Source organism: Mesorhizobium comanense (assembly GCF_005503535.1).
Taxonomy (GTDB): Bacteria; Pseudomonadota; Alphaproteobacteria; order Rhizobiales; family Rhizobiaceae; genus Mesorhizobium; species Mesorhizobium comanense.
On sequence record NZ_SCNN01000028.1, the window covers coordinates 1 to 56261 of the forward strand.

General features: G+C 61.1%; 56 protein-coding genes and 3 pseudogenes (1 of these 59 running past the window's edge). 37 read left to right on the top strand and 22 right to left on the bottom strand.

Annotated elements, in window-relative coordinates; translation table 11 throughout:
* The first annotated feature begins 99 nt into the window (after nucleotides 1-99).
* From FFS37_RS30530 to FFS37_RS30545, 4 genes are read left to right on the top strand one after another with little or no spacing between them, the layout of a single operon-like run.
* Nucleotides 100-282: a hypothetical protein gene (locus FFS37_RS30530; protein WP_210240493.1), complete on the top strand. Its 183-nt coding sequence runs from the start codon at nucleotides 100-102 to the stop codon at nucleotides 280-282.
* Entirely contained in the window at nucleotides 279-1109 is an 831-nt protein-coding gene (locus FFS37_RS30535) for an ABC transporter permease (RefSeq protein ID WP_137934680.1), read from the top strand. The genes FFS37_RS30530 and FFS37_RS30535 overlap by 4 nt, the downstream gene beginning before the upstream one ends.
* Entirely contained in the window at nucleotides 1106-1648 is a 543-nt protein-coding gene (locus FFS37_RS30540) for a nitrous oxide reductase accessory protein NosL (RefSeq protein ID WP_137934681.1), read from the top strand. The genes FFS37_RS30535 and FFS37_RS30540 overlap by 4 nt, the downstream gene beginning before the upstream one ends.
* Nucleotides 1649-1664: 16 nt before the next feature.
* Nucleotides 1665-2645 (top strand): FAD:protein FMN transferase, encoded by a 981-nt coding sequence (locus FFS37_RS30545; RefSeq protein WP_232375826.1) that lies wholly within the window; start codon nucleotides 1665-1667, stop codon nucleotides 2643-2645.
* Nucleotides 2646-3287: 642 nt separating this feature from the next.
* Here the strand turns inward: FFS37_RS30545 and hemN are convergent.
* The 4 genes from hemN to FFS37_RS30565 form a co-directional block, all read right to left on the bottom strand.
* The gene (hemN, locus tag FFS37_RS30550) at nucleotides 3288-4640 is read right to left on the bottom strand and encodes an oxygen-independent coproporphyrinogen III oxidase (RefSeq protein ID WP_137934729.1); all 1353 of its coding nucleotides are present in this window, start codon (nucleotides 4638-4640) and stop codon (nucleotides 3288-3290) included.
* Between the two features lie 252 nt (nucleotides 4641-4892).
* Nucleotides 4893-5234, bottom strand: coding sequence for a ferredoxin FdxA (gene fdxA, locus FFS37_RS30555; protein WP_137934682.1), 342 nt, complete (start codon nucleotides 5232-5234; stop codon nucleotides 4893-4895).
* 9 nt (nucleotides 5235-5243) lie between these two features.
* The gene (locus FFS37_RS30560) at nucleotides 5244-5480 is read right to left on the bottom strand and encodes a hypothetical protein (protein WP_137934683.1); all 237 of its coding nucleotides are present in this window, start codon (nucleotides 5478-5480) and stop codon (nucleotides 5244-5246) included.
* 337 nt (nucleotides 5481-5817) lie between these two features.
* Entirely contained in the window at nucleotides 5818-6246 is a 429-nt protein-coding gene (locus FFS37_RS30565) for an Rrf2 family transcriptional regulator (RefSeq protein WP_137934684.1), read from the bottom strand.
* Nucleotides 6247-6497: 251 nt separating this feature from the next.
* On the opposite strand from FFS37_RS30565, the gene FFS37_RS30570 reads away from it, so the two are divergent.
* The 4 genes from FFS37_RS30570 to FFS37_RS30585 all read left to right on the top strand — a co-directional run bounded on the left by FFS37_RS30570 (nucleotide 6498) and on the right by FFS37_RS30585 (nucleotide 7994).
* Nucleotides 6498-6752 carry a DUF2249 domain-containing protein gene (locus tag FFS37_RS30570; protein ID WP_137934685.1) on the top strand — a complete coding sequence of 85 codons (255 nt, stop codon included), beginning with the start codon at nucleotides 6498-6500 and terminating at the stop codon, nucleotides 6750-6752.
* A 69-nt stretch (nucleotides 6753-6821) separates the two neighbouring features.
* Nucleotides 6822-7160 (top strand): metal-sulfur cluster assembly factor, encoded by a 339-nt coding sequence (locus FFS37_RS30575; protein ID WP_137934686.1) that lies wholly within the window; start codon nucleotides 6822-6824, stop codon nucleotides 7158-7160.
* Between the two features lie 44 nt (nucleotides 7161-7204).
* The gene (locus FFS37_RS30580) at nucleotides 7205-7417 is read left to right on the top strand and encodes a hypothetical protein (protein ID WP_171026485.1); all 213 of its coding nucleotides are present in this window, start codon (nucleotides 7205-7207) and stop codon (nucleotides 7415-7417) included.
* Between the two features lie 289 nt (nucleotides 7418-7706).
* A complete protein-coding gene (locus tag FFS37_RS30585; protein ID WP_137934688.1) occupies nucleotides 7707-7994 on the top strand; it encodes a DUF6522 family protein in 288 nt (95 codons plus the stop codon).
* Between the two features lie 356 nt (nucleotides 7995-8350).
* On the opposite strand, the gene ric is transcribed toward FFS37_RS30585, so the two are convergent.
* The gene (gene ric, locus FFS37_RS30590) at nucleotides 8351-9046 is read right to left on the bottom strand and encodes an iron-sulfur cluster repair di-iron protein (RefSeq protein WP_137934689.1); all 696 of its coding nucleotides are present in this window, start codon (nucleotides 9044-9046) and stop codon (nucleotides 8351-8353) included.
* 467 nt (nucleotides 9047-9513) lie between these two features.
* Between ric and FFS37_RS36245 the strand changes: the two are divergent.
* Nucleotides 9514-10130 (top strand): annotated as a pseudogene (locus tag FFS37_RS36245) (IS5 family transposase); the annotation flags it as partial.
* 43 nt (nucleotides 10131-10173) lie between these two features.
* On the opposite strand, the gene mog reads toward FFS37_RS36245, so the two are convergent.
* The 5 genes from mog to FFS37_RS30620 are packed head-to-tail and all read right to left on the bottom strand — an operon-like array spanning nucleotide 10174 to nucleotide 13620.
* Nucleotides 10174-10680: a molybdopterin adenylyltransferase gene (gene mog / locus FFS37_RS30600; protein WP_137934690.1), complete on the bottom strand. Its 507-nt coding sequence runs from the start codon at nucleotides 10678-10680 to the stop codon at nucleotides 10174-10176.
* 22 nt (nucleotides 10681-10702) lie between these two features.
* Complete coding sequence (ubiV, locus tag FFS37_RS30605; protein ID WP_137934691.1) at nucleotides 10703-11602, bottom strand: ubiquinone anaerobic biosynthesis protein UbiV; 900 nt, start codon at nucleotides 11600-11602, stop codon at nucleotides 10703-10705.
* Nucleotides 11603-11606: 4 nt separating this feature from the next.
* A complete protein-coding gene (gene ubiU, locus FFS37_RS30610; protein WP_171026487.1) occupies nucleotides 11607-12605 on the bottom strand; it encodes a ubiquinone anaerobic biosynthesis protein UbiU in 999 nt (332 codons plus the stop codon).
* The gene (gene ubiT / locus FFS37_RS30615; RefSeq protein ID WP_232375827.1) at nucleotides 12602-13180 is read right to left on the bottom strand and encodes a ubiquinone anaerobic biosynthesis accessory factor UbiT; all 579 of its coding nucleotides are present in this window, start codon (nucleotides 13178-13180) and stop codon (nucleotides 12602-12604) included. The genes ubiU and ubiT overlap by 4 nt, the downstream gene beginning before the upstream one ends.
* Nucleotides 13177-13620 carry a hypothetical protein gene (locus FFS37_RS30620; protein ID WP_137934692.1) on the bottom strand — a complete coding sequence of 148 codons (444 nt, stop codon included), beginning with the start codon at nucleotides 13618-13620 and terminating at the stop codon, nucleotides 13177-13179. Before FFS37_RS30620 ends, ubiT begins: the two co-directional genes overlap by 4 nt.
* A gap of 157 nt (nucleotides 13621-13777) precedes the next feature.
* On the opposite strand from FFS37_RS30620, the gene FFS37_RS30625 reads away from it, so the two are divergent.
* Genes FFS37_RS30625 through FFS37_RS30635 form a run of 3 tightly spaced genes read left to right on the top strand, consistent with a single transcriptional unit; the run spans nucleotide 13778 to nucleotide 16159 of the window.
* Nucleotides 13778-15286, top strand: a complete 1509-nt coding sequence (locus FFS37_RS30625) for a UbiD family decarboxylase (RefSeq protein ID WP_137934693.1) — start codon at nucleotides 13778-13780, stop codon at nucleotides 15284-15286.
* Nucleotides 15283-15867 (top strand): UbiX family flavin prenyltransferase, encoded by a 585-nt coding sequence (locus FFS37_RS30630; protein ID WP_137934694.1) that lies wholly within the window; start codon nucleotides 15283-15285, stop codon nucleotides 15865-15867. Before FFS37_RS30625 ends, FFS37_RS30630 begins: the two co-directional genes overlap by 4 nt.
* A 37-nt stretch (nucleotides 15868-15904) precedes the next feature.
* On the top strand, nucleotides 15905-16159 hold the full coding sequence (locus FFS37_RS30635) for a DUF2249 domain-containing protein (protein WP_137934695.1): 255 nt from the start codon (nucleotides 15905-15907) through the stop codon (nucleotides 16157-16159).
* Between the two features lie 42 nt (nucleotides 16160-16201).
* On the opposite strand, the gene FFS37_RS30640 is transcribed toward FFS37_RS30635, so the two are convergent.
* Complete coding sequence (locus FFS37_RS30640; RefSeq protein ID WP_137934733.1) at nucleotides 16202-16678, bottom strand: cupredoxin domain-containing protein; 477 nt, start codon at nucleotides 16676-16678, stop codon at nucleotides 16202-16204.
* A gap of 152 nt (nucleotides 16679-16830) precedes the next feature.
* Nucleotides 16831-17220, bottom strand: coding sequence for a hypothetical protein (locus FFS37_RS30645; protein WP_137934696.1), 390 nt, complete (start codon nucleotides 17218-17220; stop codon nucleotides 16831-16833).
* Nucleotides 17221-17535: 315 nt separating this feature from the next.
* Here FFS37_RS30645 and FFS37_RS30650 point away from each other — a divergent pair, with 315 nt between their 5' ends.
* A complete protein-coding gene (locus FFS37_RS30650) occupies nucleotides 17536-18693 on the top strand; it encodes an NnrS family protein (RefSeq protein WP_137934697.1) in 1158 nt (385 codons plus the stop codon).
* A gap of 209 nt (nucleotides 18694-18902) precedes the next feature.
* Here the strand turns inward: FFS37_RS30650 and FFS37_RS30655 are convergent, their stop codons facing one another.
* The 3 genes from FFS37_RS30655 to FFS37_RS30665 form a co-directional block, all read right to left on the bottom strand.
* On the bottom strand, nucleotides 18903-20156 hold the full coding sequence (locus FFS37_RS30655) for a tellurite resistance/C4-dicarboxylate transporter family protein (protein WP_232375828.1): 1254 nt from the start codon (nucleotides 20154-20156) through the stop codon (nucleotides 18903-18905).
* 87 nt (nucleotides 20157-20243) lie between these two features.
* Nucleotides 20244-20504, bottom strand: a complete 261-nt coding sequence (locus FFS37_RS30660; protein ID WP_137934698.1) for a hypothetical protein — start codon at nucleotides 20502-20504, stop codon at nucleotides 20244-20246.
* Nucleotides 20491-21153, bottom strand: a complete 663-nt coding sequence (locus FFS37_RS30665; RefSeq protein ID WP_232375829.1) for a helix-turn-helix domain-containing protein — start codon at nucleotides 21151-21153, stop codon at nucleotides 20491-20493. Before FFS37_RS30665 ends, FFS37_RS30660 begins: the two co-directional genes overlap by 14 nt.
* Nucleotides 21154-21419: 266 nt before the next feature.
* On the opposite strand from FFS37_RS30665, the gene FFS37_RS30670 reads away from it, so the two are divergent.
* From FFS37_RS30670 to FFS37_RS30795, 24 genes and pseudogenes are all read left to right on the top strand, one after another.
* Nucleotides 21420-24158, top strand: a complete 2739-nt coding sequence (locus FFS37_RS30670; protein WP_137934699.1) for a nitrate/nitrite transporter — start codon at nucleotides 21420-21422, stop codon at nucleotides 24156-24158.
* A 15-nt stretch (nucleotides 24159-24173) separates the two neighbouring features.
* On the top strand, nucleotides 24174-27917 hold the full coding sequence (locus FFS37_RS30675) for a nitrate reductase subunit alpha (RefSeq protein WP_137934700.1): 3744 nt from the start codon (nucleotides 24174-24176) through the stop codon (nucleotides 27915-27917).
* Nucleotides 27914-29440 carry a nitrate reductase subunit beta gene (gene narH / locus FFS37_RS30680; RefSeq protein WP_137934701.1) on the top strand — a complete coding sequence of 509 codons (1527 nt, stop codon included), beginning with the start codon at nucleotides 27914-27916 and terminating at the stop codon, nucleotides 29438-29440. Before FFS37_RS30675 ends, narH begins: the two co-directional genes overlap by 4 nt.
* Nucleotides 29440-30144, top strand: a complete 705-nt coding sequence (gene narJ, locus FFS37_RS30685) for a nitrate reductase molybdenum cofactor assembly chaperone (RefSeq protein ID WP_137934702.1) — start codon at nucleotides 29440-29442, stop codon at nucleotides 30142-30144. Before narH ends, narJ begins: the two co-directional genes overlap by 1 nt.
* 14 nt (nucleotides 30145-30158) lie before the next feature.
* Nucleotides 30159-30938: a respiratory nitrate reductase subunit gamma gene (narI, locus tag FFS37_RS30690; RefSeq protein WP_137934703.1), complete on the top strand. Its 780-nt coding sequence runs from the start codon at nucleotides 30159-30161 to the stop codon at nucleotides 30936-30938.
* A 3-nt stretch (nucleotides 30939-30941) separates the two neighbouring features.
* Complete coding sequence (locus FFS37_RS30695; RefSeq protein WP_137934704.1) at nucleotides 30942-31844, top strand: peptidylprolyl isomerase; 903 nt, start codon at nucleotides 30942-30944, stop codon at nucleotides 31842-31844.
* 10 nt (nucleotides 31845-31854) lie between these two features.
* Nucleotides 31855-32139 carry a hypothetical protein gene (locus tag FFS37_RS30700; RefSeq protein WP_137934705.1) on the top strand — a complete coding sequence of 95 codons (285 nt, stop codon included), beginning with the start codon at nucleotides 31855-31857 and terminating at the stop codon, nucleotides 32137-32139.
* A 2-nt stretch (nucleotides 32140-32141) separates the two neighbouring features.
* Nucleotides 32142-33392, top strand: coding sequence for a molybdopterin molybdotransferase MoeA (locus tag FFS37_RS30705; protein WP_137934706.1), 1251 nt, complete (start codon nucleotides 32142-32144; stop codon nucleotides 33390-33392).
* 30 nt (nucleotides 33393-33422) lie between these two features.
* On the top strand, nucleotides 33423-33992 hold the full coding sequence (locus tag FFS37_RS30710; RefSeq protein WP_137934707.1) for a DUF2478 domain-containing protein: 570 nt from the start codon (nucleotides 33423-33425) through the stop codon (nucleotides 33990-33992).
* An 889-nt stretch (nucleotides 33993-34881) separates the two neighbouring features.
* The gene (locus FFS37_RS30715) at nucleotides 34882-36045 is read left to right on the top strand and encodes a cytochrome P450 (protein ID WP_137934708.1); all 1164 of its coding nucleotides are present in this window, start codon (nucleotides 34882-34884) and stop codon (nucleotides 36043-36045) included.
* Nucleotides 36046-36586: 541 nt separating this feature from the next.
* Complete coding sequence (locus tag FFS37_RS35880) at nucleotides 36587-36868, top strand: DUF6455 family protein (protein WP_269750960.1); 282 nt, start codon at nucleotides 36587-36589, stop codon at nucleotides 36866-36868.
* A 1701-nt stretch (nucleotides 36869-38569) separates the two neighbouring features.
* On the top strand, nucleotides 38570-38701 hold the full coding sequence (locus tag FFS37_RS36515; RefSeq protein ID WP_269750961.1) for a hypothetical protein: 132 nt from the start codon (nucleotides 38570-38572) through the stop codon (nucleotides 38699-38701).
* Nucleotides 38702-39359: 658 nt separating this feature from the next.
* Nucleotides 39360-39632: an Rrf2 family transcriptional regulator gene (locus FFS37_RS30740; RefSeq protein WP_232375830.1), complete on the top strand. Its 273-nt coding sequence runs from the start codon at nucleotides 39360-39362 to the stop codon at nucleotides 39630-39632.
* Nucleotides 39633-39802: 170 nt separating this feature from the next.
* Complete coding sequence (ccoN, locus tag FFS37_RS30745) at nucleotides 39803-41446, top strand: cytochrome-c oxidase, cbb3-type subunit I (RefSeq protein ID WP_137934709.1); 1644 nt, start codon at nucleotides 39803-39805, stop codon at nucleotides 41444-41446.
* A 4-nt stretch (nucleotides 41447-41450) separates the two neighbouring features.
* Nucleotides 41451-42206, top strand: a complete 756-nt coding sequence (ccoO, locus tag FFS37_RS30750) for a cytochrome-c oxidase, cbb3-type subunit II (RefSeq protein ID WP_137934710.1) — start codon at nucleotides 41451-41453, stop codon at nucleotides 42204-42206.
* A 10-nt stretch (nucleotides 42207-42216) separates the two neighbouring features.
* A complete protein-coding gene (locus tag FFS37_RS30755) occupies nucleotides 42217-42387 on the top strand; it encodes a CcoQ/FixQ family Cbb3-type cytochrome c oxidase assembly chaperone (RefSeq protein WP_056589737.1) in 171 nt (56 codons plus the stop codon).
* On the top strand, nucleotides 42378-43259 hold the full coding sequence (gene ccoP / locus FFS37_RS30760) for a cytochrome-c oxidase, cbb3-type subunit III (protein ID WP_137934711.1): 882 nt from the start codon (nucleotides 42378-42380) through the stop codon (nucleotides 43257-43259). The genes FFS37_RS30755 and ccoP overlap by 10 nt, the downstream gene beginning before the upstream one ends.
* 13 nt (nucleotides 43260-43272) lie before the next feature.
* Nucleotides 43273-43470, top strand: coding sequence for a hypothetical protein (locus FFS37_RS30765; protein WP_137934712.1), 198 nt, complete (start codon nucleotides 43273-43275; stop codon nucleotides 43468-43470).
* Nucleotides 43471-43487: 17 nt separating this feature from the next.
* Nucleotides 43488-44294 (top strand): DUF2189 domain-containing protein, encoded by an 807-nt coding sequence (locus FFS37_RS30770; protein ID WP_137934713.1) that lies wholly within the window; start codon nucleotides 43488-43490, stop codon nucleotides 44292-44294.
* Nucleotides 44295-44307: 13 nt separating this feature from the next.
* Nucleotides 44308-46590, top strand: coding sequence for a heavy metal translocating P-type ATPase (locus FFS37_RS30775; RefSeq protein ID WP_137934714.1), 2283 nt, complete (start codon nucleotides 44308-44310; stop codon nucleotides 46588-46590).
* A complete protein-coding gene (gene ccoS, locus FFS37_RS30780; protein ID WP_137934715.1) occupies nucleotides 46587-46736 on the top strand; it encodes a cbb3-type cytochrome oxidase assembly protein CcoS in 150 nt (49 codons plus the stop codon). Before FFS37_RS30775 ends, ccoS begins: the two co-directional genes overlap by 4 nt.
* 56 nt (nucleotides 46737-46792) lie before the next feature.
* Nucleotides 46793-47133, top strand: a pseudogene (locus FFS37_RS30785) (integrase core domain-containing protein); the annotation flags it as partial.
* A gap of 385 nt (nucleotides 47134-47518) precedes the next feature.
* Nucleotides 47519-48061, top strand: a pseudogene (locus FFS37_RS30790) (amidohydrolase family protein); the annotation flags it as partial.
* Between the two features lie 11 nt (nucleotides 48062-48072).
* Nucleotides 48073-48426: a Rieske (2Fe-2S) protein gene (locus FFS37_RS30795; RefSeq protein WP_232375832.1), complete on the top strand. Its 354-nt coding sequence runs from the start codon at nucleotides 48073-48075 to the stop codon at nucleotides 48424-48426.
* Here FFS37_RS30795 and FFS37_RS30805 read toward each other — a convergent pair.
* The 7 genes from FFS37_RS30805 to FFS37_RS30835 all read right to left on the bottom strand — a co-directional run.
* The gene (locus FFS37_RS30805; protein WP_408631461.1) at nucleotides 48386-49987 is read right to left on the bottom strand and encodes a UvrD-helicase domain-containing protein; all 1602 of its coding nucleotides are present in this window, start codon (nucleotides 49985-49987) and stop codon (nucleotides 48386-48388) included. The two genes, FFS37_RS30795 and FFS37_RS30805, sit on opposite strands and share 41 nt — an antisense overlap.
* Before the next feature lies 1 nt (nucleotide 49988).
* Nucleotides 49989-50567, bottom strand: coding sequence for a hypothetical protein (locus FFS37_RS30810; protein ID WP_137934717.1), 579 nt, complete (start codon nucleotides 50565-50567; stop codon nucleotides 49989-49991).
* Complete coding sequence (locus FFS37_RS30815) at nucleotides 50564-51421, bottom strand: RNA polymerase sigma factor (protein ID WP_137934718.1); 858 nt, start codon at nucleotides 51419-51421, stop codon at nucleotides 50564-50566. Before FFS37_RS30815 ends, FFS37_RS30810 begins: the two co-directional genes overlap by 4 nt.
* Nucleotides 51418-52497, bottom strand: coding sequence for a nucleotidyl transferase AbiEii/AbiGii toxin family protein (locus tag FFS37_RS30820; protein WP_137934719.1), 1080 nt, complete (start codon nucleotides 52495-52497; stop codon nucleotides 51418-51420). Before FFS37_RS30820 ends, FFS37_RS30815 begins: the two co-directional genes overlap by 4 nt.
* Nucleotides 52494-53294, bottom strand: a complete 801-nt coding sequence (locus FFS37_RS30825; RefSeq protein ID WP_232375833.1) for a DUF6088 family protein — start codon at nucleotides 53292-53294, stop codon at nucleotides 52494-52496. Before FFS37_RS30825 ends, FFS37_RS30820 begins: the two co-directional genes overlap by 4 nt.
* 121 nt (nucleotides 53295-53415) lie before the next feature.
* Complete coding sequence (locus FFS37_RS30830) at nucleotides 53416-56046, bottom strand: AAA family ATPase (RefSeq protein ID WP_137934721.1); 2631 nt, start codon at nucleotides 56044-56046, stop codon at nucleotides 53416-53418.
* Nucleotides 56043-56261 carry the end of a metallophosphoesterase family protein gene (locus FFS37_RS30835; RefSeq protein WP_137934722.1) on the bottom strand. 906 nt of this gene lie beyond the right edge of the window, so 219 of the gene's 1125 nt are visible here — the last part of the coding sequence; its start codon lies off the right edge, out of view; the stop codon is at nucleotides 56043-56045. Before FFS37_RS30835 ends, FFS37_RS30830 begins: the two co-directional genes overlap by 4 nt.

Genomic DNA, 56261 nt, shown 5'->3' on the forward strand with positions numbered 1-56261 from the left:
CATAATGCGCACGGGTGATTTCAGTCCAGGCCATCGTGATCTCCATCGAATCTCGCAAATCCGACGGAATCACAACCTGCTGAAATCACTCAACTCTTTTTGGAACGGACACTCAGGCAGATCAACGGTCACATCGTCGAGATCGACGCCACGCCTGAGGACAAGGCCGCCTTCCTCCGCCGCGCCGTGGGCGAGGGCGCCCCCTTCGAGGATCTCGATATGGTGCCGCCCGGCCTCGATGAACTCTATGCACATTTCCTCGCGGAGAGGATATCCCAATGAAGACAATCCTACTGCTCTCGGCCAAGGAGGTGCGCGAAGGCCTGCGCAACCGCTGGGTGATCGCCGCCACGGGGCTTCTGGCAGCTCTGGCGCTGACGCTCGTCTTCCTCGGGAGTGCGCCTGCCGGCACGGTCGGCGCCGGCGCGCTGGATGTGGTGGTGATCAGCCTCGCCAGCCTGACCATCTTCGTCGTACCGCTGATTGCGCTGCTCATTTCCCACGATGCCATCGTCGGCGAGATTGAGCGCGGCACCATGACGCTGCTGCTTTCTTATCCGGTCCGTCGCCGTCAGGTGCTGCTCGGCAAGTTCCTGGGTCATCTCGCGATACTGGCTTTCGCCACCTGCGTCGGTTACGGGCTTGCCGCACTGGCGCTGGTGGCGATGGACAAGGGGATTGGCGGCGAAAGCTGGACGGCGTTCGCGACGATGACGGCGTCGTCGGTGCTGCTGGGCGCCGTCTTCGTGGCGATCGGTTATCTGGTCAGCGCGCTGGCGCGCGACCGCGGCACAGCCGCCGGCGTCGCCATTGGCATATGGCTGGTCTTCGTGGTCATCTACGACATGGCCCTGCTGGGGATTCTGGTCGCCGACCAGGGTCACTACGTCAGCGGCGGCGCGCTGAATGCACTGCTCCTGTTCAATCCTACCGATGCTTACCGCATCCTCAATCTCTCCGGCTCGACCGAGATCGCCGCTGCCTCGGGCATGGCGGGGAGCGTGCAGAGTGTCGCATTGGCGCCCATGGCGCTGATCGCGGCGCTCGTAGCATGGGTTGCCGGGCCGATGGCGCTTGCCGCACTCGCCTTCTCGCGGAGGGAACTGTGAAGCCACATCTGAAGATAGGTCTGCTCGCAAGCCTGCTCGCGCTCGACGCGTGTCAGCGCGCGCCAGAGCCGCCCCCCGTCCCCTTCGCCATGACGGAGGAGGCGATGGGCCGCTATTGCGGCATGAACATCCTCGAACATGCCGGGCCGAAGGGGCAAGTCATCCTCGCCAGATACGACGAGCCGATCTGGTTCTCCTCGGCGCGCGACACGATCGCCTTCACCATGTTGCCGGAGGAGCCCAAGGACATAAGGGCAATCTATGTTTCCGACATGGCCAAGGCGGCAAGCTGGGAGAAGCCCGGTGCGGACAACTGGGTTGACGCCCGCAAGGCCTTCTTCGTCGTCGGCAGCGATCGCAAAGGCGGCATGGGAGCGGCCGAAGCCGTGCCCTTTTCGTCGGAGGCGGCGGCGAGGACCTTCGCCGGCGACCATGGCGGCAGGGTGGTCGGCTTCGACGCCGTTCCGCGCGACTACATATTGGACGAGCAGGCCAGCGGCGGCGATACGTCGCAGCAGTCCACCAGGGAGGCCGATTGACATGATTTCCGGAACAATGACCAGACGTCGCATGATCGCCATCAGCGCCGCCGCGGCCGGCATGGCGCTACTGCCGCCGCATGGCAAGGCTGCCCAGGAAGCCGTGACCTGGCAGGGCGAGGCGATGGGTGCCCAGGCCTCGCTCGTCATCCATCATCCCGACCGCGCCATGGCACTGAAGCTGACCAACGACGTCGTCGCGGAGGTGCGGCGACTGGAGCGCATCTTCAGCCTATACCTGGACGATTCAGACCTGACGCTCCTTAACCGTCAGCGCTTTCTCATCGCGCCGCCGCGAGAGCTGGTGGACATATTGCGACAGAGCCGAGAAGTCTGGACGCTCACGGGGGGCGCCTTCGATCCCACGGTGCAGCCGCTGTGGGACGCCTACCGTCGCCATTTCTCGACGTCCGGCGCCGCCGAAGCCGGACCTTCGGCGCAGATTGTGCGCGAATGCGTTGGCCGCGTCGGCCTCGACCGGGTCGCCTGCTCGGGCAGCCGGATAGACCTGTCGGTGCCAGGCGCGGCACTGACGCTTAACGGCATCGCCCAGGGCTACGTCACCGACAGGGTGGTCGATCTGCTGAAGGCCGGCGGCGTCGAGCGCTCCATGGTGGACATGGGTGAAAGTCGCGCTATTGGTTCGGCGCCAGGCGACAGGCCGTGGCGCGTCGGCGTCTCCGACCCGCTCGACTCGGCCCGCATCGTCGAGGTACTCGAAGTGGAGGATCGCGCGGTTGCCACGTCGAGCCCGTTCGGCTTCCGCTTCGACGCGGAAGGCAGGTTCAGCCACATTATCGATCCACGCAGCGGCGCGACGCCCCAGCGCCATGCCAGCGTCACCGTGGTGGCCGGGCATGCGGCGTTGGCGGATGCGTTGTCAACCGCCTTCAACCTGATGGACGTGGCCGCGATCGCGGCCGCCGTCCACGGCAATGCCGGCGTCGAGGTCCATATCCTGTCGCATGAAGGTGGGTGGACTCGTATCAGGGCATGAGGAGGCCTATCGGAAAGCAGGCCCAATTCGCCGGTTGGCGGCATTGAACGGGGCGGACATCTCGATCTGTTCCGCTCCGATCAGGTCGATCCAGGATATAGCTGGAAAGACGCGGCGAGGCAGATCGCGAACGCTGGGGGCTTGCGGGGGGACCAAGAGCGAGTAGTCCCCTGATGCCGATGGTTTGGCGCGAAAGGATGGCGGTGGGGACCTCAAGCGGGTTCGTCTGGCGCGTCAATTCGCCGAAGGTGGACAGTTCCTTCGTTACAACCTCCTGTATCGTTTCGGGATAGGTCGCGCGGCTCGGAGCCGGTTCCGCGAGTCCTCAGCACAAGGTCGGCGCCGTCAAATTGGCTGAAGTCCGATCTCATTCTGATGGGTACATTCGCGCTCAACTTCAAGCTTGTGCCCTAAAGGATTCGCAACGTGATGTCCCATTCGGGCTGGGCGGATATCACCAAATGGTGGCAGCGGCCAGCGCCAACGCGGTTGGCCTCCCTCACGCTCCATTCTTAAAAGCATCGAGGTCGCTGAACTGGCGACCTCGATCTATTTAGGTTAAATTTGGGAATACTTGCTGGCGCGGTAGTGCCGCCTCAACTATCAACCGCGCCTGAATTCTTGCGGCAGCATTGCCGCCGGTCAGGCGGCCTGACTGTGGCCTCGGCCCGACCGATGGAGATAGGCGTCGAAGGCAGCCGCGGCGGCGCGGACCAGGAACCGATGATCCCGTGGTAGCCGGATGATGCCTTCGGCGACGTCGATGATGCCGTCATCGGCGAGTTCGGCAAGCCTTTGGTTGTCGGCGAGCAACCTGGCCGGATCAAATCCATGCCGGCTGCAAACCTCCTGCACGTCGACCGTGAAGTCGCACATCAGACGCTCGATGATCTCCGCGCGCAGGCGGTCCTCGTCGGTTAGCCGGTAGCCCCTGGCGGTCGCCAGCCGCCCGGAAGCGATCGAACCGGCATAGAAGCCGGGGCCGACCTGGTTCTGGACATAGCCGTGACGGGTGTGACCGATGGCGGAGGCGCCGAAGCCGACCAGCGTTTCGCAATTGTCGGTGGTGTAACCCTGGAAGTTGCGCCGCAGTTTTCCCGTAGCCTGCGACCGCGCGAGATCGTCGTCGGGCAGCGCAAAATGATCCAGCCCGACCTGGACGTAGCCAGCGCCAACGAGCGTGTCGGCTATGGCAAGTGCCTGCTCCATGCGAGCGAGGCTGTCAGGCAGTGTGGCTTCCTCTATCATGCGCTGGTGCTTCTTGAACGACGGCACATGGGCGTAGCCGAAAACTGAAAGCCGGTCAGGCCGCATGGCGGCTGCGGTTTTGGCCGTGTCGATGCAGGATCGCACCGTCTGGTGAGGCAGGCCGTAGATCAGGTCGAAATTGATGCTGCTTACGCCGGACTGGCGCAGGCGGTCGACCGCCTCCAGTGTTGTCTTCTCGCTTTGGATGCGGTTCACCGCTCTCTGGACCACCGGGTCGAAGCTCTGCACTCCCAGGCTGGCGCGGCTGACGCCCGCGCCGCCCAAGGCGCCCGCCATCTCGATCGTGAGTGTGCGCGGATCGATCTCGACCGCAATTTCGGCGGTCTCGGCCAAAGCGAAGCGATCGCGAAGGAGATCCGTCAATGCTACGAAATCCGCTGGCGTGACGATGGTGGGGGTACCGCCGCCGAAGTGTACCCTGTCGACATGAAGTGGCTGCGCCGCCTGCGCGGCGACCATCTGGATCTCGTTGCGAAGCAGATCCAGATATTCAACGATGGGCTGATCTTTGGCCGTGACGGTGGTGTGGCAGCCGCAATACCAGCACATCGAGCGGCAGAAGGGGATATGCAGGTAGAGGGAGGCCGGAGCGCCTCGCGGCAGGTGCGACAGCCAGTTTGCATAGGTGTCGACGTCGACCGAAGGCGAGAACTCCGGCGACGGTGGGTAGCTGGTATAGCGCGGCAGACGCACCTCACCATATTTTTGCAAAACAGACAATTTCACGACCTTCCTCGCCTCCGTTGCAGCATCGGACACTCGTCGATTTCCCGCCCGGCTTCTTTGCGGAATGCCAAATGTCTTGCATCTGGGAAGGCGATGCTGCGGAGCGGTTGCGCCCGCCATCGAGAGAGTGGCGGCGCCGTGGCGAGTACAGAAATCGAAGCTGCGGGCCATTCCGGCTGCCGCTGCCCGAGCGGTCGGCCGAGATTCATTTGCCCGCATCGTCCGCGGCCATGGTCAGAGAGGGGCACCAAATCAGTCGCCCTCACCGGGTTTGCCGCTGAAATGTGCGTCGAACTTTCCGGGCGTCCCGTCCCAGGCGTCCCCGTCGGCCGGCGGTATCTTTTTGCGCGTTATGTTGGGCCAGGACGACGCATATTCGTGATTGAGCGCGAGCCAGGCCGGAGTGGCTGAAGGGTCCGTGTCCGGGAAGATTGCTTCCGCTGGACATTCGGGGACGCAAACGCCGCAGTCGATGCACTCGTCGGGGTGGATGACGAGCATGTTCTCGCCCTCGTAGAAGCAGTCCACAGGACACACTTCGACGCAGTCCATGTACTTGCATTTGATGCAGTTGTCCGTGACGACGTAGGCCATGCGAGATCCTCAGGCGGCTACCGGGCTCGGTCTTGACGCGCGCGCGGTCTCGGCGCGAGCCACGGCAAGGGCTATCCAGTCGCGGTAGAGGCCTTGATCCTCCCTGGAAAAAGACATGCGGCTCTTCATGTCGTCGAAAGTTTCCCCAGGGTGGCTCTCGTCATAATCGGCGCGAACCAAGGATTCGAGATAAGCACGCTCTGCTGTATCTGCAGGCCGGACGAAATCGTGCGAATTGCTCAGCATGGCAATCTCCTTTCGGTTAGTTCAATATCCATCGCTGCCTGGGATCTATCCTGCTCCAGCGCCCAAATTGCGCAGGGCGGGCAGTCGACGCCACATTGTTCGATCGCTGAGAAGATCAGGCCGAGCCGCTCCTGGCGTGACAGGCCGCAGGTGAGGTCCGAGCGCGTCAACGCAGGCAAGAATCCTCGAAGGGTACGCAACGTGTGACCGATGAAAATGGCTGGCAAGGTGATCACCATCAGGCTAGACAAAAGATATATTATAAATGTACCTTTTTGGATATGACCCAGCAAGGGAAAACGATGCGACCAGGTGAAGCGGGGAGCGTCGCCAGCCCTTAGGCCGCCGGCTGGATGCCGAAGTCTTCGGGACTGAGCAGAAGGTCGGCCAAGGTGTAGCGGTCAAGCGTCCCCGAGAAGGCGGCGAGCGCCTCTTTCAGCATGCCGCGCAGGCGACAACGCGGGGTGATCAGGCAGGCGTTTTCGCTTCGGAAGCATTCGACCAGCGCAAAGTCTGGCTCGGTCGCGCGCAAGACGTCGCTCAATCGGATTTGCGCTGGCGGCCTGGCGAGCGTGAGGCCGCCATGGCGACCGCGCACCGCCTTCAGGAAGCCGGCGCGGGTTAGTTGGTTGGCCACCTTCATGAGGTGCGCGCGGGAAATTCCATAAACCTGAGCGGTTTCCTCGATTGTGACCAGCTGCCCGGCCCTGGCCGCAGCGTACATGAGCAACCGCAGCGAGTAGTCGGAGAAATCTGTCAGTCTCATCCAAAGCCCTCTTGCCGACCCAATGCGGCATCTCGGCGATCAAAATACCAGAAAGATGCGCTGCAGAGGTATCTTTTGCAAGGCGGTCAATTTTCGGCGTTTCTGGCACGGCGCTAAAACATATATTGACAATGTATCTTTCTGTATCGATTATCGATGACCGTCGGTGCAGCGCAAGTTGCCTCGCCACGGCGGCGACCTAGGTCAGGATTGGATCCGCCGCTCCTCACTGAAATTGAAGGAACGATTCAATGGCACTTACGACAGAAGCAGAAACGAACGAAATAGATGTCCGCAGCCTGGTGCCGATGCAGAGGCACCAGAAGATCTTCGAGCTTGTCGATCAGCTTGCGCCCGGCGAGAAGTTCATCCTCGTCAACGATCATGATCCTAAGCCCCTCTACTACCAGCTGGAGGCAGAACATCCGCACCAATTCTCCTGGACCTATCTCGAGAGGGGGCCGGTCTGGCGCGTCGAGATCGGTCGCCTCTCGAAGGCGGCGTGAGACGGGTATCGCAACCCAACAAGCCGCCCGCGGACCTTGCGTGGGCGGCGCTGTGGCAGGGGCCGGGACATGACCGTTGGAGCAGAACCGCGGCTGGACGACGAGAAGGTCAAGCAGGCGCTTCGCCTCGTGATCGATCCGGAACTCGGCTACAACATCGTTGATCTGGGGCTTGTGTACGCTGTCCTGGTCAACGACGGCGGTGTCGTCAACATCGTGATGACCACCACGACCCGCGGTTGCCCCGCCACCAACTACATGAAGGAGGGGGCCCGCGACGCTGCGTGGAGCGTTCCCGGCGTCGAATTCGTTGACGTTACCCTGACCTATGAACCGCCCTGGTCGCCACAGAAGATGAGCATCGAAGCCAAGCGCCACCTCGGCATTGGCGATGATGGCGAGTGGTGAGCGACGTTCGCACTGACTTGACCAAGTCCACGGAGGCCAACCTAATGCAATACCGACAGGCAGATCGGATCGATGGCCTGGCGGATATCCTGGTCGCCAGTCTCGAGGCGCTTGCAAAGGCCGGACATACCGATGCCGCCTGCCGCCTTGCCGGTCGGGCGTGTGCCCAACTGCGCGACGTCGACGCGAGGCGATGGCAGAAATTCAACGCGCTTCTGCACCGGTTGAGCAAACAGGTGCGGTGGGACGAGCCATAGAGGCGACTATCGCGCCTTTCTGAGAGAATCGAAGCGATCGCATGAATGGGTCCGATCAGGACTACAGGTAGCAGACGCAACACGAAATGCATCATTTAATGTGGTCAGGAGGTGACGGTGCGAAATGATCGCAAAGCTCTGCTAGTTGATGAAACCGCACGAGCCACCGGCCCCTTGGTCCGATCCCGCAGGCATTGTGGGGATCGTTCCCCGCCAGCGATCCTCCGGAATGGATCGGTTGCGGCTCCGCCACGGTTCATCAAGGGCTTTCCGATTCGAGGGTGGACCGATGCAGGTCGAAATCAGCAACGACAACATCCTCATTGACGCAAGATTGCTTGCCGATTTGCTACGTCTCGATCCGACGGCGGTGCACTCGCTGATGAGAACACAGGAGATTACCTCCCTCTGTGAACGCGGGATTGGCGAGCACGAGGGCGAATATCGATTGAGCTTCTTCTACGGCAATCGCCGCGCGCGTCTGAGCATTGATGCCGCCGGCAACGTGATACGGCGCTCGATGATCGACTTTGGGCAAGCTCTCCTACCGCGCCAATTGCATCGCACCGGCGGATAGCCCGCCGAGTTTTGTAGAAGTCTGGAATGACCTCGCCCGTTCGTCGAGAGGCCTAGTCCTACAGCTCGCTCCGCTCGGCTCTTTCAGGCCTTCCCAAGTTTTGAGATGTCATAAGGCTGCAGGGTGAGTGAAAAAGCCTTTCCTCCAGCAGCAACGAGCATCGCAACGTAGGGCTCACCACTGATTGTGCCTATGCCAATAGAGTCTTTCCGTGCTCCTAAGACCCAGACCCGTAGGCGAGTTAGTGTTAACAGCAACAGTGGCTGCGCGGCGACTACCGCGTCCAGCGCCAAGCCCATCAGTCGAAGATTCGCCAAGCGCTTCACATAGCAGCAGTCGCCATCAACGTTGGGCGGCTAGGCACGGCTTTCCGTTGCCGCGAACCGCGGGAATAGGATGTTGTTCTCCAGGTGGATGTGCTCCATCAGGTCCTCGGCAAGCTGGGCCGTGCCGACGTACAGCGCCTGCCAGGAGCGGCAGGCTCCGTCGGGCGTGACGAAGTCGTCGGTGAGGCTTTCGAGGAGCCGAAGCAAGGTGCCCTGGTCATCGTGCTCGTGCCGCAGTTCCGAAATCGGGATATCGAACTTGCCTTTGGCCCACTGCCGCATTGCGGGAAACAGAATAGCCTCTTCCTTGGCCATGTGCTGCTCCAGTTCGCTCTGCATCTGCCGTAACGCATCGGAAAGGCCGGCCGGCACCTTCGGATGCTCGCGATGCACCGCCTCAACCTTACGCGACAGGGCGATGAGCTCGGGCAGAGCGCGGCGGTGCGCCTCGTGGTAGCAGGCTTCGATGTGGCCGATCAGTTCATCGCTGTCCATCGCAGCGGGCGCGGCTGTGTCCCCGGCGCCGGTACCAAGTGCCTCCAACGCGCGCTCAAGCTCGTCGGGATCGACTCCACGCCGGTGCGCGGCGCCATCAAGGGTGAGATCGCCGTTGCAGCAGAAATCGATCTTGAATTTGCGGAAAACGGCGGTGGCGCCAGGCAGCGTAGCGGCTATGTCGCCGACGGTGCGTTCCCATAGATCTGGACCTGGGAATTGGGTGTTCATGACGAAGCTCCATGCATGTTCAACACAACGGCTTTGAAACTCAGAGGACTCATTCGACGCAACGCATTGTCGTGAGGACGAGATGGCGAACCGCTAAACCAAGGGTTGCCCAGATCAGGTCCGAAGTCTTTGCGCTGGAACAAAGAGGACCAAAATGCTTTCCCTTGAAGGAGTATGCCAAACCGCAGCGTCTTTCGGCGTGCACGGATGTCTCGCATTCCTCAGTGGCTGTTTGTCTGCCAATTGCCCTCAAAGTAACGGAAGCACATAGGTGGACAGCCAGACCTATGTCGGGTTCTCACTGCGCAGTACCGCCAAAATCCTAAAGCAGATCAGCAAGCTGCCGGCAGCATCCTCCCCTCGAGAAGCCTGAGTACATGCGGCGCGGTTGAGTTCAGGGCATTTGGCTTGATGAACATGGCTATCTTCTAAAGTCCGAATCGTACGTGTCGGGCAGGGATTTCGACGTTCTGTGGATATTGCGCACCGGATTGCCCCAGCGCGATCGGCCCGATATCTTCGGCGATTGGAACAGAGTCTTTCGCCGCTTCAGCCGCTGGAGCCGTGAGGGTGTCTGGTGGCGCATCTTCGCGGCGATGTCGGACGATCCGGACTTCGAGTGTCGTCGATTCCAGGATCATCCGCGCCCATCAACATGCTTCGAGTGCTAAAGATGGGGTTTGGAAATCAGGCCATTGGCCGCTCCCGCGGCGGCCTTAGCACCAAGATCCCTATGGCCGTCAGAGGTCTCGGCCGCTGCGCTTCATCCTGACCGCCGGCCAACAGGGGATGGGCCGCAGGCTTATACCCTGTTCGACGGCCCGCCAGAGCGTCATCCCGACGCTGCCTAGGACACCGATCGCCTGCGCCAGGTGATCGCAGACAAGGGCGCTGTGGCCGTCATTCCAAACAACCCTCGCGGATTCAAAAACACCCTATCAACAGCATCTTGACCTGATCGCATGTTGCTTCTCTAAGCTCAAACGGTTCCGACGCGTCGACGCGTCGCAACTCGCTCAAGAAAACAGGCGGGAATTATCTCTCTGTCGTCACGCTCGCAGCTATGATCCTATGGATCAGCTAACGGTCCACAACTCCAGATCTAAAGGCCATGTCGGCGCGAGAGATCATCCGAAAATCGTTGGATCCGCTGTGATTGGCGCTGCTCCAATCAGTTCGAGACAGTACGGCACGGCAGGAAAAACTGCGTTCAGACACACGTCGATCGAAGCCGGTTTACCGGGCAGGTTTATGATCAGCGAACGGCCGCGTACTCCAGCGGTCTGACGTGAAAGGATTGCGGTGCGGACCTGCCGCAAGCTGGCCTGCCGCATGAGTTCGCCGAAACCGAGAAGCTCCTTGGTGATGACCTGCTGCATGGCCTCTGGGGTAAGGTCCCTCGGAGATGGACCGGTCCCTCCAGTCGTCAGGATCAGATCAACGCCACATTGGTCGCAAAGCTCGATGAGCACATCCCGGACACTTTCTACGCCGTCAGGGACGATGCGACGGATGAAGACGCACGGCGATGCTACGACACGTCGAAGCCAACGCTCGATTGCTGGACCGCCAAGGTCCTCGTAGTCGCCGCGGCTTGCACGGTCCGACACCGTGACGATTGCGATCTGGGTCATTTCTTTCGTTCGAAATCCATCTTCAGATCGAAGGGGCTGGCAGCCAGCCGGGCTTGCCATGGGCGTATCCATCGACGAGCGTGCTGGGTAGATCGAGGCACGAGAGGATGAAGCGGGCAGCCTTGGGATCCTCTCTCCCATCGGCAAGCGCTCTATAGGTCTTTGCCACCTCGACCATGTCGCACGTGTGCGGAGACAGGCGGATACGCCGGACGCCTCTGGAGGTGAGATCCGCGGGTGCGGGGCAGAAGGCCTGCACCTGGTTGGAGAGCGTCTGCACGCCATTGATCGCGAGGAACTGCTGGTCGTCGAGCGTGTCCACGGCAAGACCATCCAGGTCCTGTTCGCAGGTAAACTGACAGGAATCCTTGTGAAGGCCGTGGATGCGCGCGTGATAGCATCGGCCGGAAAGCGCGAGCGGCAGCCGGCCGAAGACGAAAATCTCGAATTCCGCCTCGGGACATGCGCCGGCCATGGCGCCGACGGCGGCGAGCGACAATTCCACGGGCGGGCATATCGTTGTGGCACCGTGCTGGATCATGAACCGCGCGGCAGCCTCATTGTAGACGTTCAGGAACGGACCAGTCACGAAGGGCTTGCCGGAGCGTGACGGCAGGGCGGTGACATCGTTGATCTCGACCAGCCGCTCGTCGGTGCAGAGGTCCGCGATGCTTCTGCGTTCTCGAACGGTTGCCGGTGCCGCCAGCGTGGACAGCACCACTTCCTTTCCCGCACGCTCGAGGCGTTCGATGATCTCGGGCCATGCCGGGTCCGAGAACGGCATCCGCTTGCCGCATATGACTTCGCCGACATGGACGCGGTCGATCGGAGCCTCGTCTGCTATCCTGCGGTAGAAGTCCAAGAGGCGGTCGGGCGACCAGTGGAAGAACACCGGCCCAAGCGTCAACGCAATTGCGGACAAGGTGCTATCTCCACTTCTTGCTGTACGCTCCTGCCGTCTGCCGGGAACCTTCCGACTGGCCAGCAAGAATCCGATCGATCTCGATCGCGTCGCCACCTTGCTCGACGGCGTCGACGGCCTTCCGGAAGGCACGGACCACTTCCGTCACGTAACCTTTGCCACGCTGGCGTCCTTCGATCTTCAAGGCGGTTACGCCGGCGGCTTTCAGCCCGGCAATCATCCCGCCGGCGTTCAGACTGACGGGATCCTCGAACAAATAGGAGGTCTTACCGCCAGCTTTGAATTTGCCCTTGCACAATGTGGGGTAGCCCACCGGCTCGCCGGGCTCGTAGCGGTCGATCGTGTACCCTGAAAGCCGCGCCGCCGTGCTGTTCGGCTCGTCGTCGTAGCTCACCATTTCGGGTGGCGAACAGACGCCGTTCAGATTTGGCGATTTTCCTGTCGCGTACGAAGAGAGATAGCATCGGCCTTCGATCATCACGCAAAGGCCGCCGAACACGAATGCTTCCGTTTCCACGTCGATTGCACGGTTGAGCGCCGCGATCTCCTGAACCGAAAGCACCCTCGGCAGGACGACGCGACGGATGCCGAAATTGGTCGCGTAGAATCCGATTGCTTCCGGCGTCGCGGCCGCGGCCTGTACGGAGAGATGAAGACGAACTTGCTTATGGTTTTTCGCGACGTGATCGAGGACGGCGATGTCCGCCGCGATGATCGCGTTTGCGCCGCATTCGGCCGCCGTGTCCGCGGCCTTCTTCCAAAGGTCGACATCATTGACCCGCGCGAAGGTGTTGATAGCGACCAGAACCTTGCTGCCGTGGTCATGCGCGAAGCGGACGCCCTCGGCCAGTTCTTCCCCGGAGAAGTTGAGTCCTGGGAAATTCCGGGCATTCGTTTCGTCGCGAAATCCGCAATAGACTGCGTCCGCGCCTGCCTGGACAGCTGCCCTCAATGTAGCGGGGGTTCCGGCCGGGCAGACAAGTTCCATGCGTCCGCTTGTCATGCCTCTGGTGCCTTGCGTCTGGAGTTGCGAGCGGCCATTTGGCGCGCGACATCCAGCGCACCGAGAATTCCCGTATCGACAAGACGAGCCAGTGCGCCGCGCAAGCCGAGCAGATCCGCCGGGCGAAGCTCGGCATCCTCGATCGTATTCCTCAGCGCGAGGACCGCCTCCGTGCGGCCGCTGATCGAGATGATCCGGCTGAAGAAAAGCGCGTCGCCATCCAGCGTGCCGTCGAGCAGGCTCAGCAGTGTCAGAATAGGTCCCCTGATCTGGACGCTTGATGTCGCGGCCTCACTTTTCCTGACGACACGAACGATCGAACGCTCCGCGTCCGGTACGACGGTAAATGCGAAGGCAAGGTCGACCGGGTCGATGAAATAGCAAGCTGTTCGATGTTCGCCGAGGAGGTCGAACAATCGGGGCTGTCGCCCGGCCAAGGAGCGCAAGGACAGCGTGAGCAGCGGCCCGAGCGGCAAGCCGGTGAAGACCGGGAAAAGATGGCGAACCACCGCTGGCAATCTTCCTTCGCTATTTCTCGGCAGCATTTGCACGCCCTGTCTCTTCGGGCCGATCAAGACGATTTTACGAGAGAGAGGATGGGGCGCCTTTTGCCCAGCAGCTCTGCAAAATTATCCCTGTTCGGACAGAAATCCTGATAGTGGCTTTCGAAATCGAAGGCGGCCATGTGACTATGACACTGGCGGCGATGCGGGCATGTAATGCAGGTCCGTGGCATCAAGCGGTCCCGCGCTGTTTTCCGCGAGTCAAAGCTGTCCGGATCGATGCCAATTGAGAGCATCGCTGAGGTCAGCATGTCTTCCGAGGCGTAAGGTAGCTGCATGGCTTCGTCGAATTCGCTTCGCGATAGACCGATGTCATTCAAGATGCCTGTGCACTCATCCAAACCCATTGCCCAAAATTCTCTTGTCGCTGCCTTGCTCCGCCGGCGGTCCGCAAGAAGGGAAACTACGGTCCGCCAAGCTTCGACAGTTTCGCTGATGAGATTGCCTGCCATGTGAAATCCCCTTCGCCTCGATCGCCTTGCTGGGAAGTAATGCGAGAAGGGAAAATAGCGGGGGCGGATCGTTCGCTCTTTGCGCTAGCGCAAAGTTCTTCGTCAGCGCGCATGGCAAAATTGTCCGCCCGACGATCCGGTCGAGCCGGAATTCGCCATGCATCACCGCTGCCTCCCGTCGTTTTCGGACCTCGGCTCATTCCTTTCGTACCTGGATGGAAATGGACAACTGCAGGACGTAGGGGTGCCGGTTTCGACACGGCTCGAACTGACCGAGATCCACAGGCGGGTGATCGCCGCGAAAGGCCCGGCGCTGCGCCTGACCACGCCCATCGACGATCGCGGCGTCAAATCAGCCTTTCCGGTCGTCGCGAATCTCTTCGGTACCCGGGAACGCGTCGCTTGGGGCCTTGGCACCGACCTTCACGGGCTGGAAACCCTCGGCGCGCTTCTTGCGTGGATGAGATCGCCTCGGGTCCCACGGGACCTTCACCAGGCCCGACAGATGCTGCCGGCGGCGCGCGGGGCCTTCGCGGCGCGGCCGAAGATCGTTGCCCCGCCCCGAGAGTGGCGGGACGCCGATCCGGATTTTTCGCTTCTTCCCGTCCAGACTTGTTGGCCAGGAGACGCCGGCCCCCTCATAACGTGGCCCGTGGTTATCACTCGCCCACCTGGCGATGACGATCCGAGCACATACAATCTGGGCGTTTATCGCATGCAGGTGCTTGCTCGTGATCGCGCCATCATACGATGGCTGCCTATGCGAGGTGGCGCCGCCCACCATCGCATGTGGCAGGCGCGGGGCCTCGAGATGCCGGTGGCGGTTATCATCGGGGCGGACCCCGCCACGTTGATCGCGTCGGTGATGCCGGCGCCCGAAGGCGTGTCGGAGCTGGCACTGTCCGGGATGATCAACAATCGCCGAGTCGGATTGGCACCCTGCAGGAGCGTCATGCTTCACGCGCCAACCAGTGCGGAAATCGTGCTTGAAGGTGTCGTCTCTCCAACCGAGACAGCGCTGGAGGGACCCTTCGGCGACCACACCGGATATTACAACGCGCCGGAACGATACCCCGTATTCAACCTCAAGCGCGTTCGCGTCCGTGACGGGGCAAATTACCTGACCACGTTCACCGGGCGCGCGCCCGACGAGCCCTCGGTCCTCGGCGAGGCGCTGCTCGATGTCTACAAGCCGCTCCTGCGCCAACAAATACCGGAAATCGTCGACCTGTGGCTTCCGCCGGAAGCCTGCTCCTACAGGATTGCCGTTATCTCGATCGCCAAGAAATATGCCGGACAGGCCAGGCGCGTGATGATGGGGTTCTGGTCCCTGCTGCCGCAGTTCTCGATGACCAAGATGATCGTCGTGGTGGATGACGACATCGACATTCGATCATGGCCGGACGTGATGTGGGCGGTCGCCACCCGCATGGATCCCTCGCGCGATCTGATGCAGGTGGATCGGACCCCTATCGACCAGCTCGATTTCGCGTCGCCGCTCGAGGGGCTTGGAGGAAAGATCGGGCTCGATGCGACGCGCAAGATCGGATCGGAGACCTCTCGCGAATGGGGAAAGGAGCTGACCATGTCAGCCGCTATCGAGGAGCAGGTATCCCGACGATGGAACGAGTTTTTTTCGCAAACGACCGCTCAGGGGCAAGAATGACCAAACGGCTGATAATCGGTGTCACCGGTGCATCCGGCTCCGTGCTCGCGCTGGAAACCATTCGTCAACTGGTCAGGGCCGGGGTGGAGACGCATCTCGTCGTCTCCAAGGGCGCGCAGTTGACTGTCGCCCATGAACTCGGCGTCGACGGCCTTGCCCAACTGACGTCTGTCGCCAACCACGCATATTCCTATCAGGACCTGGCCGCACCTATTGCCAGCGGCTCTTTCAGAACGGATGGCATGATCGTCGTTCCCTGCTCGATGCGAACCTTGGCGGCGATGGCGCATGGGTTGGGCGACAACCTTCTTACAAGGGCCGCCGATGTCGTCCTGAAGGAAAAGCGCCGGCTGGTCATCGTGCCGCGCGAGGCGCCGCTCCACGAAGGGCACCTTGACGCGATGCTCAGGCTGGCCCGGATGGGGGCGATCATCGCGCCGCCGGTGCCGCCATTCTACGTCAAGCTTGCCTCGATTGAGGAAATGGTGGTCGAGATGGCTGCCCGGCTGGTTGGCTGGGCGGGCGTGGACCCTGGCGACAAGATGACACGGTGGGGCGAAAAGAAAGTCGCCGTCGCGTGATCGTCCTGGTGGATTTTCTCAACGGGCAAGGATTGCAATGAATCTTCAGACGCCGAAAGGCGCGACATATGACGTGCGGAGACTTCCTCCTGAAAGGAAGCAGTCCGCCGTCTTGTCGATGTTCGACGGGCTCAAACCCGGTCAGACATTCGTGGTCGTTCTCGATTTCGATCCTGATAAACTCAGGCGTCAGTTCGAGGCGTTCTTTGCTGGCGAACACATTTGGGTTTGCCTTGAACCGGGACCGCCAGATTGGTTGATCGAGATAGGAAGACCTCAATCGGCGCGGTGATGTCCAACCCTGACGAAATACGTCGATCGGTCGCCTCAAGGCTCAGTTGGCGACGACCGTGAGGGTCCCCTTCATTCCGAGCTCGTAATGACCAGGCATTAGGCAGGCGAAGTCGAACTGGCCGACGCTGGTGAAGGTCCAGACGATCTCGCCGTTTCCTTGGGGGCCGATGCGGATCGCATTGAGGTCGGCGTGTTCCATGTCGGGAAGCCTCTCCATCCCCGCCTTATGCTCCATCAACTGCTCATGCGTATCCATGACAAATTCGTGGCCGTATTCGCCTTCATTGGTGAAGGCCAGACGCACCGTCTCGCCCTTTTTCACAGTGACTGAAACCGGATCGAACGCCATCGATCCATCTTCGTTCTCGACCATGCTGATCGCGATGGTACGGTCTACTTTGGCCGCCATGCCCGGCTGGCCGATAATCATCATTTCATGGCCGTCATGAGTGCCGGAATGCACTCCCGTCGCAAGCGCCGGGGCGGCGAAGAGGACCATCGCGACTGTTGGCATCATGCATTTCTTCACGCGATTTCTCCCCTTTGCGAATGTGTTGAGTTTCACCCATCCAGAGGTGGCCGCCGGCTCCGTTCGGACCGCGATCGAGGATCACTGGAACCGGACCGCCAGGGCAGCTGTAGTCCTCGCCGACTGTTGCGGCCGAAAACCTATGGCCCGGTTTGCACCGGGGATAAACTGAGTTGCCGCATCGAAAATGCGCCTTCCTTTGCAGTGTTCGCGATGTCGTCGAACAGGAGCGCGACATCCAGGTAGACGCTACGGTCTCGTTCGGCAGCCCCCATTTCGTCAAGGTCCTGCAGGAAGAAGAGAATGGCTTCGATGCGTTCGCGTTGGCCGCGGGCATTGGCGAGATGTTCGCGGGCGATCCGTCGGATCTCCAGAGCCGCAAATCGCGCCAACGTCTCGTCGAGCCTGGAACGGCACTCACAATCCAGCTGGGCGTCGTTGATCAAGATTGCCAGCCGGCCGAAAAAGGCCATGTCGGCAAAGCGCCGGATGCCGTCGTCAATGCTACTCGATGGAACGTTCTGCTTCATATCTTGTTCGCTCCTATGCCAAGGCCAATCACAATCCTGCTGGCGTCCGATCGAGCTGTTGGCGCGGCGCGAGGGAAGACGTTTCGCGGCCGATTACACGACGGACGGAGCAGCGCCGTCTTATCCACCGATCCGGTCTCGAAAACTGGTCTTGATTATAGTCACCCGTTTTGAAGCCTGTTTGCGTTTGAGCAAATACGGAGACCGATCGCCCACGCTATTGCCTTCGGATCGGCTTTTTTCGATCGCCGTTCTTGCGAACGGCGAAGCAGAACGAGGATCTCGTGTCAGCCATCCCCGTGGAGGAATTGTTGCATGGCGACTGACGGGAGTGCGCTCGCTTTCGATGCGAAGCGGATACCGGCGCCGTTTCAGCCATTTTTTCTTATCGCCGGGCTGGACGCGATCGTGGGCGCGGCGGTCTGGTTGCCCCCGGCGTTCGGAATACAGGCCATCGGCCCGACCGGGATTTCTCCCGGCGATTGGCATCGTGACGTGCTTCTGTTCGGGATGGTTCCAGCCATCCTGACTGGTTTTCTGTTGACGGCGCTGCCCCGATGGACAGGACGTCGTGCGGTGTCGCCGCTCACCACGCGTTTGCTGGTCGCTCTATGGCTGTGCAGCCGGGGGACTTTCCTGTTCCTGTCGCATTCGGCCGGGCTTGCCCTCTCGGCGCTGTTGGTCCTGACACTCCTCTTGATCGCGGCGGGACATGTGATCGCCAGCCGGGACCGCCGCAACCTGAAGATAGTGTTTCTGCTGATTATCTTTTGTGGCAGCAACGTGCTCACGGCAGCGTCCTGCCAGGTAGAATTTGCTCTGCGACTGGCCTTGGCTTCGATCATCGGCCTCCTCATGATCATCGGAGGACGGGTCGTGCCGGCTTTGACCATGGCGTACGTCGAAAGCGCCGGCGGACGGATCTTCATCGATCGCTCCGCTGTTTTGGAGTACGCGGCAGCGGTCGTGGCAGCATGCGCCCTTGGTTCGTGGGTTGTCGCGCCGCAGGCGCAATTCACCGGCCTTGCCTGCGCCCTTGCTGCCTGCAGTCAGGTGATGCGGGTCGCCCAGTGGAAGGGATGGCGGATGGTGGCGTCGTCGTCAGTTCTCGCTCTTCATATTGGGTATGGCTGGATCACCGTCGGTTTCGGGCTTCTGGCGATCGACATTTTCGCGCCTGCAAGGCTGGGGCAGGCGGCTGCCGTTCATGCCTGGACGATCGGCGCCATCGGCACGATGGCTCTCGCGATCATGGCGAGCATGATCCGCAAGCACAGCCGCCGCCCTTTCGCGACCTCGGTTCTTGCCACTAGCGCGTCCGTGGCGATGACAATTTCCTGCCTGTCGCGCCTCCTGGTCGAATTGTTGCCGGGCTACGGTGCTCTTTTGGCCGGCATTTCGGGCACACTGTGGGTTGTCGCCTTCGGCCTGTTTCTGGTGGCCTTCCGTCGAATGCTCATACCACGGGCGTGAGACGCCCGAGCTACCAGATCCGGAAGAGCAATCGGTCAGCAGCATCGTCTGGCGAGTAGGAAGAGGAGAGGGACAAGCACCCGGCGGTCTCGCTTTGGACCAGTCATCCCGATGACTGTGAATCGGCTTGGACTCCGCGCGCCAATTGAATGATAAACGATTGAATTACCCCTGACATGCGGGCGGCATATCAACCGTCCCAAAGCATCTTAGGCGCTTCGACCAGCTGGCTGACGGCCCAGAAGCCACATCGTGATGTTGTGGACAAATCCCACGAAGGCGAGGCACCAGGCCGCGCCAGCGACGAAGATGAAGTAGCGTGGGATTGATAGTAGGAAGCCCAGATCCAGCGCCTCGGCCATCTTGAAAGTGCAGACAGTGTACATCCCCAGCGGGAACACCGCGCCCCAATAGGAAGGATCGTAGCGTAACGGAAAGCGGCGGTAGATATGCCGCCAGACTCCGAGCAGCAGCAGCATTGGAATCCACCATGTTCCGGTCGCCCAGAAAAATACAGTGAAACCCTTGATGAAGGGCAGCAGCGACTGCAGAAAAGGCGCCCCTTTGGTGTTTTCGACAAGCGTGGCGCCTACCAGCACTGAAATCGCCATAGCTCCCATATTTATCCAGTAAGGCGGAGACAAGTCGCCCGGCGAAAATGCAAAAAACGTATAGCGATAAAAGATCAGTGATATCATCCAGATATAGAACATTCCGCCCCACAGCCACATTGACAGAGCCAGAAAGTTGAGTTCGATGCGATAGGGCTGCGCCCAATGAGCCGCAATCAACGCGCTAAGCAGGGCTACCGACTGCGTGGCGACGATCGCGAGCAGCCAAGCGCCGGTTAGAGCCTCCTCCAGAGGAGGTTTCTTCTGTTTAACGGTGAGCGCCACGAAGATCGCATAGGTCAGGCCCAACCAGAGCACCAGCCCGATCAACCAAAACGCGACGGCGACAGTCAGGCTATGGGCGATGATGAGACATTGGCTACCCAAAATGCAGGATGCGGCAACGAACGTAAAGAAGCCGGGGGCGCGGCGGTGGTCGATCAGATCGCTGAAGAAATCCGACGGAAACCACGCCAATCGCAGCAAGGTAAGCACGGTAATAATGAAATAGATCGCGATATTCAGGACAAATATGCCGACGCCAACAGCGGGCATGCCGAGAAGGCTGAGGCCGATCGACAAGACCCCCGTTGCCATCACCATGGCAAAATAAGCCGGAGACAGGTCTCTAACACCCGCCCGAAGCTCGATTGATAGGTTGGTCGCCCTACCCAGTACCATTCCTCCCAGCCGGCGCAAAAAAATCATCGGCAAGGCCCATATTCGGTCTTGGGCGATCCCCTCCGGCATCGCGGGCCGCTCGATACGATACGCGGCCGACATATCTCCAATCGCTAGCATCCAATCGCTGGCAATGGAGCAATCGCTTAACAACGTCCCAAACGTCCCCATAGCGTGATCCAAGCAACGATGCCGCGGACGCCAATTTGTGGAGGTGGCCCATCCTCAAGGTTCCCCTGACATCTCATATCTGGCGCTTCAGGCTTTCGGCTTGATTGAATTCTGGTGAGGTTTCTCGTCCGTTTTGATCAGCGCGCCGTGCTGTTTGCGTGACCTATGACGCGATTCGAACGAGGCGTAGGCCAGCACAGCGAGGAAGGCAAAGACATCCAACACTAAGACAGTGACCGTCGAGCTTTCCGCTGGCACACCTGTTCTCCTTCCTCGACTGGTTGAGGTGACGGCAAGAGTGACGGCAAGAGTGACGGACAAGCTTTGACCTGGATCAACCAGAATCAAGGATCTCCGCGACTTCGGTCGATCGGATCACGAAGTCATCGGTCTCAGGCCCGTCGGTAACGGGGTCAAACCCGCACTCGGCGGCTAGCCGGAGAGCGTCATGAATCACGACAATTTGGCCATCGACTCGAATGCCTGAGTTGCTCAGGCTGGACAACGCACGCGAAAAGGATTCTCGAGTTATACCAAGTTCGGAGGCGATCAGCATCTTCTCAAACGGCAGGACTACTTTGTTTGGAGTGCGCTGCCTCTGTGAGAGGGCCAAGAGGTAACATCCCACACGCTGGGTCGCGGTTCTCAACTTGAGGTTCTTGATTTGACGGACCATGCGCCGAAATTGCTGCGCGAGGCTTCCGATCACGGCATGTGCCAACAAAGGGTCTGCTTCCACGGCTGCACGAAACGCCGCAGCATGAATCAACAGAAAGCGTGACGGCTCAGGTACCCGGGCCTGCATGAGGTAGGGCGCTCCGGTCAGCACAGCAGCAGGGATGATCAGATCCGGGGCCCGGACGGCCTCGATCAGCACTTCACGACCTTTGGCCGATCGTCCAAACAATTGCGCTGACCCCGCCAGCACGATGAGTTGGAAGTTCGGCACGTCACCTTGCTCGAACAAGACTGTGCCGGACGCCACACCGTGGACCATGGCATTTCGCAGTAGGTCAGTTCGCCTGGACGCGGATAGCGATCGAAACAGCGGCAACCCCTCCGGGTCCAGTTCCTTATCTGTCATTCCGTGCAACAGATTGTCTCCTCGACCAAGCCTCTCCCAACCACTGCTGCATCGTTTGCGACAAAAGTCACAGCAGTCTTTGACTTAGATCAATGTTGCAGGGCGCCAGCTTGGCCATGTTGGCTTTGGGCGGACGCGATTCCGTTCCTATGGACCAACTGTCAAAGGGGCCGTCGACGATGCAAACGACCGTGTATCCGAAGTCCAGTCAAATCCTGGGTGCGAGCACGGCAGCGTTCACGGTCTGCTTCGCCGTCTGGACCATCTTCTCCATCATCGGCATTCGCATGCGCCAGGAACTCGGCCTCAGCGAAACACAATTCGGCTTGCTTGTCGGCACGCCGATCCTGACGGGCTCTCTCATTAGGGTCGTGCTGGGTATCTGGACGGACCGCTATGGCGGTCGGATCGTCTTCACGGGGAACATGCTCGCCGCCGCCGTCGCGACCTTTCTGCTGTCCTATGCTCACACCTATCCGCAAATGCTCGTGGCCGCCCTCGGCGTTGGCATAGCCGGTGGCTCGTTTGCAGTCGGTGTTGCCTATGTGTCGCGCTGGTTCCCGCCGGAACGCCAAGGCACGGCCCTTGGCATCTTTGGCGCCGGCAATGTCGGTGCCGCAGTCACCAAATTCCTCGCTCCTTTCGTGCTCGTCGCCTTCGGATGGCAAACCGTGGCGCAAGTCTGGGCAGCCGGTTTGGTCGTCATGGCCGTCATCTTCTGGCTTACGACGCAGGACGACCCCATTATCGTCGAGCGGCGGCGGTCTGGCATCAAGCCGAAAAGTGCATGGCTCGAACTCGAGCCCTTGAAGAACGTGCAGATCTGGCGCTTCGCGCTCTATTATTTCTTTGTCTTCGGCGCCTTCGTCGCGCTCGCGCTCTGGCTGCCGCAATATCTCATCAACGTCTACGGCCTGGACATCAAGACGGCCGGGATGATCGCGGCATTCTTCTCGGTTCCGGCGAGCCTGTTTCGCGCCTATGGCGGACACCTGTCGGACACCTTTGGCGCACGGCGCGTGCTCTACTGGACGTTCCTGGTCTCGGTCGCTGCGACCTTCATCCTGTCCTATCCACCGACCGACTACATGGTCCATGGCCTCAAGGGCGTAACCTCCTTCCATCTCGAGATGAGCCTCGTCGGCTTCGTCATCACGATCTTCGTGCTCGGCTTCTTCATGGCCCTCGGCAAGGCAGCCGTCTACAAGCACATCCCGGTCTACTATCCCGACCATGTCGGTTCGGTCGGCGGTCTCGTCGGCATGATCGGTGGCCTGGGCGGTTTTCTGCTGCCGATCCTGTTCGGCCTGCTGCTTGACCTCACCGGCCTATGGACGAGCTGCTTCATGGCGCTTTTTGTCCTGGTCACTGGTGCGCTCCTGTGGATGCACGTCGCCATCCGCCAGATGGAGCGCGGCGTCGCGGGCGAGGCGCTCGCCAAGCTCCCGCCTTTCCCCGAAATGCAGGGCATGCCCAAGCCGGCGATCGGGCCACAGAAAGGCGGCGCTCTCACCGACTGGCGCCCGGAGGACCCCATTTTTTGGGAGGAGAAAGGGCGCCAGATCGCGCGGCGCAACCTGTGGCTTTCGATCCCGGCGCTTCTCCTTTCTTTTGCCATCTGGCAGGTATGGTCCGTCGTCGTCGCCAAGCTGCCGCTCGTGGGTTTCACCTTCACCACCGACCAGCTCTTCTGGCTCGCGGCTCTGCCCGGAATCTCGGGCGCGACGCTGCGCATCTTCTATTCCTTCATGGTGCCGATTTTCGGCGGCAGGCTCTGGACGACGCTCACGACCTGGTCGCTCCTCATCCCGGCGGTCGGGATCGGCTATGCAGTGCAGAATCCTGACACCCCCTATGTCGTGCTGTTGATGCTGGCGTTGCTTTGCGGCCTTGGCGGCGGCAATTTCGCCTCGTCTATGGCCAATATTTCCTTCTTCTTCCCGAAGGCGGAAAAGGGCAATGCGCTTGCGCTTAACGCCGGCCTTGGCAATCTCGGCGTCAGCGTCGTCCAGTTCGTCGTGCCGCTCGCAATCACCGCCGGGATATTCGGCTGGTTCGGTGGCGATCCGGCCATGGTCAAGGGACCGACGGGCGAGGCGCCCTTGTGGCTGCAGAATGCCGGGTTCGTATTCGTGCCGTTTATTGCGATCTCGGCTTTTGCGACCTGGTTCGGCATGAACGACATCGCTTCGGCCAAGGCATCCTTCACCGAGCAGGCCGTGATCTTCCAGCGCCGGCACAACTGGATCATGTGCTGGCTCTACACTGGAACTTTTGGGTCTTTCATTGGCTATTCGGCCGGATTCCCGCTGCTCACGAAAATGTTGTTCCCGGACGTCAACGCACTTCAGTTCGCCTTTCTCGGCCCGCTTGTCGGCGCCCTGTCGCGCTCAGGCACCGGGTGGCTGGCGGACAAATATGGCGGCGCGCGCGTCACCTTCTGGGTCTTCGTCCTAATGATCGCGGGTGCAGCAGGGGTTTTGTGGTTCATCGGCATCAAGGATCAACCTGGTGCGTTCCTTGGCTTCTTCGCCGCGTTCCTGCTGCTGTTCTTCGCCACCGGTGTCGGCAATGCCTCCACCTTCCAGATGATCCCGGTGATCATGGCCAAGGAGATGGGCCGCTTGATGCCCACGGCAGATGCAGAGACGCGCCGACGGCAGGCGGAGAAGGAGTCCGCCGCCATCACCGGCTTCACCTCGGCTATTGCTGCCTTCGGCGCCTTCTTCATCCCGAAGAGCTACGGCAGTTCGATCGCCTTGACGGGCGGGCCGAGCGCCGCGCTCTGGGGGTTCTTGATATTCTACGTCAGCTGCCTCGTCATCACTTGGGCCGTCTACACCCGCAAGGGCGGCCTGCTTCACGATATCGAGCGCGCCAAGCGTGGTGCGTCCGTCCATCCGGCCGTAGCCGAATAATCAGAGGCAAGAGCAATGTCGCATTTTCTCGACCGGCTAACCTTCTTTCGCAAGACCGTCGACAGTTTCTCCGACGGCCACGGAATCGTCACCAATGAGGATCGCTCTTGGGAGGACGGCTACCGCAAGCGCTGGCAGCATGACAAGATCGTGCGCTCCACCCATGGCGTGAATTGTACCGGCTCGTGCTCGTGGAAGATTTATGTCAAAGGCGGCATCGTCACCTGGGAGACGCAGCAGACCGACTATCCACGCACGCGGCCCGATCTTCCCAACCATGAACCGCGCGGCTGCGCGCGCGGCGCGTCCTATAGCTGGTATCTCTACTCCGGCGCGCGGGTAAAATACCCGATGATCCGCGGGCGGCTGCTGAACCTGTGGCGGGCCGCTCGCACCACGATGCCGCCCGTTGCCGCATGGGCCTCCATAGTCAAGGATGGTGACAAGCGGAAATCCTACATCTCGATCCGCGGCCACGGTGGCTTCGTGCGCGCGACCTGGGACGAGGTGAACGAGCTCATCGCGGCGGCCAATGCCTATACAGTGAAGGCTCATGGTCCCGACCGTGTCATCGGCTTCTCGCCGATCCCGGCCATGTCGATGGTGTCGTACGCAGCGGGCTCGCGCTACCTGTCGCTGATGGGTGGCGTTTGCATGTCGTTTTACGACTGGTATTGCGACCTGCCGCCAGCGAGCCCCCAGACCTGGGGCGAGCAGACCGACGTTCCCGAAAGCGCAGACTGGTACAATGCAGGCTTCATCATCGTCTGGGGCTCCAACGTGCCGCAGACACGGACGCCCGATGCGCACTTCTATACCGAAGTTCGTTACAAGGGCACGAAGAGTGCGGTCGTCAGCCCGGACTACGCCGAGGCGACCAAGTTTGCCGACATCTGGCTCAACCCGAAGCAGGGAACCGACGCTGCACTGGCACTGGCCATGGGCCATGTCATTCTTCGCGAATATTACCTCGATCGTACTGTCCCGTATTTCGATGACTACGCCCGCAAATACACCGACCTGCCGTTCCTGGTTCGCCTCACGGAGCGCGATGGCCGGTTCGTTCCCGAACGGCTCCTGCGAGCCTCGGAGATCGCTGGTGGCCTGGGTGAGAGCAACAATCCGGAATGGAAGACGGTCGCGATCGACGAGACTACGGACAAACTTGTCTCACCGCGCGGATCGATCGGCTATCGCTGGGGCGAGGGCGCCAAATGGAACCTCGAGGAGAAGGACGGCGAAGGTCGGAGCATTCGGCTCAGGCTGACGCTTGCTGGCAAGAAATCCAAGATCGTACCAGTCGATTTTCCGTATTTTGGCGGGCGCGCCACCGAGCATTTCGTATCAACCGATCACGGTGAAATTCTCACCCGCAACCTTCCGGTCCGGCGGATCAAGCTGAGCGACGGCTCCCAGGTGGCAGTTGCCACCGTGCACGACCTGATGATGGCCAATTATGGTCTCGACCGGGGCTTTGGCGGCTCCCACGCCGCCAAGAGTTATGACGAGGACGTGCCGTTCACGCCCGCCTGGGCGGAGCGCATTACCGGGGTAAAGCGCGATGCGATCATCACGGTTGCCCGTGAATTTGCCACCAACGCGGAGAAAACCAACGGCCGCTCGATGGTGATCCTCGGCGCTGGTGTGAACCACTGGTACCACATGGACATGACCTACCGGGGGATCATCAATCTCCTGGTTTTCTGCGGCGCCATCGGTCAATCGGGCGGCGGTTGGTCGCATTACGTCGGGCAGGAGAAGCTGAGGCCGCAGACAGGCTGGACACCGCTTGCGTTCGGGCTCGATTGGAGCCGGCCACCCCGGCACATGAACTCGACGTCCTTCTTCTATGCGCAGACCGACCAGTGGCGCTACGAGACCCTGACGGCTGCCGAAATACTGTCGCCGACCGCGCCCGAGGGCGATTGGAACAAGAGTTTCATCGACTACAATGTGCGCGCTGAACGTATGGGTTGGTTGCCCTCGGCGCCTCAGCTGAAGCAGAATCCGCTGACGATCGCCGCCAAGGCCAAGGCCGCCGGCCTCGAGCCGAAGGACTATGTCGTCAACGCGCTGAAATCCGGTGAACTGGAACTCTCCTGTCATGATCCCGACGATCCCGACAACTGGCCGCGCAACATGTTCGTCTGGCGCTCAAATCTTCTCGGCTCATCAGGCAAGGGTCACGAATACTTCCTCAAGCATTTGCTCGGCACTACCCACGGCGTGATGGGCAAGGACCTCGGCCCGGAAGGGGCGGTCCGCAACACCGAAGTCGTCTGGCACGAGACGGCGCCGCAGGGGAAGCTCGACCTCCTGGTCACGCTCGACTTCCGCATGTCGACCACCTGCGTCTACTCCGACATCGTGCTGCCGACGGCCACCTGGTACGAGAAAAACGACCTCAACACGTCCGACATGCATCCCTTCATCCACCCGCTGTCGGCGGCAGTGGATCCTGCCTGGGAGTCGCGCTCCGACTGGGAGATTTACAAGGGCCTCGCCAAGGCCTTCTCGGAAGTATCTCCCGAGGTGCTGGGCGTCGAGCAGGATGTGGTTCTCACTCCGATCCAGCATGACAGCCCGGCCGAGATGGCCCAGGGCCTCGACGTGAAGGACTGGAAGCTCGGCCAAGTCGAGCCAATCCCGGGCAAGACCATGCCGTCGGTGACGCTGGTCAGCCGCGACTACCCCAACCTCTACGCCCAGTTCACGGCGCTGGGGCCGTTGATGACGAAAGTCGGCAACGGGGGCAAAGGCATTGCCTGGGACACCAAGCACGAAGTCGAGGCGCTCGGAGCATTGAACGGGGTGCACCTTGACGGTGCGGCCAAGGGCTTGCCGAAGATCGAGACCGACATAGACGCTTGCGAGGTCATCCTCATGCTGGCGCCGGAGACGAATGGCGAGGTCGCGATCAAGGCTTGGGAAGCCTTGTCGGAGATCACCGGCCGTGAGCACGCCCACCTTGCCTTGCCGAAGGAAGACGAGAAGATACGCTTTCGCGATATCCAGGCGCAGCCGCGCAAGATCATCTCTTCGCCAACATGGTCCGGCATCGAAAGCGAGAAGGTCTGCTACAACGCCGGCTATACCAACGTCCATGAATTGATCCCGTGGCGGACATTGACCGGCCGCCAGCAGCTCTACCAGGATCACCTCTGGATGCGGGCCTTCGGCGAGGGGCTAGTCACCTGGAAGCCGCCAGTCGATTTGAAGACGATCCCCGGTATCAAGGATGCCCGTCCCAACGGGCACAAGGAAATCGTCCTCAACTTCATCACGCCGCACCAGAAATGGGGCATCCATTCCACCTATACGGACAATCTGCTGATGCTGACGCTCAACCGCGGTGGCCCGGTGGTGTGGATATCCGAGACCGACGCCAAGACGGCCGGCCTGGTCGACAATGACTGGGTCGAGGTCTTCAACATCAACGGCGCTCTCACCGCGCGTGCCGTCGTCTCCCAGCGCATCAAGCCGGGCATGATGATGATGTATCACGCCCAGGAAAAGATCGTGAATACGCCGGGATCGGAGATGACCGGGAACCGGGGCGGCATCCACAACTCGGTCACCAGAACAGTGCTGAAGCCCACCCACATGATCGGCGGCTACGCCCAGCAATCCTACGGCTTCAACTATTATGGCACCGTGGGCTCCAACCGCGATGAATTCATCGTCGTCCGCAAGATGGCCACTGTCGATTGGCTCGAAGGGCCGCTCGCATCTGAGGCACCGAAGGAGGCTGCAGAATGAAAATCCGTGCTCAGATCGCGATGGTGCTGAACCTCGATAAATGCATCGGATGCCACACTTGCTCCGTCACCTGCAAGAACGTCTGGACCAACCGGGAAGGCGTCGAATACGCCTGGTTCAACAATGTCGAGACCAAGCCCGGCGTCGGCTATCCCAAGGAGTGGGAGAACCAGAAGAAATGGAACGGCGGTTGGCGGCGCAAGAAGAACGGCCGCATCGAGCCGAAGATGGGTGCCAAATGGCGAATCCTTGCCAACATCTTCGCCAACCCCGACCTGCCGGAGATCGACGACTATTACGAGCCGTTCACGTTCGATTACGAGCATCTGCACACGGCGAAAGAATCGAAGGCTTTCCCGACCGCCCGTCCGCGTTCGGCGATCACCGGCGAGCGCATGGAAAAGATCGAATGGGGCCCGAACTGGGAGGAGATTCTCGGCGGCGAGTTCGAGAAGCGTTCTAAGGACGTGAACTTCGAGGGTGTCCAGAAGGACATCTACGGCCAGTTCGAAAACACCTTCATGATGTACCTGCCGCGATTGTGCGAGCACTGCCTTAATCCGACCTGCGCGGCTGTATGCCCCTCGGGTGCCATCTACAAACGCGAAGAGGACGGCATCGTCCTGATCGACCAGGACAAATGCCGGGGATGGCGCATGTGCGTCTCCGGCTGCCCCTACAAGAAGATCTACTACAACTGGTCGTCGGGAAAATCGGAGAAGTGCATCTTCTGCTATCCCCGCATCGAGGCTGGGCAGCCGACGGTGTGTTCGGAAACCTGCGTCGGGCGCATCCGCTATCTCGGCGTGATCCTTTACGATGCGGATCGTATCGAGGCGGCCGCCAGCACTCCCGATGAGAAGGATCTCTATCAGGCGCAGCTCGACGTTTTCCTCAATCCGAACGACCCGGCCGTTATCGCCCAGGCCCGCGCTGACGGGATTCCCGACAATTGGCTGGAAGCGGCCAAACTGTCGCCCGTCTGGAAAATGGCGATGGAATGGAAAATCGCCTTCCCGCTCCATCCGGAATACCGTACCCTGCCGATGGTCTGGTACGTGCCGCCACTGTCACCCATCCAGTCAGCGGCCGCCGCGGGCAAGATGGGCGTCGACGGCGACATGCCCGATGTGCGCAGCCTGCGCATCCCGCTCCAGTATCTCGCCAATCTACTGACGGCGGGCAAGGAGGAGCCTGTTGCTCTCGCGCTCGAGCGCATGCTCGCGATGCGCAGCTACATGCGGGCCAAGACGATCGACGGCCGCCTCGACGAGTCGATCGCGGCGCGGGTCGGCCTGACCGGAACGGCTATCGACGAAATGTACAAGGTGATGGCGATCGCGAATTACGAGGATCGTTTCGTCATCCCGACGGCGCACCGCGAATGGAGTGAGGACGCGCAGGACATGCGCGGCTCCTGTGGCTTCTCCTTCGGAAACGGCTGCTCGGGCGGTTCTACAGAGACGAACCTCTTTGGCACCAAGCAGACCAAGCGACCAACGAACCCGATGGAGATCGCGTGATGACCGCGCCGGTTTCGAACAGGACCTTCAGGGCGCTCTCGGCGCTCCTTGCCTATCCGTCGGAGGACCTTTCCCCGGCGATCCCCGAAATTATCTCGGCGATCGAGGCAGAGGGGCTGATATCGGACGAAGCAAGGGAGCAACTGCGCCCTCTGCTTACCGATCTGGCTACTCTGGATTTGTACGATCTCCAGGAGCGCTATGTGGAGTTGTTCGACAAGACGCGCCGTCACTCACTGCATCTCTTCGAACATATCCACGGCGAGAGCCGCGATCGCGGCCAGGCAATGGTCGATCTGGTCGAACATTATCGGCGCGGGGGGCTTCTCATCGCAGCGAATGAATTGCCCGATTTCATCCCGCTTTTCCTGGAGTTTCTGTCCGCTCGCCCGCTCGATGAGGCGCGCGGCCTGCTCAAGGAGACCGCTCATATCTTCTCGCTGCTCGAGGAAAGGCTGGCCAAGCGAAACGGAGGCTATGCCGCTGTGTTCGCGGCCGCGCTCTCGATCGTCAACGAAACGGCTGTTGTTGCCGACACGGTCGAGATCAATGACGAGCCCGACGACCTGGCGTCCATCGATGCCGCCTGGGAAGAAACAGCCGTCACTTTCGGTCCAGGAAATGCGACCGACGGCTGTTCCGTCGATCGGCTGAGAATCCAGATGCGCGCCGCGAACCGCGACGCGCGGCATAACGTGACCTGACCGGGAGGCAAGCGATGTCCACCGCAATCAACGACGCGCTTTTTGGCTGGTATCCCTATTTCTGCCTGACTGTTTTCCTGCTTGGGAGCCTGATCCGATTCGACCGCGAGCAATATACTTGGAAGACGGGTTCCTCCCAGCTTCTGCGGCGGCGACAGCTCCGCTGGGGTTCCAATCTTTTTCATGTGGGCATCCTGGCGATTTTTGGGGGACATTTCGTCGGTCTGCTGACGCCGATCTGGGTATTCGATGCGCTCGGCATCTCTCATAGCTTCAAGCAGGGGCTCGCTATCACAGTCGGCGGCATAGCCGGCATTGCCTGCTTCATCGGCATCACGCTCCTCGCCCATCGTCGGCTGTTCGATCCCCGCATCCGCAACACGTCCAGTTTTGGCGACATCGCGGTTCTTTTGCTGCTGTGGCTGCAACTCACTCTTGGCCTGTCCACCATCTTCGTCTCGCTCGGTCACATGGATGGCCATGAGATGGTAAAATTCATGAACTGGGCGCAGGGCATTCTCACCCTACAACCAGCGGCCGCAGCCTATGTCGCCGACGTCAACCCGATCTTCAAGGCGCACCTCCTGCTCGGTATGACCATTTTCCTGGTCTTCCCGTTTACACGGCTGGTTCACATATGGAGTGCTCCGATCTGGTATCTCGGGCGCCCCGGCTACCAGGTGGTGCGCACGCGCTTTGCGGGGCGGCGGGTGCCCACACCCCTACCATCAGCTCGGGCTCCTGCGTCCGTGCGGCCTGTTGCTGTTCGTCCTAACCGCCAACCCGCGGAGTAAGTCATGACCGCTCTCATCGTCGATCACGCCGCCAGCCGCGCACCGTCCTGCGAACATCCGCACGAGCACGGGCCCGCGACACCTGACACGACTCCGTCGCGCGAGCGCGTGGCGATGCCGCCAGTAACAGTCAATGGTGTGACGATTTCGCGTAAGGCGATTGCCGCCGAGGTGCAGAACTTTCCCGCGCGCAACCCCGGCGAGGGCTGGAAGGCGGCGACCCGAGCGCTGGTCATTCGCGAATTGCTGCTGCAGGAAGCGCGGCGGCTCGATGTCGGCGTCGAGCAGAAGACCGATGAGGACGGGCGCCAGGAAACGGCGGAGGACGCCCAGGTGCGCAGCCTCATCGAACGCGAAGTTCGTGTTCCGGAAGCGGACGAAGAAACGCTGCGCCGCTTCTATGAGAACAACCTTCACCGCTTCGTGACGCCATCGCTCTGCGAGGCCGATCACATTCTCATCGGCGCCCGCCGCGATGAAAGCGAAGCCTTCGCCGCGGCGCGAGAAAAGGCGCTATCGCTCAGAGCGGCGCTGGCAATTGCACCGGAGCGTTTCACGGCCCTGGCGCAGGACTGCTCGGATTGCCCATCGGGGGCCATCGGTGGCAGCCTCGGTCAGATCGGCCCGGGCGACACGACGCCGGAATTCGAAGCCGCTCTGATTAATCTCGCCCCCGGCGACATGTCGCCTCCGGTGGAGACACGTTACGGCTTCCACCTCATCCGCCTGACGCGGCGGATCGACGGCCGCCAGCTCCCGTTCGAGGCTGTGCGGAAGCGGATCGCCGCCTACTTGACCGAGCACGTCAATCGGCAAGCCACGGCGCAATACGTGTCCCTGCTTGTCGGCCAGGCGGATATTTGTGGGATTGATCTCGACGGCTCATCCTCGCCGTTGGTGCAGTGAGGACGATGCGATGCTGGGAAACCTGATTGCCTCGCTGGACGACCCGAATGTCGCCATGGGTCTCGTTGCAGCATTCGACGAGCCCGCCTTGCTTGCCCGTTTGGCTGCGGCGGCGGATGCGTCCGGTCGCTTGCCAGCCGAGATCGTCGGCTCGGCCGTTCGCAATTTCGTGGACACCGCCTCCGACGATCATTGGACCCAGCTCATTGGTCTCATGAATCGATCGGAAGATCCTGGCCTGGCGGCCATGCGTGCAATTCTCGAAAAGTCCCTGCCGGGAATGAAGGCGGCCTGACGATGCGTGCAGTACGCCATAGCTGCTTCCACTCAGATGCGCAGATGGTGTCGTTTGAAACTGCACGAACAGCTGCCATCGCACTTGCTCAACCGCTCAACAGGCAGGAAGACGTGCCATCGGCACGTGCAGCAGGGCGTATCCTGGCCGCGACGATCGAAGCTCCGTGTGCCCTTCCGCCATTCGCCCAGGCGGCAATGGATGGATATGCCATCCGCCTTTCGGGCAAGAACGGTGTGCCTTTGGTCTTGCCGATTTCCGGATGCACCTGCGCTGGCGACAAACAGGAGGTGTTGGCACCGGGGACAGCCCATCGCGTCATGACTGGCGCCGCATTGCCATGCGGCGCGGATACCGTCGTTATGCAGGAGCATGCGACCCGCAGGGGTGATCTCCTGCAGTTCGGGCTCGACGTCGAAGCCGGCACCCACATTCGACGGGTTGGCGAGGATGTAAAACAGGGCACGACTATCCTTCGGCCGGGCCGCGTGATCGGCTGGACCGAAGTTGCGCTTCTAAGCGCGCTTGGCATTGCGACGGTTTCGGTTGCATGCCCCCTACGGATTGTGGTCCTCGTGACGGGTTCAGAGCTCCGCCATGCAGGCGAGCCACTTCCCTTCGGCGCCATTTACGACTCCAATGGCCCCATGCTTGCCGCGATGCTGGAAGCACCCAACGCACATATCTCGACGCTGACCGTTCGTGACGACCTGATCGCCATTACGCATGCGCTCGAAAGCATCGCGGAGTCCGCCGACCTTGTGATCGTCACCGCCGGTATGTCGGTGGGGGAAAAAGATCATGTGCGCGAAGCCGTCATGCGTGCGGGGGGCCAACTCGACATCGTCAAGGTGGCGATGAAGCCCGGCAAGCCGCTGGCGTTCGGCACGCTTGGACGCGCGTGTTTCGTCGGCCTGCCCGGCAACCCGCAAGCCGCGGCTTTTGGCGCGCTCGCCTTCGTGCGCCCGATGATGAAAGCCCTCCTTGGTCAAGCTCCAGCGAGCCGCGTCACGGCCGAGATGAGCTTTACGCACAGCCGCAAGCCGGATCGCACGGAACTGCTGCCGGTCCGCTTGAACGTCAAGCAGGGGCGATTGACCGCACATCGCAGCGGGCCGGACGGCTCGCACAGAATGATGCCCATGGTGTTCGCCGACGCCGTTGCCGTCGTGCCTGGGGCGTCGATGCGTGTCGACGTTGGCACACGCCTCGAGGTGCTTCCGTTCGACCAGCCGCGGTTCGAGGTTAACTGACGCAGATTCTAACGGGAAGGGAACTCTCGCATGCAGACCGGCCGCCCTGGTTATCCAATCACCGCGATCGTTTATTCAGACGGTCCCAGGTTCGAGGCTTTTTTGCAGGAATTCACCGCCGCCATGGCCGAGCAAGGCATGCAATTGGCCGGCCTCATACAGCGTAGCGAGCGGAGACCGGGTCGTGTAAAATGCGACATGTTTCTGCGGGATCTCGCCACAGGCGTGCTTCACGCGATATCGGACGATCGAGGTCCTCACGCAAGAGGCTGCGTATTGAATACCGACCGGCTGCTCCGCGCCTGCACGGCTGCCGAAGTGCAGTTGTCAACTCAAGCCGATCTTCTGGTCCTCTGTAAATTCGGAAAGACCGAGGTTGAAGGCGGCGGGTTCAGGAGCCTGATCGCCAAGGCGCTCGAACTTTCCGTTCCCGTCCTGGTCGGCGTTCCCCTCATTAATCTCACACCATTTCGAGAATTCTCAGCCGATCTCGCACGAGAAATCGACCTGTCGCAGGTCGTATCCGATCCGTTCACGGCAGCGGAACGCCTGCTGTCGTATTGGTCGCCGCTGAGCGAAACCCGGACCGAGGTTGCATGAATTCCGCGAAGGTTACAATTTGTCCTCGGTATGACAGAGCGCCAATTCAACAGGGATGCAATCCCTCGTGTGCTTGGCCGCTTAGGTAGTCAAGAATCGCATGGTTGTCGGGATTCATGCGAATGGCTGCCGTGATGTCCGGCTTGGTCTTGTCGCAATCCCTCGGCAGGTTGCCGAGCGGCCGCCGGACATTCAATCTATCGCGAATTTCGTGGAGAACCTTCGGAGAGCGAAATTCGACGAGATGGTGCCGGAAACCTTGCTACGGCGGCTGTGGGCGAGAGCGCATTCAAGGATCGGAGAAGATTCTCGGTATCATAGCAGGAGAAGTGCTCGCGTCCAAGCTTTGAAGCTCACCCGATTGCAAGCGTGCAAAGAAGGGGCCAGCGCAATCCCCAGCCGATAACTCAAATGTGCGGGCTCGCATCTCTGCTAGCGGGCCTCAACGGACTAGACGGTGCAGCTCACCCGTGGCGGCTGTCGCAGTGCCGATCAGGAGCGGGCGGATCTCGCGCCGTCTTGCTGTTGGATGCATGTTCTCACCTCTGGGGGCAAGGGCTGATGATGGCTGCGGAAATCTGACTGTCCCTGATGCGCTTCTTTGTCGGAGCATCAAGGACTATGCTGTCATCGAAATTCTGGCGATGGCGCCGAGTCCTCGCCTGTCGGTGTTGCTTGCCCGCGTAGCGCACAACTGAGCAAGACCTTGCCATCGAGGTCCACCAATAGTCACCCAATAGGCTATCGCAGTCCGCGCAGCATGATGTGGGGCGAAGGTTTGATCTCTGTCAAATATCTTCTGCCCACTCTGGGTTAGCAGAACCCTGCATTTTAGAATTGTAGCCTGTGCCCGTGGCTTGCGCTGCAGGGAAGTTTTCAGGGGAGTGCCATGAACTCGGCGCCAGACAAGCCGCAACCGGATTGGGATCCCCGATCCGACCAAGTCCTTTCCAACCAGATTAAAGCCTATGACGCCATGCGTCACGGCTGCCCGGTGGCGTATAGCGACTATCTCGGCTGGTCGCTGTTCCGGCATGAGGACGTGGTGCAGGCGCTGGACGATCACGATACGTTCAGCAGCGTCGTGTCCAACCATCTGTCGGTGCCAAGCGGCATGGACCCGCCGCAGCACACGGCGTACCGGCCGCTAATCGAGCGCCATTTCGAGCCCGCGCGCGTGGAAGGTTTCGAACCGCTTTGCCGGACGATCTCAGCAAATCTCGTCTCTGGCCTGCAAAGGGGCGTGGAAATCGATCTGGTGACGCAGCTTGCCCAGCTATTCGCAGTGCATATCCAGTGCGCCTTTCTCGGCTGGCCTGGAAGTCTGCATGAGCCGTTGCTTCTGTGGGTCCGCAAGAACCATGAGGCCACCTTGGCCAGAGACACGAATGCAATGTCTGCCATAGCGCTCGAGTTCGACGGCTATATCAGCGAATTATTGGAGGCGCGGCGTGAGGCCGGTGCGGCCGCCCCAGATGATATCACGACGAGTCTGCTCCGGCAAAAGATCGAGAACAGGCCGCTGAACCACGAGGAGATCGTAAGCATCCTGCGTAATTGGACGGTCGGCGAACTGGGCACGATAACCGCCTGTGTAGGGATTCTGGGCCACTATGTTGCGGAAAACCTGCAGGTGCAGCAGCAGTTCCGAGAGAATCTGCGCTTGCTGCCCGCCGCCATCGACGAGATATTGCGGATACAGGCACCGCTCATTTCCAACCGACGGGTGACGACCAGGCCGGTGGAAATCGGCGGACGCAGGATTGCAGCCGGCGAGCGGATTACTCTCATGTGGGCGTCGGCCAACCGCGACGAAGCGGTCTTTGGCAACTCTGACGAATTCCGCCTCGATCGTGATGCTACGCAAAACCTCCTCTACGGCGGCGGCATCCATGTCTGTCCGGGCGCGCTTCTGGCCCGACTGGAACTACGCGTTGTCATGGAGGAATTGCTGAAATCGACCCAGCAGATCGCGCTGGTGCCCGGCCGGCAGCCCGCAATCGCGAGCTATCCGGCGAGCGGGTTTTCCATGCTACCCGTGCAAATATCGTAGTTCCAATTCGCCGAGCGTTGCAAACAGGTCCACCGCGAAACCCGAGACCGAAAGCCCTTTGATGGCGCATCGGCCGGTTTGGTATGATTCGTGCCTGCCGCTGACATCCCCTCCGCTGCCGGCCATTCGCTCTCCTTGCACGCCATTTGATTGTAAGGTGTGTCTCAAACGGCCAGATCCCAACAGCGCGGCTCACCTCACGACGGACGATCGCTCGTCCAGCCTCACTTCAAAGGCGAAGGATAGATCCGTCGGATTGTTCGGGTAGCTTGCGGTGCTCGCTCAGCCATTTCGAACAGACCGTCCGCCTGGCCAGCGAGTGCAGCGGCAATATCAGCAGCCGAGTAGAGGGAAGAAAAATGGCGGCACAAGGCGCCGTGCAAACGCCAGCAAACTATCTCGTTTTCTACCGCTATCCGAGAGGTGCGAAACGCGTTGGGCACCGACTCTCGCTGGCGCGGCGACGCGACACATCGAGCCGCAGGGTCTTCATGGATAGAGTACTATAGACAGATGGTCGCTCTAGAAGACGGAGATAGTCATGGAGTCTAGGCAACGACAGTGGTCGCAGGTTGAGAGGGTCTGGCGGCAATTCGAGCTTATGGACCTCGTCATGGCGCGGGTTGAAGTCGATCCGCTCGTCGCTGCCCGCAAATGCAGAGGAAAGGCGATGGCGAATGCGCGAAAAGCCTGCCTTGGATGCGCTTTCCATCGCGAATGCTGCGATTGGCTGGAGCGCGACAGTGATCTTGCCAGGTTCGCCGAGTTCTGCTCGAACGTCGGGTTCTTCAAGGAATGCATACTAGACGGGCAGTCGGCCTGACCGCAGTCTTTGCGGCATTGCGTAGCGCCGGTAATTGGATCACCGAGCACATCTCGAGATATCGGCAGAACGCGTTGGCAAGCTGAATCTGCCGCAGTGTTTTGCACCCGGCTTCGAACACGTCCGGTGACGCAACGAGGATCGACAGGCATTTGGCCCGTGACGTCACTACATTGAAGCGCGAGACGATTTCGATCTTCGGATGGTCAGCCAGCCACGTCTCGACGATCGCAATCTCACGATCTGGCAATAGTGTCACGATGCGCCGCCGCTCCAGGTCGCAGACGACGGTGCCGTAGCGATGGTCTAATCATGAGATTCAATGCCTCTGAGTCTCAATTTACCTGCAGCGGCTGAGAGTTTCTCGGAACAGACGTGCCGGCGCCGATTGCAGCAAAACGTGTAGAGTGGGCGCCAAGCGTTTGGCGCTTGAGTTCGGAGACTAACGTCGGACCTGTCTGATAGACGATTGAGATACCAGCGGCCAGCATCATGCGGAGTCCCATAGGCAAGATGGGTCTTGCAATCGTAGGTCTTGGAAGCGGCCTTGCGTCGCAGAGCTCTCGGATCATGCGTAGGCTGTTTCGGCGCTAACTGGCGGGCGCCAACTTTCCACCGCTTCGTCCGTGATGTGCTCTATACCGCTCTCGATTGACTCGGCTGCCATGCTCGTGATTGCGTGGAAAATATTTGCCGTGATGCCGCCGCTGATTTGCAGAATTCGGCGTAGAGATTTCGGCTTCAGCACCGTCGGTCGGCGAAGCGGCATATTCCGCAAAATGGACGAGACGTGCTTCGAACTGTCGTTGGCCGCCCACCTATTCAAGGTTAGCTCGCCGAACCGGCGGGCAAGGTCGGCACCCAAAGGCCGGCGCGAACAGCCGAGAGCCACATCTAGTCGTGGAAGACGCATCTTGCCGCGGACAGCACATCCTGCACAAGAGCGAGGGCCAACCATTTCCGGCTGTTCCCCGAGGGCGGCCCAGATCACCGATGCAGGCCGCTGAAAGCCGATTGCCATGGATCAGAGCGGCTAGCTAACGGCTGTGGTGGTCACCAGCTTTCAAAGCGACGCGGCATTTCTCAGAATGATTCAAATCAAGGCTGGGCTCGACACTCCCACGGATCATCCGAAAATGTGGAAGCCAATCCAAAGCGCTCCGTTTGAACGCGATCTCGAGTTGGCCGTCTTCGACCAGGACGGTGAGCACGCGCTTGTGTTTCCCTGCATCAGGGGACAGGATGGTTGGACGAATGCGGCGACCGGCGCACGCGTCGACGTCCACCCGACCCACTGGCGCGACTGGACATCGGTTAGGGAACCGGCAACCAATAATAGACCGCTCGATGATTCTCCTTAGCGGTTGGTTTCCACGATCAATGCACTGCGCACAGATCTGTCGAGATTGAGAGCAAATTGTTTTTGCCCTATTTCGATGAAACTCGAAATGGCGGCAACCGCTTGAGCCGTCGTTAGCCCTACGCGACTTCAGCTTTCCAGCATCCTCGTCAGAGGGCGCGGAAGGCCTCCAACCGGGTGGGTCAAGGAACGCCGGAGTCGTCGCCTCGACGCTCTCGGTTGATGTTTGGCCGGGTCGTCAGCGTCAGTAGATATTAGTCTAGAAATGGATGGGGGGTCGACTTGGCAACGTGCGGGGTCCAGTGTTCGTCAGGCGCGGCGGTTTCATGATGGAGGTACCTGTGACCGAAACGATGGGAAAACCTTTCGATCCGATCGCTGCGCTTGCATTCATCTTCGGCGTTATCGTCGTAGTCGCCAGCCTCGGCTCGCTACTTCTGACCCTTCTTGCGGTCGTCGGCGTGCCGCTGTAGCTGCGACCGCTCCATGACGTCTGAAACGACCGCAACTTGGGCGCTCTCCGCAACGTCAGCCAAGCGCTGCGGCTTTTGGCCTCGTTTGCAATGAGCCGAAGCGGGGTCCCGTGACGCTCGTTCCCTGTGGAAGTCTTTGATCGATCGTAAAGCGGTATGTGAGATGCCATTTGACGATAATTGCCGGATGCCTGCTCAACCTCTCCACAGAGTCCTGCCCGCTGCGGAGCAATCCTTGGTGCACTCGCAAGTAGAGCGGACATCCATCGGTCGGCTGGTCCGCTCCTTCTACGTGCGGGCTGAAGCTCGCCTCGGCCGGATCTTGGCCCGGCACATTGTCAGCGATTGGAGGCCCCATCTGGAGAAAATGCGTGACTGATGGTGCTCGGTCATCCTCAAGACCGGCGGCTATAATGGCCGGCCGGTGTCGGTTCCTCTTAAGCTGAAAGAGGTGTTGGTTGACGACTTCGAGATATGGCTCGGGCACGCGAGACGGCGCTCGAACCTTGCGAGCCCGAGATTGCGGCTGTGTTCATCGACCGCGCCGAACGCAACGCGCAGAGGCTGAAGCTCGCCATGTTCGTTCACCTGCCGCGAGGCGACGCCGCGCCGAGGCAACCGAAATGCGGATACGCTACAAACCGATTATGTGCTGAGAATGCTGATCTATCTTGCGATCCATGATCGACGGCCGAGCACCGTGAACGACGGTCGCAGAGAGCTACGGCACCTTCTCAAGATCGCGCTGAGGCTACGAAACATGGTACTTCTGTCCACAGCCCGCGGCCGCTCGGACGGCATCTGTCTGACGATAACACCGGACAAGATCAATCTCGGGGTAGTGGTACGCAATTTCGGTGATGACTTTCCGATCGTCGAGTGTATGAAAGGCGACGGGGCGGTTGTGTCCTATCGTCGATCTGTCGCCTGAAAGGTGTCATCCGCGACGCGCTCGGCGCATACCTATCGGTATTTGACAAGTTCACGCTGTCGGATCTGGTTGAGAACCGATCGCAGCTTGCGGTCGTGCTTGACGCATATAAGCTGGCCGGCGATCCTGCAGGTCAGGCGGCATGAACCGAGCGTTGCCAAGGAGAGAGCATGGTCGCGCAACTTACTTCGAGTGAAAGACAATATTGTGCCATCACCCTGATCCTGATGGTGATCGTGGGCGTCGCCATGGCAGCGCTTGGCAAGTCCGATCCGCTCGGCGTGCACGGCGTCATCGTTATTGTCTACAGCGGCGTCCTGCTTTACCTGGTCCTGTCGGCATTCTACGGCCCCGAACCGCAAGAGGACCGGCAGGCCAGCTATTACGACGACCCGATCAAGGTCGGCATCGCGCTTTCCATGGTCTGGGCCGTGTTTGGCATGTTCATGGGCGTCTGGGTTGCCTCCCAACTCGCCTGGCCGAACCTCGCCTTCGACGCCGCCTGGTCGACATTTGGCCGGCTGCGGCCCACCCACACCACGGGCGTTATCTTCGGCTTCGGCGGTAACGCGCTGATCGCCACCTCTTTCCATGTCGTGCAGCGCACCTCACGGGCACGTCTCGCCGGGCAGATCAGCCCCTGGTTCGTGCTGTTCGGTTTCAACCTTTTCTGTCTGCTGGCGGTGAGCGGCTACCTGATCGGCGTCACCCAGTCGAAGGAGTACGCCGAAGCCGAATGGTATGCCGACCTCTGGCTGGTGATTGTCTGGGTCGCCTATTTCATCCTCTACATCCGTACGCTGGCGCGCCGCAAGGAACCACATATCTACGTCGCCAACTGGTACTATCTCGCCTTCATCCTGGTGGTCGCGGTTCTGCACATCGTCAACAATCTCGCCATTCCGGTGTCGTGGGGCCACGCCAAGAGCTACACCATCTGGGCCGGCGTGCAGGATGCGATGGTGCAATGGTGGTACGGCCACAACGCGGTCGCCTTCTTCCTCACCTCGGGCTTCCTGGGGATGCTTTACTACTACCTGCCGGTGCGTGCTGGGCGGCCGATCTTCTCCTACCGGCTGTCGATCCTTAGTTTCTGGGGCATCACCTTCTTCTACATCTGGGTCGGCTCCCATCATCTCCATTATACGGCTCTGCCGCATTGGGTGCAGAACCTCGGCATGACTTTCTCGGTGATGCTGCTGGTGCCGTCATGGGCGTCCGCCGGCAACGCGTTGCTGACGCTTAACGGCGCATGGCACAAGGTGCGCGACGACGCGACGCTGCGCTTCATGTTTGTGGCCGCCGTCTTCTATGGCCTGGCGACCTTCGAGGGCTCGTTCCTTGCCATCCGGCCGGTCAATTCTCTTTCCCATTACACCGACTGGACGATCGGTCATGTCCATGCCGGCGCACTCGGCTGGGTGGCGCTGATCACCTTCGGTTCGATCTACACCCTGGTTCCCGCGCTGTGGAAACGCCCGGCCATGTATTCGGCGACGCTGGTCGAAGTGCATTTCTGGTTAGCCCTGGCAGGCACGCTGATATATGTATTCGCGATGTGGAACTCCGGCATCATCCAGGGCCTGATGTGGCGGACCTACACAGAAGACGGAACGCTCACCTATTCCTTCGTCGACACGCTGGTTGCGATGTATCCCTATTATATCGCGCGCGCCTTCGGCGGCCTACTGTTCCTGCTCGGCGCGATTGTCGCCTGCTACAACATCTGGATGACGGCGCGCGGAGCGCCGGCGGTCGCCGTCGTCGGCGATGGACCGGCCCAGTCCGACGCCGCGCCTGCCCCTGCGGAGTGACCCGATGCCTGAACTGTTCCATCGCAAGCTCGAACGGACGGCAATCGGCTTCGTACTGGCGATTATCGCCGCGGCCAGCGTCGGCGGCATCGTTGAGATCGCGCCGCTCTTCACCATTCACCAGACCGTCGAGGACGCGCCGGACATGCGCGTCTACACCCCGCTCGAACTGGCCGGCCGCAACATCTATGAGCGCGAAGGCTGCTATGCCTGTCACAGCCAGATGATCCGCACGCTGCGCGACGATGTCGAGCGCTACGGCCCCTATTCGCTGGCCGTGGAATCCAAATACGACCATCCGATGCTATGGGGATCGAAGCGCACCGGCCCCGATCTCGCTCGCGTTGGCGGCAAGTATTCCGACTTATGGCAAGTCGCGCACCTGACCAACCCGCGCAGCGTGGTGCCCGAATCCAACATGCCGGCCTATGCGTTTCTGGAGCGCACGCCCCTTGAGATGGACGATCTGGGCCAACATCTGGCGGTGCTGCGCGAACTCGGCGTGCCCTACACCGATGACATGATCGCCAATGCCGCCCGCGACGCCTACGGACAGGCGACGCCGGACAGCGATTTCGCCACTGGTGTCGTCAAGCGCTATGGCGAGGCGACCGATGTGAGTGCATTCGACGGCGTAACGACGGACGTCTCGGAGATGGACGCGCTGGTGGCATATCTGCAGGTTCTCGGACGTCTGACGGATGCGGCAAGCCGGGAGCAGGCAGCCGTCGCACCCCACGTCGGCGGAAACGGGGGTTGAGGAGCGAACCATGGATGTGAGCCACGATACGCTTGTCGCGCTCGCCAAGAGCTGGGGACTGTTTTACCTGATCGCTTTCGCGGTGGCGGTTGTCATCTACGCTTACCGGCCCGCCAATCGTGCGCGCTTCAACGCGGCCAAGAAGGATATTCTCGAGCAGGATGACAGGCCATGGCGGTAGAGGAGATCGATCCGGTAAGCGGGCGCGAAACCACCGGGCACGAATGGAACGGCATCACCGAGCTCGACACCCCCGTGCCGCGGGGCGTACTGATATTCCTTATCGTTACCCATATCTTCGCGGTACTGTGGTGGTTCCTGATGCCCACTTGGCCGCTCGGCACCACCTACACGCACGGGCTGCTCGATACCGACCAGCACAAGATGGTCGCCGAAAGGCTTTCTGAGGCGAACGCGGCGCGCGCGCCGTGGGTCGAGGCGATTGAGAAGAAGAGCTTTGATGAGATCCAAGCCGATCCGAAACTGATGAAAATCGTCCAGGAAACCGGTCATCGTCTGTTCGGCGACAACTGCGCCGCCTGCCACGGACGCGACGGACGCGGCGGCGGCAACTATCCCGACTTGGCCGACCACGACTGGATCTGGGGCGGTGGACCGGAAGCGATTGCCCAGACGATCAGCGTCGGCGTCAACAGCGCACACGCCGACAGCAGGGTGTCCCAGATGCCCGCCTTCGGCCGCGACGAGATGCTCGATCCGCTGCAATTGCAGAATGTCGCAATCTATGTGCACTCGCTGAGCAATCCGGGCGACGCAACGCCCGACAATGTCCAAACAATCGAGGCCGGACGTCAGGTGTTCCTGACCACCTGCGCGGCCTGCCACGGCGAGAACGCGAAAGGAAACGTCGATGTCGGCGCGCCGAACCTAACCGACAAATACTGGATCTACGGCGGAGATCTCGAGACTATCGTGGCAACCATCCACGGCGGCCGTCAGGGGCATATGCCGACCTGGGGCAAGCGTCTATCGGCCGCCGACATTAAGATTCTCGCCCTGTACGTGCATTCGTTGGGCGTGGAAAATCCGTGAGCGCGGCGTTGCTATGAGCGATAAAGCGAGCGGCAGAAGACCGGTTTACTGGATCGTATGGGTGCTGGTCGGCGCAGGCGTCGCGATCTTCTGTGGCGCCAACGCTCATCTTGTCTATGTGGCTATGACCTCCCAGCCCGGCTGCGTGGCGCATCTGAAGGAACCGCTGCACGGAAGCGGGGTCTATCGCGCGGCGCAGTCGGACTGCTAAGGTTTCAGGAGTGAATTATGAGTGACACGGAACGCCCCTATGGCCTGCTGGCGCAACTTTCCGGCATCGAGGAAACGCGCAATCCGGCCCGCCAGCGCAACCTGCCTGCCGGCGCCTGCCTGTCATGGCTGGCGGTCGGTTGGCGCGATCTTTGGATGCGTCCGGGTCCGAGCCTCGCCTACGGCTTTGTCGTCTTTGCCGTCTCGGCGGCATTTGTCTGGACGCTGTTTGCTTTCGGATGGGACTATATCCTGTTCCCGGCGCTCGCCGGGTTCATGATCGTCGGGCCGGTAGCGGCGGTTGGGCTGTACGAGAAGAGTCGCGTTCTCGAGGCCGGCGGAATACCAAGCCTTGGATCGATGTTGCATGGATGGCGGCGGGCCGGCGCCCAGATCTTTTTCACCGGGTTGCTGCTGTGCCTGCTCATGCTCTTGTGGATGCGCGCCGCAGTGCTGATTTATGCACTTTTCTTCGGCTTGCGGCCGTTTCCAGGTCTCGACCATATAACGCAGTTGATCGTCACCACGCCGATGGGAATTGCCATGCTGGTGGTCGGTGGCGCGATCGGCGGGCTGTTTGCCGCCTTCGGCTTCGCCATCAGCGTCTTTTCCATTCCGATGCTGCTTGACCGGCCGATCGACGCGCTGACCGCCATGGCAACCAGCATGGCGATGGTGTGGAACAACATCCTGCCCATGCTAGTCTGGGGCCTGGTGGTGCTGGTGCTGTTCGCGCTAGGCGTGGCGACCGCCTTCCTCGCCCTGATCGTCATCTTCCCGTTACTCGGACATGCCACTTGGCACGCCTACAAGGCAATGCGTTAACAAGGCGAGAGTAATGTCCTGCTGCTCGCCCGCCGAGGTCAGGCTCGAATTCGAACCGCCGCCACCGATCGCGCCCGAGGAAATTCTCCTGTCGAGCCGTGATCTAGGCGACGGCACCCGCCAGACCGATCTTTCTGTTCCTGGCATCCATTGTGGCGCGTGCATCACTGCCGTGGAGAAGACGCTTTCCGCCCTGGAAGGCGTGACCAGCGCGCGCGTCAACCTGTCTACCAGGCGGGTTGTGGTCCGCTGGCGGACGGTTAGGGATGTCGTGCCCGACATGGTGGGCGCGTTGGAGAGGATCGGTTATCCGGCGCATCTTCATTCTTTTGAGGCCGACAGGACCGATCCTCGGTTGTCGCGTCTTCTCAAAGCTCTGGCGCTCTCCGGCTTCTGCGCCATGAACATCATGCTGCTTTCCGTATCCGTCTGGCTTGGCGCCGACGAGGGGACGCGGCAGGCGTTCCACATAATTTCCGCCATGCTGGCGCTGCCCGCCATCCTTTACAGTGGCGGCATTTTCTATGCTTCGGCCTGGAGAGCCTTGCGCCATGGTCGCACCAACATGGACGTCCCCATCTCGATCGGCGTGACGCTGGCTTTCGGCCTCAGCCTCTACGACACCGTGCAGGGCGCCGAGCACGCCTATTTCGACGCCGCCACGACCCTGGTGTTTTTCCTGCTGATCGGCCGCACGCTTGACCATCTTATGCGGGAAAGAGCGCGCTCCGCCGTCGCCGGGCTCGCGCGTCTCGTCCCTGCCGGTGCGACGCTCATCGAGACGGACGGAACGCGCCGTTACATGCCGCTGGCCGAAATCGAGCCGGGCGCCCTACTGTTCGTCGCCCCGGGCGACCGTATTCCGCTCGACGGCGTGGTGGTAACGGGATGCTCCGACCTCGACCGGTCGCTGGTCTCTGGCGAAAGCGTGTCGAGCCCGGCAACGCCGGGGAGTGAAGTTCACGCTGGCATCATGAATCTTACCGGCCCACTCACCGTCAGGACTACAGCGCGCGCTGAGAATTCTTTTCTTGCTGAAATGGTCCGGCTGATGGAGGTCGCCGAAGGCGGCCGGGCGCGCTATCGGCGGCTGGCGGATCGTGCCGCCGCGCTCTATTCTCCCGTCGTGCACACGATCGCGGCGCTTTCGTTCGCCGGCTGGCTCTTGTCGACCGGCGACTGGCACATGTCCGTTACGGTGGCGATCTCAGTCCTCATCATCACCTGTCCATGCGCGCTCGGCCTCGCGGTACCGATCGTCCAGGTGATGGCGGCACGGCGGTTGTTCGAACTAGGTATCATGGTCAAGGACGGGTCTGGGCTGGAGCGTCTAGCCGAGATCGACACCGTTCTGTTCGACAAGACCGGCGTGCTTACTCTGGGCAGGCCGCGCGTCGCCAATTCCGGCACGATCCCGCAAGCGGCACTGTCAATCGCGGCCGCCCTTGCGGCGGGGTCGAGGCACCCTGCCGCCCGTGCGATCGCCGCTGCCGGAACGGCAGGGAGCGCTGTCCTCTTCGAGGAAGTTCGCGAGATAGCTGGTTTGGGGATCGAGGGCCGTATGGAAGGCAGGCTCGTTCGCCTCGGCCGGCCCGCCTGGGCACTCGCCGAAGGACGCATGGAATATCCCGTCGCGGAAGGCAGGTCCGTCGTCGTGCTGACGAGCAACAGCTCCATGCTCGCGACGTTCGAGATAGAAGACCGCGTTCGCCCAGGCGCCAAGAAGGTTGTGCGACATCTGCACGGGCTGGATCTTCCAGTCGAGATACTCTCAGGTGACCGCGCCGAGACAGTTGAGAGGCTGGCGGCGGAACTCGACGTCAGCCAATCGGCCGGCGAGCTGCTGCCGTCGGAAAAACTCGCCCGTATCCGAGAATTCGCCGAAGCGGGCCGTAAGGTGCTCATGGTCGGCGACGGGCTTAACGATGCCCCGGCGTTGGCGGCCGCGCATGTCTCGATGGCGCCCGCCACCGCCGCGGACATCGGCCGTAACGCCGCCGACTTCGTGTTCCTGCACGAGGACCTTTCGGCTGTCGCGACGGCGCTCGACATCGCCCGGAAGGCAGGAAGCTTGGTGCGCGGGAATTTTGTGCTCGCAGTCGCCTACAATGCGCTTGCCGTGCCATTCGCCATCAGTGGATTGGTTACGCCGCTCCTGGCGGCAGTTGCGATGTCCCTCTCGTCAGTGCTCGTCGTGGCGAACGCCATGCGGCTTCATCGGACTTCAATTTCTCGATCCACCGACAGCCCTCACGCCCCGGTTCTGACGCGGGCGGAAGCGGTCGCCGGTCGATGAACTATCTTATTGTCCTCGTCCCTGTCGCTATCCTGCTCGGGCTGGTCGGTCTCGCGGCTTTCATGTGGTCGCTGCGATCAGGCCAATACGAAGATCTCGACGGCGCGGCGGAGCGCATCTTGCTCGATAAGGAGGACAAACCCTAGGTGTGTAGTCCCGAGCTTTGATGGTGCATCATTTCCGCACAAATCAAAGGAGGTGTTATATCGCCGGCGAACTGGTCGACTGGCTCCAGGATCGCGACATGCGCCACACCCGGGGTGCACCATGTCATCCTCAAACCCAAGGCAAGATCGAGCGCTGGCACCAGACGCTGAAGAACCGCATCCTGTCGAAAACTACTTCCTTCCGGGCGATCTTGAAGCCCAGATCGCAGCCTTCGTCGAGCGCTACAACCATCGGCGCTATCGCGAGAGCCTCGGCAATCTCACTGAGGCCGATGTCTACTTCGGACGCGGCCAGACTATCCTGTTCCAACGAGAAAGGATCAGGCGAGGGACCATCGAACTGCGGCGCTTGCGGCATCGCAAAGCCACCGCTTAAAATGCTAAACCAATGAACCAGAGCCTCCAGTGAATGCTCCGCCGCCTGAAAGGCGGTGGCTTCAGATTGCGGCTTCAAGCCGGATAGGTAGGCGTGGGGGGACCGGGAGCGAACTCAGGTCACGTTGAAGTTGTCGTATGATGATCGCGACGAGCTGCTGGGAAGAAAAAAGAAGTCAATATGGCTAAGGATGAACGGCTCCACAAATTAGCCGGAAACCCGGGGAAAAGCGCGCCGGGGCCTAAAGCCAGGCCGCGCGGTTAGTTAGCGGGGCTCAGCAGCTTTGGATCGATGCCAGTCATCTGGGCCCGTTCGCTTCCGGCACTGGACGTAACCGCTGTTCTCAGGCCACGGCCTTGAGTGGCGCGGGGGCATAGGCCCAGGGCTGGGGTTGCCGTTCGCGATGCATCTGGGCGGGCAGGGCGGCGTGAACGCCACCGCCGTAGCAGCCGGGCCGACGACTTTTTTCTGGGAGACCCACGCGCTGCTGCCGCAATCAGCCATGACGCATATGGCCTCGATGATCGCCCAGGGTGTGTTCGAGAAGTGGCCGGACCTCTACTGCGTCATCATCGAATGTGGCGTTGCCTGGGTGCCTTCGGTACTGTGGCGGCTGGATTCGAATTATCGTGCTCTGCGCAAGGAAACGCCGTGGCTGAGGATGCTGCCGTCGGAATATTTCCGCCGCAATATCCGGTTTTCGACGCAGCCGCTTGAGCAGCCCAAGAATCTTCAGCATCTCTGGTCGACATTGGAGGCGATGGACGGCGAGCACACCCTGATGTTCGCCTCCGACTATCCGCATTGGGACTATGATGATGCCAACAATTTGCACATTCCGGCGAAATGGCGCGAAAGGATCATGGGTCTCAATGCGTTGGAGGTCTACAAGCGGATCCCGCAGCCAATCGCCGTGGCAGCGGAATGAGGGGGAGCGCTGTGGCCGAACCGCATTTCGCTTGCAACGTCGATGATGTCCCGATCGACGCGGCGAAGGTCGTCAAGATCAAGAGCTTGTCAGTTGGAATCTTCAAGCTGTCTGATGGCTTCCACGCCTTGCTCAACATCTGCCCGCATCGAGGTGCCGCCCTATGCGAAGGCCCGGTCTGCGGCACAACCAGGGCCACGGACGACCAAGAATTCGTCTACGACCGGGCAGGTGAGTTGATACGCTGCGCGTGGCATGGGTGGGAGTTCGACATCCGCTCGGGAGAGTTTCTAGTGGATTCGAGAATCAGGGCGCGGACGCTGCCTATCTCGCTGGACGGCGAAAAAGTGTTCGTTCATTTATGACGGGATGGATATGGCCGCTCCCGGTGGCGTTGAGCGCAAGATGCGCGTCATCAACGCCGCCGTCGACATGATCTACAAGATACCGCGCGAACAGCGGACCTTCGACCTGCTGCCGGAAGTCCTGCGGGGCTCGCTCATGCCTGGGATGAATGATCTGGCGGCGCGCATACAACCCTGGCTCGACCCGAAGGACAGGGGCTGGCTTTTCAACAATCCCGTCGATCTGGTCGATTTCTCGAAACCCGTTGTCGGGTTCGACATGACGAAGATCCTGGGCGACCGAAAGCTGCGCTCGGCGGCGTTGCTCTACATCTTCCATCGTCTCGAGGACGTCATCGACGGCTCGCCGAACCGGCAATGCGACAAGGTCGCCGAAGTCGATGCAATGTGCGTTGCGCTTGAGCTGTTCATAGCCGGCGTAGACGCGGGCTACCTCGCCGGCGCGTTCAGCGACGTCGCGCGTATCGGAGTCCCCGGCTTTCGCAAGCATTGCGCCGGCGAGTGCGGCGTAGGCTTCGGCGTCGACCACCTCGTCTTTTGCCCGGGAAACGGCGGCCAACATGTCGGCGATGATCTGGGTTGGATCGTAGAGATTGCGGTAATGAGTAAGCCTCAGGCGCGGGAACTCCTCCTCGAGGAGCTCGGCCGCCTCGGTCCGATCCATCATCCGCGGATCTTTCGGCAGGCCGAGTTCTGCATGGAAACGACGGATGATATCGAGACCGAATGCGTGGAACGTGCCGATCCACATCGCGGCGGCAGCCTCGGGTCGCTTGCGGGCGATCCGCTCCGCCATCTCTCCCGCCGCCTTGTTGGAGAAGGTCAGAAGCAAGAGGCGCCGCGGATCGACACCCTCCTCCAGAAGGCCTTCGACGCGAGCGATCAACGTCTGCGTCTTGCCAGTGCCAGGACTCGCCTCAAGCAGATACGCCTCGCCGCGATGAGCCGCCGCCGAGGCTTGCAGCGAATTCAGCGGCCGCTCGATATGCGTCGCCGCCGTCACAGGTGGCACTGGCGGCAGCAGCAAGGCGTCGAACAGCTGTTGCGCGACCATCTCGAATGGCGCGCCGAGCTTCGCGGCAATGGCGGACGCGGAGAGCCCTTCGTCAATATGAAGTGTGCGGACCAGGGGGCGCGGTAGCAGCAGCTCGCGTGCAAACAGGTCCATCTGGACCTCACGGCGTTGCCTGCGGCCATAGTCGACAACCCGATCCATTCCAACCGGCGACGGCTCTGCGGCGCGGCTGGGATCAATCGCCGGTACTGGCTCGCCCTCAGGATCGTCGCCGAGTTCGGCATGACCAATCTCGTGGGCGACCAGGAAGGCTTGCTCGAACCGCGAGCCGACATTCTCGTGAAGGATCAGATCGTCGTCGGTGACGAAGGTCGCACGGCCGCCATTGAGGACGGCTGCCCCAGCGGCCGTCGGTTCGACATCAATCCCCCGTCGCCTGGCCTCGGCGACAGCAAAGTCATAGGGCGACCAGGGATCGGCGCCGGAAGCAACCAGGCGAGCATGAAGCTCGGCGGCGACTTGCCTGGCGAGCTCCACGCTGTCCATTTCAATCCGCCTCTGCCAACAACCGGGCGCGCTTCTCTGCCGGGACGCCTGCGTCGATCAGCACCTGCTCGAAAGTGACCTGCCCGCCGATCGCGGGCTTGCCGTCGGCCTTGTAGCTGCGCCCGGCGGCCAGCTGCGCGGGGCCCCAGGACAATTCCAACTGTGTGACCGAACTGCTCACCTCCTGGGCAAGCCTGCCGAGAAACCGTCGCGGGATACTGATGAAGGAGATCCGTCGCTCGCGCAGCGCGGTCACGACCTGCCGGGGCACGTCAAGACGCAGGGCGACGGCACGCCAATCGGCGACCGTAAGCGCCGCGAAGGGGTCCGTCATCGGCGCCGGCATGGCCGCCGCGTGCTGCGACCAGGCAGCGTCGAGGAGGGCCTGATCGGCAGCGGTCAGCGGCGCGTCATCGTCGTAGACTTCGCGGCTAAGCTCGCGCGACAGGTCAACGAGCTCTCGGGCATATTCCGGGTAAAGCCGCAAATAGCGCTCCAAGGTTGACCGGCCAGGCTCGCTCTCGACCGCGAACGCGTCGAGCACAGACTCGCGGGTTGGACGTTCTCCTGCGGGGCTCACCGCTCTTCTCCATCGGCCATGGGGGCCCGCAGGGCGGCGAAGGCTTTGTCGCGATAGGTTCGGACGGTCTTTTCCGAGCGGCCCAGGGCCTTGGCGATGGTCATGACGTCCGGCTCCTTTGAGTCGATGGGGAAGCCCTGTCTCAGCATATGAATGATCCTGCTTTGTTCTATGGGTAGAGCCGCAATCGCCGCATCCAGGCGCAACCGGTAAGCCGGATCGTCCAAATCCGACAAGGTGAACGGGTCGTGAACCCCGGCAGCCGCCTCGACTTCCGGTGACAGCTCACCGCTTTCTTCGTCGTATTCGAGTGGTCGGGAACGGTTCTCGTCGCGCCAGGCCTGTTCCTGGGCATCGCGCCGCAGGCTAGCCAGCGCGCCGTCGAAACGCACCTCGAAGTAGTCGACCTTGTCGACATAGGCGGCGCGATCCGCCGACAGCAGCTCGACGAAGCGGCCGAACACCTTGTCGCGCACGACCCCGCGCGTCAAAGATTCCGTCTTGCCATCAGGGCTTTCCGCCTTGGACAAACTACGCATTACCCGTTCAGTCAGGATCCGATAGAGCCGCTCAAACCACATCTCGTTGTTGTCTTGGCGGCTCGCGCGGATGAAATAGACGAGACATTCGCTGGAAACGTAGGCTGGGTCGGAGCGCTTCCTGATTTCAGCCTTGGCGATCAACTCGTCACGCGACAGGGCCGCCAGTTCGGCGATGAGCGCTTCTACCCTCTGGTCGCGCTTGTAGAGTTCGCCGCTGAGGCGTCGCTTGCGCAGCGGTGTTACTGTCGCTTGGCGCATGCGCTGAGCGTCTGCCTCTTGCCCTGCGTCGGCAGCTCCCTCCAGCTGGTTCATCGCGCCGCCTCGCTTTCCATATCGCGCCTCTCGTTCAGACGCGTCTCGAGCGAGCGGATGCTGTCGAGCACCGCCTCAAATTCCGGAGGATCGCCGAAGATCATCCCTTTCATGGCTCTGTAATCGACGCGCAACTGTTCGATCATGGCGTCATGCGGTGCAAGCGCGAACGAGCCAGGCACGGCGCTCGCGAGATCGAAGTCCGGTCGATTGAAGAACATCCGGGCATGCGCGACGCAGTCCGCGCCGAGCGCGCTGTTAGCGATGGCGGCGTCGCCCACCGGCGTCGCGCCCAGTTGGTGCAGATCATAGTAGTGTCGAGACACGCGCTGGCCGCCCCCACGCAGCTCTCCGCGCTTGTCGAACCAGCGCCGCAGCCCGTGGAGGATGACGATCTTATCCCAGAAGGTGCGTTCAGGGTCGACCGTTCGCACGGCCGGCACGGTCAGGTCGAGCACCGGCAGATCATCATCGACATAGGGTTTGATCGGCACTTCGCTATTGGGGTCGAGCGCGGATTTCGCGCCAGACTCGATCTTGATCGCCGCTCGCACGTAATCCGATCGCGGCGTCGCCGCCGGATACCAGATCAGCAGCGTCTGCCCATAGGGATCGGCATCGTCGGCGTCCACGCGTCCCGCCCCGGTATCGAGGCCGGCGGCCTTGAACCTTTCTTGTAGGATCAGAGTCAACTCAGCGCGTAGCGGGCCGTTGATGTAGGCTTGACAGGCGTCCTTGATCGCATCGAGGCGCGCCTTGCGTTTCTTACCACTCAGCGCGTCGAGCTCCTCGATGGTCGCCGGTTCGCCAATGTCGTCCCGAAACACCGTGACGTCGATATCCTCTGAGAAGCGGTTGATCAGACCGAAGCCTTTGGACAAGGAGGTTCCGCCCTTGAAAAGAAGGCGGGGTCCCCCCGCTTTCAGTCCATTGAACAAGGCATCCAGCGTCCAGCAGACCCAGAAGTCCTTTTCGATATTCTGGGATGCCGTGCCGAGGCGCAGCGCCGTCGTATCGAAGGCGCTTAACATCGTGTCCGACCCTGCCGCGAGGACCTCGTTGAAAGCCGCATTCATGTCTTCGCGGCCCGGGTTGCGCCGCGCTTGGCGGTTCGTGTCTTGTCGGCAGAGTGCGGTTTCGGCTTCCGTCGGCCGATGGCTGCGTGATCGTCGTCGCCGTCCGTCGTTCGTTGTCGCTGACGATCATGATCAGCATCGGCACCAGCATGATCATCATCACCGACATGCCAACCACCAACGCCAGCGTCGTTTTCGACAAGCGGCTTGAGAAACACCCACATCCAGGTTGGCAGCGCCGTTATACCCGCAGTGATGTCAGCTTTCAGCTGCGGGCCCGCAACGGGATCCTCGAAGAGCTTGGCGAGCTTGTGCTTGACGTGATCACTCTCTCCTTCACGGACCAGGAGATCGCGGAGCCAGTGAAGCGCCTGGACGACGCGCATCGCCGGTCGCCCGGCCCAGAACAGCTTGCTTGCCGCGGTCGGACGGAAGGTGATCGTGACGTTACCGAGCTTGATAGCACGACGGCGGGCGTCTGTGTGCACCACGATTTTTGCCGGGACCGCGTCGGTCAGGCCCAGATCGTTTGCTGCGGTCATGCCATCGACAAGCATCCGGGTTTGGTCGCGTCGACCGACCGCGTCGATGACCGAGCGCGGATCGGGCGGGTTGGTTTTTTGGGTGAGCTTGTTGAAGCCAGGCTGATCGTAGAGCCCGCGATCAATCCGCCTGAGGGTTTGCGCCTTCGTCAACCGCTGCAACGCCTTATCGACGGCGTCCCGCGAGGCGAGATCCACGAAATCACTCGGCGTCCACACCTTGCGCGGCGCGTCGGCACGGATGCGGGCAAGCATGGCTGGCTTCAGATCGGGCGAGTCACTCATGTCCGAAAATTGTAGACGTTTTCCGGACGATCAACAAGCAGTCTGTCCGAAAGGTATATACAAATTTCGGACAGAGCCATCTGATCCCCGCTTATGACTGACCCGGTTGCCAGTCGCTCATCTGCAAAATGTTTCCGCCGAGTTTTGCGAACGCGCGTTGGCGGCAAGAGAAAACGAGAATCTGCTGATCGCGTGATTGACGATGCAAAGCGTCGAACATGCGCTCAATGCGATCGTCATCGGAATAGACCAACGCGTCATCCAGGATGACCGGTGTGGGGCGCCCGTCGCGGGCGAGCAGACGGGCGAAGGCTAGCCGGGTCAGAACCGAAAGCTGTTCTCGCATGCCGCCACTCAACCTATCGACATCCTCGTCCTGACCATTGCGACGAACGGTCTGCGGCAACAGTGTGTTCTCGTCGAACACTATGGAGATGTCATCGAATAGCAATCCAAGCAACGGTCGCAGCTCGGACATGACCGGCTTTAGATAAAGATCGCGTGCCGCCGAGCGTGCAGCGCCCAGCGTTGTGCGCAGCCGGTCGAGAACGGCCTTTTCGATCTCGAAGCGTCCCACTCGCTCTTCAGCGACTTCCAATTTTTCCCTGGCCTCGCGCCAAGCTTCTTCCACCGCGTCGTCGGACCGAGTGCGAATATGGCCATTGAGATCGGCAAGAGTCACACGCAACTGACCTGCCTCCTGGGTGGCGGCATCCTGAACCGAACGGGCGCGGCGCAGAACGGCCTCGGCGCTGGTGAGATCGTGAGCGCCGTCGCGCAGGGGAGCAGCGCGCATTTCGGCCGCTTCGCGCAGAGTTTGTCGTGCGTTGGCCTCGGTAAGCAGCAAGCGCTCCTTCTCCTCGCGTGCTGCTTCAGGTCCCAATATGACGTCGAGGCTGGTCAGTTCCGCCTGGATGGTCACGTAAGCAGTCTCCGCGGCCATGACAGCCTCGTCGGCATGGCTGCGCAGGGGCAGGGCCTCGCGCACGTTGTTGCGTGTTGTCGTCACACGCTGCTGAGCTGCTGCATGATGTTGTCGGATCTGTTGCGAATCGACCTTAAGTTCGAGGTCCCCGGCCGCGAGGGCACTCAGTCGGGCAAGCTCTTCGTGCAATTGCTGTATTCCCTTGGGCGCGAGATCGCCGAGCCGCTGACGCGCCAAGCCCAGTTCGGCGGCCCTGTCGCGCGCTTCAACCAAGCGCTGGCGTGCCGTCATGAGGCTGTCGACACCGAGGGACGCAAGCAGGCTGCGGTGCTTCGCTTCGGCGTCTTCGATGGTCCGGTCGGCCTGCTGCGGCCGATTCGATCGCAGGGTCAAGACTCCGATGCCGGCAATATCCAGGCGCACGGTGCCAGCAAAGCTTTGGTCTTCTGCATGGGGCAAGGGCTTGGCATCGATCGTCACCAAATCGGCGGCGGCCCGGTATTCCATGCATAGCGTCGGCAGGGTTGCCAGGTGAGCTGCACGAAGGCTGGCGATCTCGATTTCGAGCGCCTGCAGTTGCTCGACAGCCTGTTCCGGCACCGTCAGCATAGCTAGCGCTGCCTCTCCATCTTCGATCTGGGTTCTGGCGACTTCGGCTTGTTTCAACCGGTTGTCCGAGCCGGCCAGTTGTTCGGCCGCATCGCGTGCCAAAAGCGTCGCATCCACCCGCGCGAGCAATTCGCGTGCTTCGAGCTCTTCCTGTTCGGCTGCCTGAACTTCGCCCATCGCTTGTTCGTTTTCGGCAATGGCAGAAGCGCGCCGATCGAGAACCTCACTGCGGCGAAGCTGCGCAATCGTCGACTGCTCGCGCAAATCCGCGGCTCTTTTGAGCGCGGTCCGAAAACTATCGAGGGCCTGCTTCGCTGCGTCGTGGTGAATTACGGCCAGAGCGGCTTCCGCTTCAGCAGCTTTCAGGGCTTCGCTGTGCGACTTGGCGGCCTCGACGGAGGCTTCGGCGGCCGAGATACCCTCCCGCCGGATAGCGCCTTCTTCGGGGTTTTCAAGCTCAGACAGACGCGCCAACGCCATGCGCCGCTTGTCGAGCGCATCGCGCAGACCGGTGACTTCGGCGCTGAGACGCTGCTCGTCTTTCAGCAGCTTGTCGCGCTCATCGAGCGCCGCTGCATAGAGACCGCCGCTCTTGGGACGCAGCGTTGACGTAACCAGGCTATAGAGTTCTTCTTCACATGCGGCGGCGATTTCGGCCATGCGTCGCCCGCCGGTCAGGGCTTCAACTTCCCCCTGAACCGAGGACAGTAGGCTTTCGCGCACGCGTTTTTCGCCGTCCTCCTCGCTTTTGCTGCGCCTTTCGATGCCGGTGACCCCTTGGCGAACCCAGAGCAATCCTGCCGGTCCTGCGCTTCCGCCATGGATTAGTTTGCCGATAAAGGCTTCGGCCTCATCGGCTTGAGCCAACAGTCGCCCGCCGTCGAGGTCAATAACGCTGGCCAGCTTGCCGCCATAAAACTGCTTGGCAAGTCGATAGCGTCCTTCTGAAGTGGTGATGTCGGCCTCCACCACCGGATTGCCCCCACTATAAGGCCGCAACAGTCGCACGCCTTCGGGTGTGCCCGTGTGAGGCTGGAAAAAGAGTGCGTGCAGCGCTTCGAAGAAGGTTGATTTGCCGAACTCGTTGACCGCGCAAAGGACGTTGACGCCGTCGCCGATGTTTTCGATGGCGACGCCTTGCCCGGCGAACCGTTTGACGTTGTGGAGCCGAAGGGCCGTAAGTTTCATGATCCCATCGCCTCGCAATAGCTGAACAACCGAACCAGTGCTTCTCGCGATATGTCGCGTTCGACAGCCGACCGGGTTTCGTCGCTGCTTTCATCCAACAGTGCCTGCGCTGCCTCGCGAAGGGCACCAGAGCGGTCGATCCGATCCAAATCGCCACTTTCGCAGTCGGTCGCGAGCCCGTCCCCGTCCAGTTCCAGATAGGCGAAGTCGGGCGC

Coding starts and splice junctions, on each gene's coding strand:
- FFS37_RS30535 (WP_137934680.1), top strand. CDS start 279: ATGAAGACAATCCTACTGCTCTCGGCCAAGGAGGTGCGCGAAGGCCTG.
- FFS37_RS30545 (WP_232375826.1), top strand. CDS start 1,665: ATGACCAGACGTCGCATGATCGCCATCAGCGCCGCCGCGGCCGGCATG.
- fdxA (WP_137934682.1), bottom strand. CDS start 5,234: ATGGCCTACGTCGTCACGGACAACTGCATCAAATGCAAGTACATGGAC.
- FFS37_RS30560 (WP_137934683.1), bottom strand. CDS start 5,480: ATGCTGAGCAATTCGCACGATTTCGTCCGGCCTGCAGATACAGCAGAG.
- FFS37_RS30565 (WP_137934684.1), bottom strand. CDS start 6,246: ATGAGACTGACAGATTTCTCCGACTACTCGCTGCGGTTGCTCATGTAC.
- FFS37_RS30570 (WP_137934685.1), top strand. CDS start 6,498: ATGGCACTTACGACAGAAGCAGAAACGAACGAAATAGATGTCCGCAGC.
- FFS37_RS30575 (WP_137934686.1), top strand. CDS start 6,822: ATGACCGTTGGAGCAGAACCGCGGCTGGACGACGAGAAGGTCAAGCAG.
- FFS37_RS30580 (WP_171026485.1), top strand. CDS start 7,205: ATGCAATACCGACAGGCAGATCGGATCGATGGCCTGGCGGATATCCTG.
- FFS37_RS30585 (WP_137934688.1), top strand. CDS start 7,707: ATGCAGGTCGAAATCAGCAACGACAACATCCTCATTGACGCAAGATTG.
- ric (WP_137934689.1), bottom strand. CDS start 9,046: ATGAACACCCAATTCCCAGGTCCAGATCTATGGGAACGCACCGTCGGC.
- mog (WP_137934690.1), bottom strand. CDS start 10,680: ATGACCCAGATCGCAATCGTCACGGTGTCGGACCGTGCAAGCCGCGGC.
- ubiU (WP_171026487.1), bottom strand. CDS start 12,605: ATGACAAGCGGACGCATGGAACTTGTCTGCCCGGCCGGAACCCCCGCT.
- FFS37_RS30620 (WP_137934692.1), bottom strand. CDS start 13,620: ATGGCAGGCAATCTCATCAGCGAAACTGTCGAAGCTTGGCGGACCGTA.
- FFS37_RS30625 (WP_137934693.1), top strand. CDS start 13,778: ATGCATCACCGCTGCCTCCCGTCGTTTTCGGACCTCGGCTCATTCCTT.
- FFS37_RS30630 (WP_137934694.1), top strand. CDS start 15,283: ATGACCAAACGGCTGATAATCGGTGTCACCGGTGCATCCGGCTCCGTG.
- FFS37_RS30635 (WP_137934695.1), top strand. CDS start 15,905: ATGAATCTTCAGACGCCGAAAGGCGCGACATATGACGTGCGGAGACTT.
- FFS37_RS30640 (WP_137934733.1), bottom strand. CDS start 16,678: ATGATGCCAACAGTCGCGATGGTCCTCTTCGCCGCCCCGGCGCTTGCG.
- FFS37_RS30645 (WP_137934696.1), bottom strand. CDS start 17,220: ATGAAGCAGAACGTTCCATCGAGTAGCATTGACGACGGCATCCGGCGC.
- FFS37_RS30650 (WP_137934697.1), top strand. CDS start 17,536: ATGGCGACTGACGGGAGTGCGCTCGCTTTCGATGCGAAGCGGATACCG.
- FFS37_RS30655 (WP_232375828.1), bottom strand. CDS start 20,156: ATGGGGACGTTTGGGACGTTGTTAAGCGATTGCTCCATTGCCAGCGAT.
- FFS37_RS30665 (WP_232375829.1), bottom strand. CDS start 21,153: ATGGTCCACGGTGTGGCGTCCGGCACAGTCTTGTTCGAGCAAGGTGAC.
- FFS37_RS30670 (WP_137934699.1), top strand. CDS start 21,420: ATGCAAACGACCGTGTATCCGAAGTCCAGTCAAATCCTGGGTGCGAGC.
- FFS37_RS30675 (WP_137934700.1), top strand. CDS start 24,174: ATGTCGCATTTTCTCGACCGGCTAACCTTCTTTCGCAAGACCGTCGAC.
- narH (WP_137934701.1), top strand. CDS start 27,914: ATGAAAATCCGTGCTCAGATCGCGATGGTGCTGAACCTCGATAAATGC.
- narJ (WP_137934702.1), top strand. CDS start 29,440: ATGACCGCGCCGGTTTCGAACAGGACCTTCAGGGCGCTCTCGGCGCTC.
- narI (WP_137934703.1), top strand. CDS start 30,159: ATGTCCACCGCAATCAACGACGCGCTTTTTGGCTGGTATCCCTATTTC.
- FFS37_RS30695 (WP_137934704.1), top strand. CDS start 30,942: ATGACCGCTCTCATCGTCGATCACGCCGCCAGCCGCGCACCGTCCTGC.
- FFS37_RS30700 (WP_137934705.1), top strand. CDS start 31,855: ATGCTGGGAAACCTGATTGCCTCGCTGGACGACCCGAATGTCGCCATG.
- FFS37_RS30705 (WP_137934706.1), top strand. CDS start 32,142: ATGCGTGCAGTACGCCATAGCTGCTTCCACTCAGATGCGCAGATGGTG.
- FFS37_RS30710 (WP_137934707.1), top strand. CDS start 33,423: ATGCAGACCGGCCGCCCTGGTTATCCAATCACCGCGATCGTTTATTCA.
- FFS37_RS30715 (WP_137934708.1), top strand. CDS start 34,882: ATGAACTCGGCGCCAGACAAGCCGCAACCGGATTGGGATCCCCGATCC.
- FFS37_RS35880 (WP_269750960.1), top strand. CDS start 36,587: ATGGAGTCTAGGCAACGACAGTGGTCGCAGGTTGAGAGGGTCTGGCGG.
- FFS37_RS30740 (WP_232375830.1), top strand. CDS start 39,360: ATGCTGATCTATCTTGCGATCCATGATCGACGGCCGAGCACCGTGAAC.
- ccoN (WP_137934709.1), top strand. CDS start 39,803: ATGGTCGCGCAACTTACTTCGAGTGAAAGACAATATTGTGCCATCACC.
- ccoO (WP_137934710.1), top strand. CDS start 41,451: ATGCCTGAACTGTTCCATCGCAAGCTCGAACGGACGGCAATCGGCTTC.
- FFS37_RS30755 (WP_056589737.1), top strand. CDS start 42,217: ATGGATGTGAGCCACGATACGCTTGTCGCGCTCGCCAAGAGCTGGGGA.
- ccoP (WP_137934711.1), top strand. CDS start 42,378: ATGGCGGTAGAGGAGATCGATCCGGTAAGCGGGCGCGAAACCACCGGG.
- FFS37_RS30765 (WP_137934712.1), top strand. CDS start 43,273: ATGAGCGATAAAGCGAGCGGCAGAAGACCGGTTTACTGGATCGTATGG.
- FFS37_RS30770 (WP_137934713.1), top strand. CDS start 43,488: ATGAGTGACACGGAACGCCCCTATGGCCTGCTGGCGCAACTTTCCGGC.
- FFS37_RS30775 (WP_137934714.1), top strand. CDS start 44,308: ATGTCCTGCTGCTCGCCCGCCGAGGTCAGGCTCGAATTCGAACCGCCG.
- ccoS (WP_137934715.1), top strand. CDS start 46,587: ATGAACTATCTTATTGTCCTCGTCCCTGTCGCTATCCTGCTCGGGCTG.
- FFS37_RS30805 (WP_408631461.1), bottom strand. CDS start 49,987: ATGGACAGCGTGGAGCTCGCCAGGCAAGTCGCCGCCGAGCTTCATGCT.
- FFS37_RS30815 (WP_137934718.1), bottom strand. CDS start 51,421: ATGAACCAGCTGGAGGGAGCTGCCGACGCAGGGCAAGAGGCAGACGCT.
- FFS37_RS30820 (WP_137934719.1), bottom strand. CDS start 52,497: ATGAATGCGGCTTTCAACGAGGTCCTCGCGGCAGGGTCGGACACGATG.
- FFS37_RS30825 (WP_232375833.1), bottom strand. CDS start 53,294: ATGCTTGCCCGCATCCGTGCCGACGCGCCGCGCAAGGTGTGGACGCCG.
- FFS37_RS30830 (WP_137934721.1), bottom strand. CDS start 56,046: ATGAAACTTACGGCCCTTCGGCTCCACAACGTCAAACGGTTCGCCGGG.